The sequence below is a fragment of the Kitasatospora sp. MBT66 genome, from assembly GCF_000710405.2.
In the GTDB taxonomy this organism is placed as follows: domain Bacteria; phylum Actinomycetota; class Actinomycetes; order Streptomycetales; family Streptomycetaceae; genus Kitasatospora; species Kitasatospora purpeofusca.
Genome location: NZ_JAIY01000009.1, coordinates 1 through 57,671, shown reverse-complemented (window position 1 = coordinate 57,671; position 57,671 = coordinate 1). Strand labels below are relative to the sequence as shown.

The window sequence follows — 57,671 nt, the reverse complement described above, 5'->3', positions numbered from 1 at the left end:
CGGATCCTGGTCCTGGACGAGGCGCTGCGGCCGGTGCCGGTCGGGGTGCCCGGCGAGCTGCACATCGGCGGCCGGGGCCTGGCCCGCGGCTATCTGAACCGGCCCGACCTGACCGCCGAGCGCTTCGTCCGGGACCCGTTCGACCCGGACCCGGCGGCGCGGCTGTACCGCACCGGCGACCTCGCGCGGTTCCGCGAGGACGGCGCGGTGGAGTACCTCGGCCGGCTGGACCACCAGGTGAAGCTGCGCGGCCTGCGGATCGAGCTCGGTGAGATCGAGGCCGTGCTGACCGAGCACCCGGGGGTGCGCGAGGCCGTGGTGACGGCCCGTCCGCACCGGACCGGGGACGTGCGGCTGGTCGCCCACCTCACCACGACCGACGCCGCAACGCCGCCGGCGCCCGCCGAACTGGCCGCCCATCTGCGCGGCCGGCTGCCCGGCTACATGGTGCCCGCCGTGTTCGCCGTGCTGGACGCGCTGCCGCTCACCCCGAGCGGCAAGGTGGACCGCAACGCGCTGCCCGAGCCGGGCGGGGACGACGGCCCGGCGGCGGGCGCGCCGTTCACCGCGCCCGGCGCCGGTCTGGAACGGTCGCTGGCCGGGCTGTGGCGCACGGTGCTGGGGGTGGAGCGGGTCGGCACCCACGACAACTTCTTCGACCTCGGCGGACACTCGCTGCTGATGGCCGAGCTGCGCTCGCTGCTCGCGGCGGACCTCGGGCACCGGGTGTCGATGGTCGAGCTGTTCCAGCACCCCACGGTGGCCTCGCTGGCCGCCCATCTGAGCCGGTCCGGGGTGGATCCGTCCACGGCCCCCGGGGCGGCCGCGCGCGAGCGCGCGGAGAACCGACGCCGGGCCGGTGCCCGGCGGCAACAGGCGGCCGTGCGCCGTGCCCGTTCCTGAGAGCACGATGTGAGAGAGCGACAGGTGACCCCGATGCCGGAGATGTCCGAAGAACTCGACCAGATCGCCGTCGTGGGGATGGCCGGCCGCTTCCCCGGTGCCCCCGACGTCGACAGCTTCTGGAGGAACCTGGAGGAGGGCCGGGAGTCGATCGAGGTGCTCTCCGAGGCCGGACTGCGGGCCGCCGGGGTGGACCCGGAGGTGTCCGGCCGGGACGGCTACGTCCGGGCCAAGGGCGTGCTCGCCGGGGCCGACCGCTTCGACGCGGGCTTCTTCGGCTACAACCCGCGCGAGGCCGAGATCATGGACCCGCAGCACCGGGTGTTCCTGGAGTGCGCCTGGGAGGCCCTGGAGTCGGCCGGCTGCGTGCCGGAGGACTTCGAGGGCCGGATCGGCGTGTTCGCCGGCGCCGGGATGAACACCTACCTGCTGCACAACGTCACCGCCAACCGCCGGGTCTTCGAGTCGGCGGGGCCGTACCAGACGCTGCTGGCCTCCGACAAGGACTTCCTGGCCACCAGGGTCGCCTACAAGCTGGGCCTGACCGGCCCGGCGATGAGCGTGCAGACCGCGTGCTCGACCTCGCTCACCGCCGTCCACCTCGCCTGCCAGAGCCTGCTGAACGGCGAGTGCGACCTCGCCCTGGCCGGCGGGGTGTCGATCGGCTCCCCGCTGGAGCAGGGCTACCAGTACGAGCCGGGCGGCATCCTCTCCCCCGACGGGCACTGCCGGCCGTTCGACGCCTCGGCGGGCGGCACCGTGCCCGGCAACGGCGTCGGCGTGGTGGTGCTGCGCCGGCTGGCCGACGCGCGGCGCGACGGCGACCCGGTGGACGCCGTGGTGCTGGGCTCGGCGGTCAACAACGACGGTTCACTGAAGGCCGGTTACACCGCGCCGAGCGTCGACGGGCAGGCCGCGGTGGTCTCCGAGGCGCTGGCGATGGCCGGGGTCGACGCGGGCTCGGTCGGCTACCTGGAGACCCACGGCACCGGCACCGCGCTCGGCGACCCGATCGAACTCGCTGCGCTGACCCGGGCGTTCCGCGAGGACACCGAGGAGACCGGCTACTGCGCGATCGGCTCGGTGAAGAGCAACATCGGCCACCTGGACGCCGCCGCCGGGGTCGCCGCGCTGATCAAGACGGTGCTGGCGCTGCGGCACGAGGCCATCCCGGCCTCCCTGCACTTCACCAAGCCCAATCCCGAACTCAACCTGGACTCGGGCCCGTTCTTCGTCAACGACCGGCTGCGGCCGTGGCCCCGGGGGGAGCGGCCGCGCCGGGCCGGGGTCAGCTCCTTCGGCATCGGCGGCACCAATGTGCACCTGGTGCTGGAGGAGGCACCCGCCCCTGCCCCCGAAACCGGACCGGCGGCCGCCGACGAGGGCAGCGCCCCCGTCCTGCTCCCGCTGTCCGGGCGCACCGCCGAGGCCGTCGCCGAGGGCGCCCGACGGCTCGCCGACCACCTGGAGGCCCACCCCGGCCTGCGGCTCGACGACCTCGCCCACACCCTGACCCACCGCCGCCGCGCCTTCGGCCGGCGCGCCGCCCCGGTCGCCCCGGACCGGGCCGGGGCGGTGGCCGCGCTGCGCGCCGTCACCCCCGCCGGCACGACGGAGGCCGCCGAGGGCGCCCGGGTGGCGTTCCTGTTCCCCGGCCAGGGCACCCAGTACGTCGACATGGCCCGCGGCCTGTACCGCCGGGAGCCGGTGTTCACCGCCGAACTCGACCGCTGCGCCGAGCTGTTCGCCGCCGAGCTGGGCGAGGACCCGCGCGCGCTGCTGTTCCCCGCCCCCGAGGAGGCCGAGGCGGCGGCGGAACGGCTGACCCGCACCGAGTACGCCCAGCCCGCGCTGTTCCTGGTGGAGTACGCGCTGGCGCAGCAGTGGACGGCCTGGGGCGTGCGGCCGGACGCGATGGTCGGCCACAGCGTCGGCGAGTACGTGGCGGCCTGCCTGGCGGGCGTGTTCGAACTGCCGGACGCGGTGCGGCTGGTGGCGGCCCGGGGCCGGCTGGTCGCGGCGATGCCCGCCGGGTCGATGCTCACCGTGTTCCTGTCCGAGCGGGAGCTCGCGCCCTGGCTCGCCGACAGCACCGGCGGCGCCAGCGGCGCCAGCGGCGCCGGCCTCGCCGTGGCCGCCCTCAACTCCACCGGGCTGAGCGTCGTCTCCGGCCCGACCGACGCCGTCGACGCGCTGGAGCGACGCCTCAAGGTGGCCGCCGTCCCCTGCCGCCGGCTGCACACCTCGCACGGCTTCCACTCCCCCGCCATGGACGGCGCCGTCGGCCCGCTGGTCGAGGCGGTCCGCGCGGTGCGGCCAAACCCGCCGCGGATCCCGTTCTGCTCCAACGTCACCGGCACCTGGATCACCGAGCAGGAGGCGACCGACCCCGAGTACTGGGGCCGCCACCTGCGGCAGCCGGTCCGCTTCGCCGACGCCGCCGCGCTGCTGCTCGCCGACCCGTCCTGGGTGCTGCTGGAGGTCGGCCCCGGCCACACCCTCGGCGACTTCGTCCGCCGCCACGGCAGCTGGCAGGAGGGCCGGACGGTGGTCGGCTCGCTGCGCCACCCGCAGGGGCGGGAGGACGACGCGCTGCTGCTGCGCCGGAGCCTGGGCGCGCTGTGGAGCGCGGGCGTGCCGGTCGACCGGGACGTCCTGCGGCCGGGCGCCGACGGGCGGGTGCTGCGGCTGCCCGGCTACGCCTTCCAGCGGCAGCGCTACTGGGTGGAGCCGGACCGCACCGCCGCGACCGACCCGGCGGCCGGCCCTGCCGCCACCGGCGGTACCGCGACGGCCGGGCCGGTCCCGGTCGAGGACTGGTTCCGCACCCCCGGCTGGCGGCGCCTCGCCCCGCACACCGGCCCCGACGCCCGGACCGGCGCGGACGGCGGACCGCTGTGGGTCGTGCTCGGCGACGGCACCGGCCTCGGCGCCGCACTGGCCGGGCGGCTGACCGAGGGCGGCGCCGCCGTGGTCCGGGTCGGCACCACCGACGGCTCGGAGCGCGCCGACGGGCTGCGCGTCCCCGGCCCGCACCCCCGCGGCGCCGACGCCTGGTCGCTGGACCCGGACGACCGCGCGCAGGCCGCCGAACTGCTCGGCACGCTGGACCTCCGGGGCGCGGCCTCGCTGCGGCTGGTGCACCTGTTCAGCCTCGGTGACGACCTCTCCGACGGCGACGTGCAGGACGGCGAGCCGCTGGACGAGGCCAGGCTCAACGCCGCCCGCCGGCTCGGCCTCGACAGCCTGGCCGCCCTCGCCCAGGCCCTCACCGACGCCCGCCCCGATGTCCCGGTCACCCTGGACGTCATCTGCCGGGGCGTCCACAGCGTCACCGGCGAGGAGCCGCTGCGGCCCGAGCAGGCCCTGCTGGCCGGGCCCTGCACGGTGATCCCGCAGGAGCTGCCGGACGTCGACTGCCGCCTGCTGGACGTCACCGGCACCGACCCGGCCGCCCCGGCGGAGGACGCGGTGCGCGCCGTGCACCGGCTGCTGCTGCGCGACCCCGCGGAACGCGACCTGGCGCTGCGCGGCCGGCACTGGTGGGTCCGCGACTTCGACCCGCTCCCGCTCCCGGCCCGCGACGCGTCGGCCGGGGACTCCACCGAGGCCGACGGCCCGGCCGACCCTCCGGCGCACCCCCGCGAAGGCGGCGTCTACCTGGTCACCGGCGGCCTCGGCGGAGTCGGCCTGGCCCTCGCCGAGCAACTGGCCGAGGGCCTGCGGGCGCCGGTGCTGGGCCTGCTCGGCCGCTCCGACTTCCCCGCCGAGGAGGACTGGCCGGCCTGGCTGGCGGAGCACGGCGAGCAGGACCCGACCGGTGCCCGGATCCGCCGCCTCACCCGGCTCCGGGAGCGCGGCGCACGGATCGCGCTGCTGCGGGCCGACGTCACCGACGAGCGCGAGCTCGGCGCCGCGCTGGCCGCCCTGCGCGCGCGGTTCGGTCCGCTGAACGGCGTGGTGCACGCGGCCGGGGCGCCGTCCACCGGCATGCTCGCCCGCCGGACCAGGGCGGACGCCGACGCGGTCCTGGCGGCGAAGACCACCGGCACCCTGCTGCTGGACCGGCTGTGCGCGGACGACCCGCTGGACTTCCTGCTGCTCTGCTCCTCGGTCAGCGCCGTGCTCGGCGGCCCCGGCCAGAGCGACTACGGCGCGGCCAACGCCTTCCTGGACGCCTTCGCCCAGTGGCGGCGCCGGCAGGGCCGCCCGGTGACGGCGCTCGGCTGGGGCACCTGGGAGGGCGTCGGCATGGCCGCCGGACTCACCGGCCGGGCGGCGGCCGCCGTCGGACCGGAGACCGGCCACCCGCTGCTGCGCCCGGTCCGCGCCGAGGGCACCACCGTCGTCTTCGAGACGGTGCTCACCACCGCGGACAGCTGGATCGTCGACGACCACCGGCTGATGGGCCACGGCCTGGTGCCGGGCACCGCCTACCTCGAACTCGTCCGGGCCGCGCTGGCCGGGCAGGCCGGGGAGCGTGAGATCGAGCTGCACGACGTGCTGTTCATGACGCCCGTGATCGTCCCCGACGGACAGCAGCGGACGGTGTTCACCACGATCGAGGAGCGGGACGGCCGCCCGCACTTCACCGTCCGCAGCCGCCCGGCGGCGGACGCTCCGTGGCGCGAGCACGCGACCGGCTCGGCCTCGTTCCACGAGCGCGGCCCGGACGTCGTCCGCGACCTGGCGGAGGTGCTGGAGCGCTGCGAGGTGACGGAGGTCCTGGAGACCGAGGAGGAGATCCGCCGCCGGCTCGGGGTGGAGCGCTTCGAGGAGGGCGGCGGGCCGCTGCGGTTCTGGTTCGGACCGCGCTGGCAGGTGCTGAAGACCATCCGCACCGGCGGCCGGCGGATGCTTGCCACGCTCCGGCTGGACGAGGCCTTCCTCGCCGACCTGGCGGACTACCCGCTGCACCCGGCCCTGCTCGACATGGCCGGCGGTGTCTTCCGGCTGCACGCCGAGGACCCGTACTACCTGCCGCTGACCTACCGCAGCCTGCGGATCCTGCACCCGCTGACCGGCACGGTGGAGGTCGCTGTGGAGATCAAGCACCCGGCCGGGTCGACCGGGGAGACCCTCACCTGCGACCTCGAACTGCTGGACCCGGACGGCCGGTTGCTGGTCCAGGTGACCGACTTCACGGTCAAGCGGATCAATGACGTCGAGGCGCTGCTGACCCAGATCGGACACACCGTCGCGGAGGCCGAGGCGGCCGGCACGGACACCGGGGCGGGTGCCGGGCCCGGCTCCACCGGGGCCGGTGGAGCCGGGGCGCTGGCCGCGCTCGCCGAGGGCTTCGACGAGGCGGAGGGCCGGGCCGCGTTCGCCCGGGTGCTGGCCCAGCCCGACCTCCCCGCTCACCTGGTCGTCACCCCGCAGGACTTCACGGCCCTGCGGCGGCTGGCGCGCTCGATCACCCCGGCGCTGCTGGCGCGCGAGCTGGAGCAGTTGGCCCCGCTCGGCGGCAGCCACCCCCGGCCCGAGCTGGCGACCCCGTTCGTGGCGCCCGCCACCGAGCAGGAGGAGGCCGTCGCGGCGCTCTGGCGGGAGGTCCTGGGTGTCGAGGAGGTCGGTGTGCACGACGACTTCTTCGCCCTGGGCGGCCACTCGCTGGCCGCCGTGCAGATCAACACCCGGATCCGGAGCCGCTTCGGCACCGAACTCGACCTGCGGGACTTCTTCCACTCCCCCACCGTCGCCCACACCGTCGACCTGCTGGCCGGGGGCGGCGGTGACGGAGGCGGCGACGGGGACACCATCCAGGCCCTGAGCCGCGCCGGGGACGGCGGGGAACCCGGGCAGCAGGACCTCGACGACCACGACCCCGACGGCCCGGACAGCCTGAGCGGCCTGAGCGGCCTGGACGGACTCGACGAGCTGGACGACCTCGACGGCCTCTCCGACGAGGAGGTGGAGGCCCGCCTCCAGGCCCTGCTCGCCGAGGAGACGGCCGACGAGGCCGCCGCGGACCGCACCGACCGGGGGGACCAGGAATGAGCGCCCGCGACACCCACGGAACACCCGAGGACGGACGTGCGATGACCACCCCCGACCCCGCGACGCTCTCCGCCGCCGAGAAGCGCGCGCTCCTCGCCGAACGCCTGCGCCGCAAGAAGGCCGCCCGGCCCCGGGAGCACCGGTTCCCGGCCTCCTTCCCGCAGCAGCGGATGTGGTTCCTGGACCAGCTGACGCCGGGCGACACCGCCTACAACGTCTGCGGCGCCACCCGGATCCGCGGCCCGCTCGACCTGGACCTGTGGCGGCGCGCCGTCTCCGCGATCGCCCGCCGCCACGAGGCGCTGCGCACCACCTTCCGGGCGGTGGACGGCGAGCCCGTCCAGGTGGTCACCGAGGGCGCCGAGCCGGGCTTCGCCGTCGTGCCGTGCGAGCATCTGGCCGGACCGGAGGGCGAGGAGGGCGTGCAGGCCCTGGCCCGGGAGGAGTTCTCCCGCCCGTTCGACCTGGCCACCGGTCCGCTGGTGCGGATGCGCTTCCTGCGGCTCGCCGCCGACGAGCACGTACTGCTGCTCACCATCCACCACATCGCCGGCGACCTCTGGTCCACCTCGGTGTTCCTGGACGAGTTGGTCACGCTCTACGGCGCCTACGCGGGCGGCACCGAGCCCGCGCTGCCCGAACTGCCGATCCAGTACGCCGACTACGCGGTGTGGCAGCGCAAGCGGCTGGACGGCGACGGCGCGCGGGCCGACCTGGAGTACTGGCGGCGCACGCTCGACGGGGCTCCGGCCGCCCTGGAACTGCCCACCGACCGGCCCCGCCCGCCCGTGCAGAGCACCCGCGGCGGCTCCCGCCCGTTCGCACTGTCCGGCGAACTGATGGACCGGGTGCGGGAGTTCAGCCGCGCCGAGGGCGTCACCCCGTTCATGACCCTGCTCGCCGCGTTCCAGGTACTGCTGCACCGCTACACCCGGGAGGAGGACGTGGTGGTCGGCGTGCCGGTCGCCAACCGGGGCCGCCCCGAAGTGGAGCGGCTGATCGGCTACTTCGCCAATATGCTGGCGCTGCGCACCGATCTCTCGGGCGCGCCGTCCTTCCGTGAACTGCTGGGCCGGGTCAGGCCGGTGTGCCTGGGCGCGTTCGCCCACCAGGAGCTGCCGTTCGAGCGGCTGGTGGAGGAGCTGCACCCGCGCCGGGACCTCTCCCGCACCCCGGTGTTCCAGGTCTCCTTCGTGTTCCAGAACATCGCGATGCCCTCCTTCGACGTGGCGGGGCTGCACCTGGAGCCGATCGAGGTGGCCGGCAGTACCGCCCGCTTCGACCTGGAGCTCCAGGTCTTCGACCGGCCGGAGGGCCTGAGCGGCCGCTTCGAGTACAACAGCGACCTGTTCGACGCCGCCACCGTCGACCAATTGGCCGACCACCTGCGGCTGTTGGTGGAACAGCTGCTCGACGGTCCGGACCTTCCGGTGGGCGCGGTGCCGATGCTGTCGGCAGAGGAGGAGCGGCGGCTGCGCGAGCGGGGCAACGACACCCGCCGGGAGTGGCCGGACCGGGCGCCGGTGCACCGCCTGTTCGCCGAGCAGGCCGCCCGCACCCCGGCCGCCGAGGCGGTGCGCTGCGGCGCCGAGGCGCTGGACTACGCGGAGCTGGACCGGCGTTCCGACCGGCTGGCCGCCCGCCTCCGCGGGCACGGCGTGCGCCGGGAGGTCCTGGTGGGCGTGTGCACCGAGCGCTCGGTCGACCTGGTGGTGGCGCTGCTGGCGGTCCTGAAGTCGGGCGGCGCCTTCGTCCCGATCGACCCCGGGTTCCCGGCGGAGCGGATCGCGTACATGCTGGCCGACTCCGGCCTGCCGGTGCTGCTCACCCAGCGGCCGGTGGCGGAGCGGCTGCCCACGACCGCCGCCGAGGTGCTGTGCCTGGACGAGCCCTACGAGGAGCCTGCCGCCGAACCGGCCGAGGACCCGGCGGTGGCCGAGGACGACCTCGCCTACGTCATCTACACCTCGGGCTCGACCGGGCGCCCCAAGGGCGTGCAGGTCCCGCACCGGGCGCTGGCGAACTTCCTGCGCTCGATGCGGGAACGGCCGGGTCTGACGGCCGAGGACACCCTGCTCGCCGTCACCACCCACTCCTTCGACATCTCGCTGCTGGAACTGCTGCTGCCACTGGTCACCGGCGCCCGGGTGGTGGTCGCCGAGCGCGGCGCGACCGCCGACGGCGAGCAGCTGTCCCGGCTGCTGGCCGCCTCCGGGGCGAGCGTCGTCCAGGCCACCCCGTCCACCTGGCGGATGCTGCTGGACGCGGGCTGGCCGGGCGCGCCCGGGCTGAAGGCGCTGGCGGGCGGCGAGGCGCTGCCCGCCGAACTGGCCCGGCGGCTGCGGGCCGGCGGTGTGGAGCTGTGGAACATGTACGGGCCCACCGAGACCACCATCTGGTCGGCGGTGGCCGAGGTCGGGGACGGCCCGATCTCGATCGGCGCGCCGATCGCCAACACCGAGCTGCACGTGCTCGACGAGCAGGGCCGGCTGACGCCGCCCGGGGTGCCCGGCGAGCTGTACATCGGCGGCGCCGGCCTGGCCCGGGGCTACCTGGGCCGGCCGGAGCTGACCGCCGAGCGCTTCGTGCCGCACCCGTTCGGGGCGGGGCCGCAGGACCGGCTCTACCGCACCGGGGACCTGGTGCGCCGTCGGCGCGACGGCGGTATCGAGTTCCTCGGGCGGCTGGACCACCAGGTGAAGGTGCGGGGCTTCCGGATCGAACTCGGCGAGATCGAGAGCGAGTTGGCCCGGCAGCCCGAGGTCGGCCACGCGGTGGTGACGGTCCGGGAGGACGTCCCCGGTGACCAGCGGCTGGTGGCCTACGTGGTGCCGTCGGCCGACGGGGGCCCCGGCCCGGCGGAGGAGTGGCCGGACCAGGTCGAGGAGTGGCGGCGGATCTGGGACACCGCCTACGACGACCCGGACGACGGCCCCGCCCCCGTCGCCACGGTCCCCGGGATCCCCGGCGAGGACCTGCGCGGCTGGAACAGCAGCTACACCGGGGAGCCGATCCCGGCCGGCGAGATGCGCGAGTGGGCCGACCGCACCGCCGAGCGGGTGCTCGCCCTGCGCCCCCGCTCGGTGCTGGAGATCGGCTGCGGCACCGGCCTGATCCTCCAGCGGGTCGCCCCGGAGGTCGAGCACTACTCGGGCACCGACATCTCCGAGGTCGCCCTGACCGGCCTGCGCGAGGTCGTCGACGGCGCCGCCGGCACCCTCGGCGAGGTCGCGCTGCACCTCTGCGCGGCCGACCGACTGGACCGGCTGCCCGAGCGGCTCTTCGACGTGATCGTGCTCAACTCGGTGGTCCAGTACTTCCCGGACGAGCGCTACCTGCTGCGGGTGATCGAGGGCGCGCTGCCCCGGCTCGCCCCGGGCGGCTCGCTGTTCCTCGGCGACATCCGCAGCCTGCCGCTGCTGGAGTCCTTCCACCTGTCGGTCCAGCTCGCCCACGCCGAACCGGGCCTGCCGCCCACCGAGTTGCTCGCCCGGACCCGCCGCCGGCTGGCCGAGGACGAGGAACTCGTCTTCGACCCCGCGCTGTTCACCGCGCTGCCGAGCCGATTCCCGGCGGTCCGCGAGGTCCGGGTGCTGCCCAAGCGGGCCGCCACCGCCAATGAGCTGACCCGGTTCCGCTACGACGTCGTCCTCACCACCGGACCGGCCACCACCCGACCGGCCGCCACCGCCCCGGAGGCCCCGGCACCGGATCCGCTGGAGCCGGATCCGCTGGACTGGGCCGCCGAGGGCCTGAGCGTGGCCGCGCTGCGCGAGCTCCTCGCGACTCGGCGGCCCGCGCTGCTCGCCGTCTCCGGCGTGCCCAACGCCCGCCTGCGCGAACTCGCCGACACCCTCGGACGGCTGGACGACGGCCGCGAACCGCCCGCCGACCGTCCCGAGGCCGTCGACCCCGAGGAGCTCTGGGCCCTCGGCGAGGCACTCGGCTACCGGATCGACCTCGACTGGTCCGAGCACGGCCCGGACGGCGCCTTCACCCTGCTCGCCCACCGGCCCGACGCCGACGGCGGGCCCACGTCGCTCGTCCCGAGCACCGTGCGGCCGCCCGCGACCGAACCGGACTGGGGCCGCCTCGTCAGCGGCACCCGGCGCCGGCTCGCCCGCCGCCTCGTCCCGGCGCTGCGCTCCGCCCTGGCCGAACGCCTGCCCGGCTACATGGTCCCGTCCGCGTTCGTCCTGCTGGACGCGCTGCCGCTGACCCCCAACGGCAAGACCGACCGCAAGGCGCTGCCCGCGCCCGACGGCGACCGCCGCGACCTCGACGCGGTGTACGTCGCCCCGCGCGACGAGCGCGAGGAGGCGCTCTGCGCGCTGTTCGCCAAGGTGCTCGGGGTGCCGGCGGTCGGCGTCCACGACAGCTTCTTCGACCTCGGCGGCCACTCGCTGCTCGCCACCCGGCTGGTCTCCCAGATCCGGTCCGCCCTGGGCGCCGAGGTCCAGGTCCGGGCACTGTTCGAGACCCCGACGGTGGCCGGACTGGCCGCACGCCTCGCCGCCGAGGACCCCGACCGGACCCCCGGGGCGCCCCGCCCGGCGCTGGCCCCCGAGGCCCGGCCCGCCGAACTCCCGTTGTCCTTCGCCCAACGCCGGCTGTGGTTCCTCGACCGGCTGGAGGGCCCCTCCGCCACGTACAACATCCCGATGGCGGTACGGCTGACCGGCCCGCTGGACACCGACGCCCTGCGGGCCGCACTCGCCGACGTGGTGGAGCGGCACGAGGCGCTGCGCACCGTCTTCCCCGACACCGGCGGGGTGCCGCGCCAGCACGTGCTCGACCCGGCCGCCGCCCGCCCGGTGCTGACCGTGACCGAACTTCCCGAGGCAGCCGCGGCCGCCGAGGCCGTGCGTGCCGCCGCCCGCCACACCTTCGACCTCGCCCGCCGGATCCCGCTGCACGCCGAACTGCTGCTGCACGGGCCGGAGTCGCACACCCTGGTCCTGGTGGTGCACCACATCGCGGCCGACGGCTGGTCCGTCGCCCTGCTCGGGCGCGACCTCGCCACCGCCTACACCGCGCGCCTCGGCGGCCGCCCGCCGCAGTGGGCGCCGCTGCCGGTCCAGTACGCCGACTACACCCTGTGGCAGCACCGGCTGCTCGGCGGCCAGGACGACCCGGACAGCCTGCGCAGCACCCAACTCGCCTACTGGCGCGAGGCCCTGGCCGGACTGCCGGAGCGGATCGCGCTGCCCGCCGACCGCCCGCACCCGGCCTCGGCCACCCACCGCGGCGGCACCGTCGCCCTGCGCTGGGACGCCGAACTGCACACCGCCGTCGCCGCGCTGGCGCGCCGGCACGACGCCAGCGAGTTCATGGTCGTGCACGCGGCCCTGGCCGCCCTGCTGCACCGCCTCGGCGCCGGGGACGACATCCCGGTCGGTGCGACCGTCGCCGGCCGCACCGACGCCGCCACCGAGGACCTGGTCGGCTTCTTCGTCAACACCCTGGTGCTGCGCGCCGACCTGTCGGGGGCGCCGAGCTTCCGCGAGCTGCTGGCCCGGGTCCGCGAACGCGGCCTGGACGGGTACGCCCACCAGGACGTCCCGTTCGAGTTCCTGGTGGACGCGCTGCGCCCGGCCCGCTCCACCGCGCACCACCCGCTCTTCCAGGTACTGCTGGCCTGGCAGAACGTCCCGGACGCGGTGCTCGGCCTGCCCGGTCTGACCGAGCAGGCCGTGCCGGTGGACAGCGGCGGCGCCCGGATGGACCTGGTGTTCTCGCTGACCGGCCGCCGCGCCCCCGGCGACGGCGCGCCCGCCGGGATCGACGGCGTGGTGGAGTACAACGCCGACGTCTTCGACCCGGCCACCGTGGAGCTGCTGGCCGAACGCCTGCGGCGGATGCTGCTGGCGGTGTGCGCCGCCCCGGACCGCCCGGTCGCCGAGGCCGAACTGCTCTCCGCCGACGAGCGTCAGCTGCTGCTGACCGACTGGGCCGGAGGCCGACTCCCGGCCCACTCCCCCGCCACCCTGCCCGCGCTGTTCGAGGCCCAGGCGGCCCGCACTCCGGAGCGGACCGCCGTCGTCGACCCCGGGCGGGAGCTGACCTACGCCCAGCTGGACGCCGAGGCCAACCGGCTGGCCCATCTGCTGATCGCCCGCGGGGCGGGCCCGGAGCGGCCGGTCGCGGTGGCGCTGGGGCGCTCGGCCCGGTCGGTGGTGGCCATGCTGGCCGTGGTCAAGGCGGGCTCCGCCTACCTGCCGGTCGACCCGGACTACCCGGCGGCACGGATCGCCTTCCTGCTCGACGACGCCCGCCCGGTGCTGCTGCTGACCGACGACGGGTCGGCCGCCGCCCTGCCGGAGAGCGAGGTCCCGGTGCTGCGGCTGGACCGGCCCGAGGTGCTCGCGGAGCTGGCCGCCCGCCCCGCCGTCGCACCGACCGACGCCGACCGCGCCGAGCCGCTGACCCCGGCCCACGCGGCGTACATCATCTACACCTCGGGTTCCACCGGCACCCCCAAGGGCGTGGTGGTCACCCACACCGGCATCACGGGCCTGGTCGCGGCGCAGGCCGAGGGCTTCGGGCTGGACGAGCACAGCCGGGTGCTGCAGTTCGCCTCGCCGAGCTTCGACGCCTCGGTGGCGGAGCGCTGCGACGCGCTGCTGACCGGCGCCGCGCTGGTGGTCGTCCCCAAGGAGGAGCTGCTGCCCGGCGAGCCGCTGACCCGTACCTGCGAGCGCTACGGCGTCACCAACGCGACGCTGCCGCCCAGTGTGCTGGCCGCCGTGCCGGAGGGCGGACTGCCCGCCGGACTGTCCCTGGTGGTCGCGGGCGAGTCCTGCCCGGCCGCGCTGGCCGACCGGTGGTCGGCGGACCGGCGGATGGTCAATGCCTACGGGCCCACCGAGACCACGGTGTGCGCCACCCTGACCGGGCCGCTGACGCCCGGCGCCGGTGCCCCGCCGGTCGGCCGGCCGATCGCGGGCGCCCGGGTGTACGTGCTGGACGAGGGACTGCGGCCGGTGCCCGCCGGTGTGCCCGGCGAGCTGTTCGTGGCCGGCGCCGGCCTGGCCCGCGGCTATCTGGGCCGGCCCGGGCTGACCGCGCGCCGCTTCCTGCCCGACCCGTTCGGCGCGCCCGGCACCCGGATGTACCGGACCGGGGACCTCGTCCGGTGGCGGGCGGACGGCCGGCTGGACTTCCTCGGCCGCACCGACCACCAGGTGAAGGTCCGGGGCTTCCGGATCGAGCTGGGCGAGATCGAGTCCGCGCTGTCCGCCCGTCCGGACGCGGCCCGGGCCGTGGTGACGGTCCGGGAGGACCGGCCGGGGCAGCGCACCCTGGTCGGCTACCTGGTCCCCCGCCCGGGGGCCGCGCCCGACCCGGCGGAGGTGCGGGCCGCGCTCGCCGCCGAGCTGCCGCCGTACCTGGTCCCGGCGGCGGTGGTGGTGCTCGCCGAGCTGCCGCTCACCGCCAACGGCAAGGTGGACCGCGACCGGCTGCCCGCCCCCGGCTTCGCCCCGGGCGCCGGGTCCGGCCGGCCGCGCACCCCGGTCGAGGAGACCCTGTCCGCGATCTTCGCCGAGGTGCTCGGACTGCCCGAGGTCGGCACCGGGGACGGCTTCTTCGACCTCGGCGGTGACAGCATCCAGGCGATCCAGGTGGTCTCCCAGGCCCGCAGCGCCGGGCTGATGATCAGTGCCCGGGACGTCCTGGCCCATCAGTCGGTGGGCGCGCTGGCGGCCGTGGCCGTCCCGGCGGACGGGACGGCCGGGCCCGAGGACGACGGCGTCGGTACGGTCGGGCCCACCCCGATCACCGAGTGGCTGCGCGAACTGGACGCCCCGATCGACGAGTTCAGCCAGGAGGCGGTGATCGCCCTGCCGCCGGCCGGGGTGCTGGACCTGCCGCGGCTCACCGCCGCGCTCCAGGCGCTGGTGGACCACCACGCCGTGCTGCGCTCCCGGTTGACCGTGGGCCCGGACGGCCGCTGGGAGCTGGAGACCGGCCCGGTCGGCTCGGTGCGGGTCGCCGACCACCTGGTCCGGACGGACGCGGCCGGAGCGGACTCCGGGCAACTGCGGGCGCTGACCGCCGCCGAGGCCGGCGCCGCCCGCCGCCGACTGGACCCGGCCGCCGGGGTGATGCTCCGGGCGGTCTGGCTGGACACCGGGGAGCACACGCCCGGCCGGCTGCTGCTGGTCCTGCACCACCTGGTGGTGGACGGCGTCTCCTGGCGGATCCTGCTGCCGGACCTGCGGGCCGCCGGCGAGGCCGTGCTCGCGGACCGTCCGGTGCTGCTGGCGCCGGTCGGCACCTCGGTGCGGCGCTGGTCGGAGCTGCTGGCCGCCGAGGCCGCGGCACCGCACCGGCTGGCCGAACTCCCCGACTGGCAGCGGCTGCTGACCGGCACCCCGGCACTGCTGCCCACCACTGGCACGGTCACCGGCACCGGCACCGACACCAGCACTGGCACTGGCACTGGCACCGGCACCGGCACCGGCACCGGCACCGGCACCGGCACCGGCACCGGGCGGCTGGTCCTCACCCTCCCGCCCGAGGACACCGCCGCACTGCTCGGCACCGCCCCCGGCGCCTTCCACACCGGCGTGCAGGAAGTGCTGCTGGCCGCGTTCGGCATCGCCCTGGAGGAGTGGCGCCGCCGCCGCGCGCCGCTGGACCCGCCGGCCGACGGCGTCCTGGTCGCCGTGGAGAACCACGGCCGCCAGGAGGACCTCGCCGACAGCGTCGACCTGTCCCGCACCGTGGGCTGGTTCACCGGCGTCCAGCCGGTCCGGCTCGCCCCCGGCCCGCTGAGCTGGGCCCGGGTCACCGAGGCCGGGACCGAACTGGCCGCCGCCGTGGTCCGGATCCGCGAACAGCTGGCCGCGCTGCCCGGCGACGGCCTCGGCCACGGGCTGCTGCGCCGGCTCAACCCCGCGACCGCCCCCGCACTGGCCGAACTGCCCGCCCCGCAGGTCGCTTTCAACTACCTCGGGCGCTTCGCCGACGCCGGACCGGACACCCCCTGGGCACCGGTCACCGCCGACGCGGCGCTCGCCCTGGGCGACCCGGACGCCCCGGTCGGCCTGCTCACCCACCCCGTGGAGCTCAACGCCGTCACCTACGACAGCCCCGACGGCCCCCGACTGGCGGCCGGCTGGACCTGGGCGCAGGGCGTGCTCACCGAGCCCGAGGTGCGCGAACTGGCCGAGACCTGGTTCGCCGCCCTCAGGGCCGTGGCGGGCTGCGCGGCCCTGCCCGGTGCCGGCGGTCCGCCGCCCGCGGGGAACACCGACCGCCGACGGCGCCGACCCGCCCGAACCGCCGGTCCGGTGCCGCCGGCCGACCGCACCCACGGTGTGCCGCTGTCCTTCGCCCAGCTGGACATCGTGCACCAGCCCGTCGACCCGGAGTCCTCGCACCACAACGTCATCACCGCGACCGTGCTCACCGGCGTCCTCGACCCGGCGGCACTGCGGGCGAGCCTCGACACGATCGTGCAGCGGCACGAGGCGCTGCGGACCAGGATCGTCGAGGACGGGCCCGGCGACTGGCGCCAGTTCGCCGACCCCGTCGGCGGCTGGCCGCTCGCCACCGTCGACCTGCGCGAGCACCCCGCCGCCGACCGCCGGGAGGCGGTGCGCCGGCTGGTCGCGGCCGAGGTGGACCGCCCGTTCCGGCTGGCCGAGGGCCCGTTGGTGCGGGGCACCCTGATCGCCACCGAACCCGGCGAATGGGTGCTGGTGCTGGTGCTGCACCACATCGTGGTCGACCTGTGGTCGTACGCGCTGCTGGGCCGCGAGCTGGGCGAGCTGTACGCGGCCCGGGTGCTGGGCCGCGAACCGCGGCTGCCCGCGCCGTCCGTCCAGTACCCGGACTGGGCGGCCTGGCAGCGGCGGCGGCTCGCGGACGGCGTGCTCGACGAGCATCTCGCCTACTGGGAGGGGCTGTTGGCGGACCTGCCGGCGCTGCCCCGGTTCGAGGCGCCGGAGCACCAGCGGGCCGAGGCCGTCACCGGGTACACCAGCGGCTTCGTCCTGGAGCCCGCGATCACCGCGGCGCTCAAGGAGGCGGCGCAGCGCGAGGGGGTGACGCTGTTCATGCTGCTGCTGACCGGCTTCCACCTGCTGCTGCAGAGCTATGCGCGGGGCGAGGCGCCGGGGCAGGAACCGGGCGGCGACCTCGCGGTCGGCTTCCCACTGGCCGGCCGGGAGCACCCGCAGACCGAGCAGATGATCGGCTTCTTCATCAACCCGGTCGTGGTCCGCCCCCGCCCGGCCGAGGACGCGACCGTGCGCGAGCTGCTGGCCGCCGTCCGGGCCGGTGTCCTGGACGCCCATCTGCACCAGGAGGTCCCGCTGCGGCAGCTCCGCAAGGACGCCGGGGAGGACCACAACCCGCTGCGGCTGCTGTTCAACCTGCTGAACGTGGCCGGCGACCCGCTGGACCTGCACGGCCTCACGGCGGCGCCGCTGAGCCTGGACGTCGGCGACGCCGAGGTGATCCCGGAGCTGGTCACCGAGATGCGCCCGCACAACGCCGACCTCTATCTGATGATGCACGAGTCCGAGGCCGGGCTGCGCGGCCTGTGGCTGTACTCACCGGACCGGATCGACCCGGAGTCGATGGCGGCCATGATGCGCCAGTGGCCCTTGGTGCTGGAGCTGTTGACGCACCGGCCGGACCTCCCGCTGGCCGAGCTGCGGCGCCGCGTCCGCGACCGCCCGACGGGCTGACCCGCCCGACCGCCCCTCACCGGCCCGACCTCCCGCGCCTCCCGCGCCTCCCGACCCGAAAGGCCTTCGATGAACCGCACCGCCAACCCCGTCGCGCTGATCACCGGCGGCACCCGCGGCATCGGCCGCGCCACCGCCCTGCGGCTGGCCGAGGACGGCTACGACATCGCCCTCTGCTACAGCGCCGACGCCGACGCCGCCCGCACCCTGGAGAAGGAGTTGCTGGACCTCGGCCGTGCCGCCTACGTCCGGCGGACCGATGTCGCGGACGCCGAGGCCGTCCGCGACCTGGTGGACGGCGCCGAGGACGCGCTCGGCCCGATCACCGCACTGGTCGCCTCGGCGGCGATCCTCCGCGACACCCCGCTGCTGCTGATGGAGGACGAGGACTGGCAGGACGTGCTGCAGGTCAACCTCAGCGGGGTCTACCACGCCTGCCGCGCGGTCGTCGACGGCATGGTGCTGCGCCGCCACGGCGCCATCGTCAACCTGTCCTCGGTGGCCGGGATCTGCGGCAACGCCGGACAGACCAACTACGCGGCGACCAAGGCCGGGATCATCGGCTTCACCCGCTCGCTCGCCCAGGAGGTGGGCCGCTACGGCATCCGCGCCAACGCGGTCGCCCCCGGCTACATCGACACCGACCTGGTCGCGCAGCTGCCCGAGGAGGCCGTCGAGCGGTCCCTGGAACAGGTCGCCCTGCGCCGCCTCGGCCGCCCGGAGGAGGTGGCCGACCTGGTGGCCTTCCTGCTCTCCGACCGGGCGAGCTACCTCACCGGCGAGGTGCTCCGGATCGACGGCGGCTTCCGCTGACCCGACCCACCGCCCCGGCCGCCCCGCCCTCCCCTGCTCACCCCTGGAGCCCATCGTGCAATGGACCGTCCTGGTCAACGACCAACAGCAGCACGCCCTCCACCCCGCCGACCGCCCCGCCCCGGCCGGCTGGCACCCCACCGGATTCACCGGCACCGAGGAGTCCTGCGCGGCCCACGTCGACGCGACCCGGCCCGACGTCCGCCCGCTTCCGCCGCGTTCCTGAGCGGTGTCCTTCACCTCTCCTCGAATCATTCGGAAACTTTCCTAACCAAATCCATTGACCCCGCGGCCCGGGACCCCGATTCTGTGAGACACCCGCCGCGGGCGCCGTCGTCGTCCGCCGCGGGCGGTCCTCCTCCACCTCCCCCTGAGCTGCCGTCAGCCCTGTGCGGCGGATCGACGAAAGCGAGTTGGCATGCGCAAGACCATCGGAGTCCGCCTCACCGCCCCGCTGCTGGCCGCCACCCTCGGTCCGGCCGCCCTCCTGCTGGCCCCGGTGGCCTCCGCCGCAGCGGACCCGGCCGTCGCGAACCCCGCCGTCGCGGCCGCGCCCGGGATGGCCGCCGCGCCCTACGAGTACCTCGGCTGGGGCAACCCGCAGAAGCCGACGGACGTGATGAAGGCGACCGGCGTCAAGTGGTTCACGCTGGCCTTCATCCTCTCCGACGGCGGGTGCAACCCGAAGTGGGACGGCAGCCGGCCGCTCACCGGGGGCTCCGACGAGGCCGCGATCAAGTCGATCCGGGCGGCCGGCGGCGATGTGGTGGTCTCGGTCGGCGGGTGGAGCGGCAACAAGCTGGGCGAGAAGTGTTCCAGCGCGAGCGCGCTCGCCGGCGCCTACCAGAAGGTCATCGACGCCTACAAGCTCAAGGCCTTCGACATCGACATCGAGGACACCGAGTTCGGGAACGCGACGGTCCGTCAGCGGGTGGTCGACGCCCTGAAGATCGTCAAGACCAAGAACCCCGGCCTGGTCACCTACATCACCATGGGCACCACGCCCACCGGCCCGGACGCCACCGGCAAGGACCTCATCAAGCGCGGCGCGGCGGCCGGCCTCGCCAACGACGGCTGGGTGGTCATGCCGTTCGACTTCGGCGGCCACAGCGGCACCATGGGGCAGGCCTCGGTCGGCGCCCTGGAGGGCCTCAAGGCGGCGGTGAAGAGCGCCTACGGCTACAGCGACGACGCCGCCTACCGGCACATCGGGGTGTCCTCGATGAACGGGAAGACCGACGAGGCCGGCGAGACCGTCACCACCGCCGACTTCCGCACCCTGCTCGGCTACGCCCAGCAGCACCACATCGCCCGGTACGCCTTCTGGTCCGTCAACCGCGACCGCGCCTGCGGCTCGGGCACCGACGCCGACGCGTGCAGCGGCGTCGCGCAGTCCCCGTACGAGTTCACGAAGATCGTCGTCCAGTACCAGGGCTGAGCCCCCGGCCGGGGGGGGGGCGGCGGCCGGGGGGCGGCGGCCGGTCCGCCGCAGCCGCGCCCCCGGCCGGTCAGCCCAGGTAGCGGCCGTCCCTGGCGACCACCCGGCCGGCCCGGACCACCAGCTCGCGCGGCGGCAGGTCGACGACGACCTGCGGGAGGCACTCGCCGGACACCAGCATGAAGTCCGCCGGCGAACCCGGCTCCAGGGTGACCCTCGGCAGGTCGAGCAGCTCGGCACCGCCGTCGGCGGCCAGCGCGAAGCACGCGGCCAACTCCTCGTCCGTGCGGGCGTCGGTCGTCCAGCCGAGCAGGTGGGCCCGGTGCAGCATGTCCGCGTTGCCGAACGGGCTCCAGGAGTCCCGCACGCCGTCCGAACCCAGGCCCACCCGCACGCCGTGCGCCCGGAGTTCACGGAACGGCAGGACCTGGTGCGCCGAGGGGGCGATGGTGGTGAGCCCGACGCCGGACCCGGCGAGCAGCTCGGCGAGCTCGTCGAACCGCTCGCCGCCCAACTCCGGGACGCAGAAGGCATGGCTGACCACCACCCGGCCGGCCAGACCGGCCGCCCTGGTCCGCGCGGCGATGTCGCGCAGCGGGGCGAGTCCCCGGTCGCCCCGGTCGTGCAGATGGACGTCCAGCCGCAAGCCGTACCGCTCGGCCAGACCGAAGACCAGGTCGAGCTGGGCCGGGCCCTCGCCGTCCGGACCGCCGTCGAACCCGTCCGGGTCGATGCCACCGACCGCGTCGATCAGCCCGCCCGCCGCCGCCTCGGCCAGCAACTCCCCCGCCCCGGGGGTGCGGCGGACGCCGTGCTGCGGGAACGCGACCAGCTGGACGTCCAGCGCCCCGGCCAGCCGCTCCCGTGCCTCGGCCAGACCGGTCACCCCGGCCAGGCCGAACGCGGGCGCGACGTCCACGTGCGCCCGGACGGCCCGGGTGCCGGAGGCCACGGCGTGGGCGAGCAGCCGGTGGGCGCGCTCGGCGAGCGGGGTGCGCTGGTGCCGGTGGAGGTCGACGTCGCCCTCCACGTACTCGGGCAGCGAACCGGCCGGGCGCCGGCTGTACCAGGGCTCGCCCCAGGCGGTCTTGTCCGGGTGGATGTGCGCGTCCACCAGGGTGGGCAGCGCGATCCGGCCGACGCCGTCGACCACCTCCGGCTCGGCGCCCTCCGGCAGCCGGTCGACCAGCAGGCCGTCGACGGCGACCAGGTCGACGGCCCGTTCGGCGCCGTACGGGCGGACGTCGCGGAACACGGTGACGGCGGGGGCGGCCATGGGGGTCAGCCTCTCGGTCAGGGGGCGCTGAGGACGGGAAAGATCCAGTGTCCCGCCGATTCCCAGCAGGGGGATCGACCGATCGGACGACACGGCCGTCCACCGACCGTCGCCCCCGGAGGGGCCGAGCCGCCGATTCCCCGCCGGGGCCCGATGGCGCAGGGTGGGTGGCGGCCCAGTCCGAGGAGGAGCCGTGACCACCCGCGCCGCACTCGCCCGCACCGCTGTCCTGACCGCGCTGACCGCAACCCTGCTCGCCGCCTGCGGCAGCCCGGCCCCCGCAGCCGCGCCCGCGCCGACGTCCGCCTCCGCTCCGGCACCCGTGCCCACGCCGCCCCCGACAGCGAACCCCGCGCCGGCCGCCGCCTCCCCCACCCTCCTCGTCACCGACTTCGGCGCCGACACCGTCACCTTCGTCGACCCCGCTCGCCCCGGCCGCGCCGCCGACCTGGGCTCCGTCCGCGTCGGCACCGCCCCGTACGGCCTCGCCGTCGCACCCGACGGCACCGCCTGGGTCGCCACCGCCGAGGGCGTCGCCGCCGTCGACACCCGGACCCGCACCCGCGTCGCCCTGGTCCCCCACACCACCCGCACCGGGCCGGTCACCACCGGCGAGTACCGGGGCGGCGGCATGGGCATCGCGCTCTCCCCGGACGGCACCCGCGCCTACGTCGGCGTCAACGTGCCCGGCGGCAACGGCACCCTGGAGGTCGTCGACACCGCGACCCGGACGGTCGTCCAGGTCGTCCCGGTCGGCCGCCGGCCCTTCGACGTGGACGTCTCCGCCGACGGACGCCAGGTCTACGTCACCGACCACGACTCCTTCGACGTCACCACGGTCGACACCGCCACCTGGGCCACCCGCCGGACCGAGGTCGCGCCGTACGGCACCGAGGGCGGGCTCGGCTCCTGGCTGAAGCCGCACTACACCGCCGTCCGCCCCTCCGACGGCGCGCTGCTGCTCCCCTTCGAGGGCGAGCGCCTCGCCGTGGTCGACCCGTCCACCGGCCGGGTCACCGTCGAGCCGATGACCGCCAACACCCATCAGCACGGCGTCACCGCCGCCCCCGACGGCACCCTCTACATCGTCGGCACCGGCCCGATCGACCCCGCCGCCGACGCCGGACCGTCCCTCACCGTCCGCGCCCCCGACGGCAGCGAGCGCCTGGTCCCGCTGGACGGCCCGCACGAGACCGTCACCCTGTCCCCCGACGCCCGCACCGCCTACGTCTCCGGCGGCTTCACCCGCGAGGGCGGCTGGGACGGGCTCACCGTCGTCGACACCGCCACCGGCCGCACCACCCGCCTCCCCGTCGGCCACCTCCCGCTCGCCGTCGCCGTCCTCCCGGACCGCCCCTGACGGAGCGTCCCGGAGGACCGCCGCGCCGAAGCCGCCGTCCGCGGCAACCCGGACCGCGGCAACCCGTCGGGCGCACCGGTCCCCCCGGCCGGCTCGGCTCCCCACCGCCGTGCGGCGGGTTCACGCGCTGCGCCGGCGGATCGCGCGGCGTTCGGCTTCCGTCGTCCCGCCCCAGACGCCCTCCACGGCGACGTTCAGCGCCCAGTCCAGGCACTCCCGCGCCACCGGACAGCGGCCGCACACGGCCTTCGCCTCCTCGTTCTGCGCGACGGTCGGGAAGCTGGTGCCGCTCCCGATGGGGAAGAAGAGTTCGGGGTCCGTGCCCCGGCATCCGGCCGACGCACGCCAGTTCATCTCCCGCACGGTGCACTCCGTTCTCGCGGTCTCCTCCTCCATGACTGCGCAGGGGCGGCGTTTGTGACATCGACCGCCGTGCGCGGCAGGAGCGGCCGGGGACCTCGCGGCGGTGCGGCAGCTCGCCGGGCAAGGGCGGCCGGTCCGGCGCCGAACGTCGACCGGCCCCCGGATCGAGCAATCACTCTGTCCTATAAGTCAGTTGACGTATCTTCCGCTTCGGATCCCCCTCGGTCGTTGACGACCGGCCGCCCGGAGGATTGGCTTTCCCGGAAAGCCCGCCACCGGGAGGGAGCCCGGCCGGGCCAACCGAGGGGAAGCCTTGATGACACGTACCAGCCGGACGTCCCGCAACCGATGGCTCGCGGGCGGCGGAGTGCTGGCCGCGGCCGCCGTGATCGCCGCCACCGCCGCCCCGGCCCAGGCCCTGGCCCGGCCGGTGGCGCGCGGTACCGTCCAGATCAGCACCGGGGTGAACGGCACCGCCCCCGACGGGCAGTCGTTCAGCCAGGGCATCAGCGCGGACGGCCGCTACGCCCTGTTCACCTCCTGGGGCACGAACCTGGTCGGGCAGCCCTCGAAGGGCGGACGCGACGCCTATGTGACCGATCTGCGCAACGGGCGCACCGAGCGGGTCAACCTCTCCGACGCGGACGAGCCGCTGAACGGCTTCACCGACTACGTCGCGATCAACGCCAACGGCCGTTACGTCGCCTTCGACAGCGAGGCCGAGGGCGTGGCCCCAGGCGCCCGGGTGACCGGGCGGACCGAGGTGTACCTGCGCGACCGCTGGACCGGGCGCACCGAGCTGATCAGCGGCAGCGCCGCCGGGACCGACACCGACCAGTACCACTCCTCCTACGCGCCCTCGATCAGCGCGGACGGCCGGTACGTGGCGTTCGTGTCCTCCCGGACCGACCTGGACCCGACCGTGGTGGACACCGAGCCCCCGGCCACCGGCGCCGACCCGTCGCTGGCCCGGCCGTACACCTGGAAGTACAACGTCTACCTCACCGACCGGCGGACCCACACCACCCGGCTGATCTCCCGGGACTTCAACGGCAAGCCGGGCGAGAGCCTCTCGGTGCACCCGACGATCAGCGCGGACGGCCGCACCATCGGCTTCTCCTCGCTCTCGGCGCTGCTGCCGGAGGACCAGCCGACCCCGGCACCCGACACCTCCGACGTGGAGGCGACCCCGGGCGCCGCCGAGGCCGCGCGCCGGATCACCCCACCGGGGGCGGCGCAGTCGCTCGCCTCCCACCCGACCTCCGCCGTCTACTACGTCTACGACGTGCCCACCGGGCGGCTGACCCCGGTGAGCACGGGCACCGACGGCGTCGTGGGCAACTCCAGCTTCGCGGCGACGATCAGCCCCGACGGGCGGCGCGCGATCTACACCCTGGCCGAGCCCGGCGGCTCGACCAACGGCCACCGCTACCACACCGTGCTCCACGTCCGGGACCTGCGGACGGGCACCGTGACCAAGGTCAGCGGCGGCCTGCCGGGCACCAGCTCGGTCGGTTCCTCGGACCACGGCTCGATCACCGCCGACAACCGCTGGCTCTACTTCGAGTCCGCCGCCGACAACCTGGTGGCCGGCCCGCAGCACGCGGGCTGGGACGTCTACCGCCAGGACCTGCGCACCGGCCGCACCGAGCGGGTCTCCACCGCGCCCGACGGCTCGCTCGGCAACGGCTCGACGCAGGAGCCCTTCGTGGACGCCGCGGGCCGCACGGTGGTGTTCGGTTCGACCAGCCGCAACCTGGTGGCCGGCACCGACGCTCCGGCGGCCGAGGACTCCCAGGTCTTCACCACGTCCGTCGGGCGCCACCGGGGCGACGGCGACGACCGGGGCGAGAACGCGAACGACTGACGGGCCGGGAGCGCCGTTCAGTACGGGCCCGACCGGCCGCACAGGCCGGTCGGGCCCGTTGCCGTCGGGACAGGAACGAGGGCCGCCCCCGCCCCGCCCCCGCCTCCCGACCCCGACACGCCGACGGGGCGGCGGCCTGCTTTGCGATTAATAATGCCCAGTATTAATCTTGGTCCCATGGCAAGGACGTCGGCGGGCCACGAGACCCGCGAGAGGCTGATCCGGGCGGCGGAGGAACTCTTCGCCACCCGGGGCGTGGAAGCCTCGCTCACCAAGGACATCGTCCGACTGGCCGGACAGAGCAACCCGTCCGCCGTGCAGTACCACTTCGGCTCCCGCGAAGGGCTGCTGGACGCGATCATGGCCGCCCGCCAGGAGCGCACCGAGCGGGCACTCGCGCCCAGGCTCCCCACCCTGGCGGAACAGGACCTCCCCGGACTGCTCGACGCCCTGGTCACCGCCGAGGCCACCGAGCTGCGCACCGAGCAGGGCCGGCACTGCCTGCGGATCTCGGCCCAGATCAGCCACAGCAGCGGTGTCCGCACCCGGACCCCGCACCCCACCCTCGCGGGCGGCGGCTACTGGCGGCTGATCGAGCTGGCCGAGCAGCGGATCTCCGGCCTGCCGGAGCCGATCCGGCTGGAGCGGCTCGACCTCGCCCTCACCCTGGTCGGCGCGGCACTGGCCGACCGGGCGCAGCAGTACCTCACCGGGTCCACCCCCCTGACGGACGAGGAGACCTTCCTCGCCGACCTGGTGACGATGTCCGCCGCCATGCTCTCCGCCCCCACCCCCTCCAGGAGCACGCCATGAACGACCTGACCGGCAAGACCGTCATCATCACCGGCGGCGCCCGCGGCCTCGGCGCCGAGGCGGCGCGGCTCGCCGTCGCCGCCGGCGCCAATGTGGTGATCACCGACGTGCTGGAGGAGGACGGCCTGGCCACCGCCGCCGAACTCGGCGAGCGGGCCCGGTTCGTACGGCACGACGTGACCTCGGAGGAGGACTGGCAGCGCGTGGTGGACCACGCGGTGGCGGAGTTCGGCGCGGTGCACGGCCTGGTCAACAACGCGGGGATCTCCACCGGCACCCTGCTCGTGGACGAGAGCGTGGCGTACTTCCGCAAGGTGCTGGACGTCAATCTGACCGGGGTGTTCATCGGGATGAAGACCGTCGTCCCGGCGATGCGCGCGGCCGGCGGCGGCTCGATCGTCAACATCTCCTCGGCGGCCGGCCTGATGGGCCTCGCCCTGACCGCCGGTTACGGCGCCTCCAAGTGGGGCGTGCGCGGCCTCAGCAAGATCGGCGCGGTCGAGCTGGGCACCGAGCGGATCCGGGTCAACTCGGTGCACCCGGGCATGACCTACACCCCGATGACTGCGGCGGTCGGCATCCAGCCGGGTGAGGGCAACTACCCCAACACCCCGATGGCCCGCGTCGGCGAGGCCCCCGAGATCGCCACCGCCGTGGTGTACCTGCTGTCCGACGACGCCTCCTACGTGACCGGCGCCGAACTCGCGGTGGACGGCGGCTGGACCACCGGGCCGACCGTCAAGTACGTGATGGGGCAGTGAGCCTGGCGCTCCGTCGGGCCGCCTGACCCGACCCTCCCGCGCGCCGCGTCCCGGCCCTGTTCGGGCGGGGCGCGCGGGAGTCCGCCGCCCGCCGGCCTACCGCACCCCGTCGAGCAGGACCGGGAGCTCGCGGTGCCCGTTGGAGATCAGCGACTCGACGGGCCGGAGGTCGGCGTCCGGGGCGAGGGCGAGGTCCGGGAACCGCTCGAAGAGCATCCGCAGCGCGGTCGCCCCCTCCAGCCGGGCCAGCGGGGCGCCGAGGCAGAAGTGCGGGCCGTGGCCGAAGGCCAGGTGCTCCTTGACCGGGCGGGTGACATCGAAGACGGCGCCGTCCTCGCCGTAGCGGGAGGGGTGGCGGCCGGCGGCGGCGTAGGAGGCCAGGATCGGGTCGCCCTTCCGCAGCACCACCCCGCCGGGCAGCTCGATGTCCTCGACGGCGAAGCGCAGCGGCAGATGCGCCACGGGCGCGTCGCGGCGCAGCGCCTCCTCGACCACGTCGCCCCAGCCGACCTTGCCGGCCCGGACCAGGGCGAGCTGCTCCGGGTGGGTGAGCAGTGCGGCGATGGCGTTGTCGATCAGGTTGACGGTGGTCTCGTAGCCGGCCGAGACGACGAGCAGCAGGGTGTCGCGCAGCTCCTCCTCGGTCAGCGCCGAGGCGCCGGCGGTCACCGCTGTCCCGCTGTCCCGCTCCGCCCCGCTGTCCCCCTCGGCCGCATCCTCCCCGTCGCCGGTGTCGCGGGCGGCGATCAGCAGCGAGGTCATGTCGTCGGCGGGCTCGCGGCGCTTGGTGGCGATCAGCTCGTCCAGCATGCCGTAGAAGGCCGTCAGGTTGGCGACGGCCTCCTCGGTGGTGCGGGTGGTGTCGAAGACCCGGTCGACGGTGGTGCGGAAGCTGTCCGTGAGAGCGTCCGGGAGTCCCAGCAGCCGGGCGACGACCTGGATCGGCAGCCGGTAGGCGAGGTGTTCGCGCAGGTCGACGGGGGTGCCGGGCGGCGTCGCGGCCAGGTCGTCCAGCAGGGCGCCGGTCAGCTGCTCGACCTGCCCGGTCATGGCGGTGATCCGGCGGACCGAGAACGCGGTACCGACCAGCCGGCGCAGCCGCCGGTGCTCCGCGCCGTGGGCGGTGAACATGTTGCGGGCGGCCACCCAGATCGCCAGCGGCCAGGTGGGGACGACCTCGGCGAAGTCCGGCCAGTGCTGGAGGCCGTCCTTGGACACCCGGGGGTCCTTGAGCAGTTCCTCCAGCAGCGCCGGGTCGGCCACCGCCCAGGCCCGCACCCCCAGCAGGTCGACGGGCGTCGCCGGCCCGCGCTCGAACAGCTCGGCGGTCTCGGCATCGCGATTGCGACCGGTCGGGTCCAGCACGAGTCGTTCCACGGGGGCTCCTTCGGTCGGGTGACGGAGGCACGCGGCGATCGGGCCGCCACGCACGGGGACGAGCATGCCGCCGCGCGCCGGTCACGTCGAGAGGGCCTGTGCGGCACGGACGGTGACGGTGCATCAGATCCACAGGATCCCCGGCGGCGAAAATCGGGTGGCGGCCGACAACCCCGGCTGTTAGCCTGCTGGGACTGTTGATCTTTTCTGTGATCTTTCCCCTGATCACGTCCTCAAGGAGACCGGACATGGTGGTGGACGACGACATCTCCGGGTGATTACCCGGAGCCGACAGGCCGCTCGCCGGTGCATCGAAGCACCGCTGCCGCGGCCCGGCTGTCGTCCCCTCCTCCCCTTTGTCCGGCCCCCGGGCGGGTGTATCCTCCCCCGCCCTGTCACTCCACGAGGTCACCACCATGTCCGGCGCTTCCGTCGTCTGCACCAACCTGTCCTTCTCCTGGCCCGACGACACCCCCGTCGTCCAGGACCTCTCCTTCGCCGTCGGCCCCGGCCGGACCGGCCTGGTCGCCCCCAACGGCAGCGGCAAGAGCACCCTGCTCCGGCTCCTCGCCGGTGAACTGCGGCCCTCCGCCGGGTCGGTGACCGTCGACGGCGTCCTCGGCCACCTCCCGCAGACCCTCCCGCTCACGGCCGGCCTCACCGTCGCCGAGGTCCTGGGCGTCGCCGAGGTGATCCGGGCCATCGACGCGGTGGAGTCCGGGGACGTCGACGAGCGGCACTTCACCACCATCGGCGACGACTGGGACATCGAGGAGCGCACCCGCGACCGGCTCGACCGCCTCGGCCTGGGCCACCTCGCCCTCGACCGCGACCTCGGCACCCTCAGCGGCGGCCAGATCGTCTCGCTGGGCCTGGCCGGCCAGCTGCTGCGGCGCCCCGACGTGCTCCTGCTCGACGAGCCCACCAACAACCTCGACCGCGACGCCCGGCACCGGCTCTACGACGCGCTGGACGACTTCCACGGCTGCCTGCTGCTGGTCAGCCACGACCGCGAACTGCTCGACCGGACGGACCGGATCGCCGAACTCGACCGGGGCGGGCTGCACTTCTTCGGCGGCAACTTCACCGCGTACGAGGAGGCCGTCCGGGCCGAGCAGGAGGCCGCGGAGCGCACCGTCCGCAGCGCCGAGCAGGACCTGAAGCGGGAGAAGCGGGAGCTGCAGCAGGCCCGTGAGCGGGCCGAGCGCCGGCAGAGCAACGCCGCCCGCAACCTGAAGAACGCCGGGCTGCCCAAGATCTTCGCCGGCACCATGAAGCGCGGCGCCCAGGAATCCGCCGGACGGTCCGGCCAGGTGCACGCCGGCCGGGTCGGCGAGGCCAAGGCACGCCTCGACGAGGCCGGGCGGGCGCTGCGCGAGGAGCAGCGGATCGTGGTGGAGCTGCCGGACACCCAGGTGCCCGCCGGACGCACCCTGTTCCTCGGCGAGCGGCTGCGGGTCCGGCTCGGCGGGCGGGAGCTGTTCGCCGAGCCCGGTGTCGACCTGACCGTCCGGGGCCCGGAGCGGATCGCGCTGACCGGGTCCAACGGCTCGGGCAAGAGCACCCTGCTGCGGCTGCTCGACGGGAGCCTGACCCCGGACGGCGGCACGGTCCGGCGGGCCGAGGGCCGGATCGCCCGGCTGTCCCAGCGGCTGGACCTGCTCGATCCGGACCGCACCGTCGCCGAGAACTTCGCCGCGTTCGCCCCGGAGCGCCCGGAGGCCGAGCGGATGAACCTGCTGGCCCGCTTCCTCTTCCGGGGCCCCGGCGCCCAGCTGCCGGTCGGGCTGCTGTCCGGCGGCGAGCGGCTGCGCGCCACCCTCGCGTGCGTCCTGTGCGCGGACCCGGCACCGCACCTGCTGCTCCTGGACGAGCCGACGAACAACCTCGACCTGGTGAGCGTCGGCCGGCTGGAGAGTGCCCTGACCGCCTACCGGGGCGCGTTCGTGGTGGTCAGCCACGACGAGCGGTTCCTGGAGCGGATCGGGGTGACCCGCCGGCTGCACCTGTCCGACGGCGGACTGCGGGAGGCGGCGGTGCCCACCGCGTCCTGACCCGCCCGTCGGTGGTCGTTCCGTCGGCGGTACCGGGACGACCACCGCCGACGGGGCGACTACCGGCGAGTACGGCGTGCTCCGCGCGGCGGCCCGGGGACGCTGCTCCGGATCAATGCGCAACCGCGCCGAAGACCGGGAGCCGCTCATGCCGCCGTCCGATCCGCAGCCCGACCCGCGGTCCACGCCGTCGTCCGGCCGCCGCGGCCCCTCGGCGGCCGCCGCGCCACCGGCCAAGCGCTCGGGGCTGCGGCGGCTCGGCGAGTGGTGCGCCCGCCACTCGGTGCTGGTCATCGTGCTGTGGATCGTGGCGCTGGCCGCCGTCCAGACGGCGAACAAGACGGTCGGCGGCGACTACTCGGACGACTTCTCGCTGCCCGGCTCCCAGGCGCAGCAGGGTCAGCAGGTCCTCCAGGCGCACGTCCCGGCCGCCGCCGGCACCAGCTCCCAGGTGGTGCTGCACGACGCCCAGGCCCTGACCGGCTTCGCCCCGCAGGTGTCCCAAGTGGTCGACTCGCTGTCGCAGCTGCCGCACGTGCTGGGCGCGCAGAGCCCGCTGCCGCCGGCCGGGCAGCCCGCCCCGCCCGGCGGGCCGCTGGCCGCGGACGGTCTGACCGGCTACATCACGGTCCGCTTCGACACCAACCCGACCCTGCTCGACCCGAGCTACCTGGACGGTGTGGACGCGGCGGTGGCCCCGCTGCGGGAGGCCGGCGTCCAGGTCGAGTACGGCGGCCCGCTGGGCGAGCTGGCGCAGCCCGAACCCGACGACCGCCTCAGCGAGGTGATCGGCTTCGCGGTGGCGATCGTCGTGCTGCTGATCGGCTTCCGCAGCGCCGTCGCGGCCGGGCTGCCACTGGTGACGGCGCTGTTCGCGGCCGTGGTGGGCCTGGGTGTGCTGGGGCTGATCGCGGCGCTGTCCACCTTCGCGACCGTCGCGCCCACCCTGGCCACCATGATCGGCATCGGGGTCGGCATCGACTACGCGCTCTTCCTGCTCACCCGCCATCGACAGAACCTGATGGACGGGGTCGATCCGGTGTCCTCGGCCGGACAGGCGGTGGCCACCAGCGGCCGGGCGGTGCTGGTCTCGGGCTGCACCGTGATCATCGCGCTGTCCGGGCTGTCGGTGTCGGGCATCTCCTTCATGGCCAAGCTCGGAATCGCCGCCGCGGTCACCGTGGTGTCGGCGGTCCTCGGCGCGCTCACCCTGCTGCCGGCGCTGATGGGGCTGATCGGCCGCCGGATGGACCGGATCACCGTCGGCCGCCCGATCGCCGAGAGCAACGGAGAGGACGGGGCCGAGACCGGCGTCTGGCACCGCTACGCCCGCCGGGTCGAGGGGCGCCCCTGGTGGTACCTGATCGCCGGCGTGGTCGCGCTGGGGATCCTGGCGATCCCGCTGTTCTCCATCCAGCTCGGCCACATCGGGGACGGCGCCGACTCCAGCGACTTCACCGACCGGCGCGCCTACGACCTGATGTCCGAGGCCTTCGGCCCCGGCTCGAACGGCCCGCTGACCCTCGTGGTCGACCAGAGCGCCGTGCCCGCCGAGAACCGGCCGGGCGTCCAGAGCGCCGTGCAGCAGTCCCTCACCGGCCTGCCAGGCGCGGCGAGCGTCGGCCCGCTGCAGCTCAGCCCGGACGGCCTGGTCCTGTTCAACACCGTCGTCCCCACCACCTCGCCGCAGGACCAGGCCACCACCGACCTGGTCAACCGCCTGTCGGACACCGTGCTGCCGGACTCGGTCGCCGGCACCGGCGCGGAGACCTACGTCACCGGCAACACCGCCGCCCAGGTGGACTTCCTGGACATCGTGTCGAGCCGGCTGATCCTGATCATCGCGGTGGTGGTCGGACTCGCCTTCCTGATCATCCTCGCCGTCTTCCGCGGCCTGCTGGTCGCCGTCAAGGCCGCCGTGCTCAACCTGCTGTCGATCGCCGCCTCCTACGGGGTCCTGGTGGCGGTCTTCCAGTGGGGCTGGGGCGGCCCGGCGCTCGGGGTGAACGGCACGGTCCCGATCGAGAGCTACGTACCGATGATGATGTTCGCGATCGTCTTCGGCCTCAGCATGGACTACGAGATCTTCCTGCTCTCCCGGGTGCACGAGGCCTGGCTGCGCACCGGCCGCAGCCAGGACGCCGTCGCGCACGCCCTGGAGATCACCGCCCGGGTGATCTCCTGCGCCGCGCTGATCATGGTGAGCGTCTTCGCCGCCTTCATCGTCAGCGACAACATCGTGATCAAGATGATGGGCCTCGGCCTGGCGGTCAGCGTCCTGGTGGACGCCACCATCGTCCGCCTGCTGCTCGTCCCGGCGGTGATGACCCTGCTCGGCGCCTCCGCCTGGTGGACCCCCCGCTTCCTCGACCGGATCCTGCCCCACATCGACGCCGAGGGCGAGAGCGAGCAGGTCTAGGTCCTCCCTTTCGGATCACGTCCCCCGAGTGCCGTCCCCCGGCCCGGTCCCCCACCGGCGGGGGACCGGGCCGGGTGCCACGTCGGTCACGGCGACGCGGGGCAGGGCGTGCGGGTGGTTCTCGACCAGGTACCCGATCAGGTGCTCGCGCAGCTGGCAGCGCAGCTCGAAGGCGTCCTCGGCGTTCGCGGCGGTGGCGAGCGCCCGGACCACGATGGTGGTGGGCGTGGTGTCGACCACCTGAAGGGCGCTGCCCTCGCCGTCCCACAGCCGGTGCCCGGACAGGAAGGCGTCGAACTCCTCCCGCAGCTTCCCGACCGGCGCGTGGTGGTCGAGGTGGAGCAGCGCCGTGCCGGTGATCCGGCTGGTCCGGCGGGACCAGTTCTCGAACGGACGGCCCACGAAGTACGACATCGGCATGACGATCCGCCGCTGGTCCCAGGTCGCGATCACCACCGCCGTCAGCGTGATCTCCTCCACCGTCCCCCACTCGCCCGCCACCACGACCACGTCGCCGATCCGGGCCAGGTCCCCGAACGCCATCTGGACACCGGCGAAGACATTGCCCAGCGTGCTCTGGGCCGCCACCCCCGCCACCAGACCGACCAGTCCGGCGGAGGCGAGCAGACTCGTCCCGACCCCGCGCACCGCCGGGAAGGTCATCAGGATCGCGCCCAGCGTCGCCAGCGCCACCACGGCCTGGCAGATCCGGCCCAGCAGATCGGCCTGGGTCCGCGCCCGACCGGCCCACGCCGGGTCCCGGCGGTGCACGGCGATCCGCACCGTGCCGTTCACCAGCAGCACCACCACCCGGGCCCCCAGCCAGCCGCCGGCCGCGATCGCCAGGATCACCACCAGGTGCCGCAGCGCGTCCCGGGCGGCGGGCGGCGCGTCGATCCACGGCAGCGCGCCGAGCAGCAGCAGACACGCCGTCAGCGCCAGCAACGGCCGCCGGCACCGCGCCAGCACCCGCGGCACGCCCGTCACCCCGCCGTCGGCGGTGACCCGCCGCACCACGGCCCGCTCGGCCCGGTCCAGGCCGTACGCGAGCAGCACCGCCGCCAGGGCCGCCACCGCCAGTCTTACCGGACTCCACCCCATGTCCCGCTCTCCGTCCGCTCGCGCCGCCGGGCACCCCGCCCGGTCCGCCGCCTCGCCTTTCCCACCCGGGCCGGGCCACACCTCCCCACGGACAGGTGGCATGGATCCGCCGGACCGGGGCACCCGAGCGGTACACAGCACCGGCACCAACGACCGAAGGGAGAAGGACACATGAGCGAGGGCGTCAACCTCTGGCAGTTCCGCGACACCTCCGGCCACACCGCCGGCACCGACCTCATCGGATTCCACGTGGAGGCCGTGGACGGCTCGGTCGGCAAGGTGGACCGCCTCTCCGAGGCGATGGGTTCGCAGTACCTGGTCGTCGACACCGGCCCCTGGATCTTCGGCCGCCTCGTACTGCTCCCCGCCGGCACGGTCATGCGGATCGAGATCGGCGAGCAGAAGGTCTACATCGACCGCACCAAGGACGACATCAAGCACAGCCCCACCCTGGGCGTCGAGGACACCGACCGCGGCCCGGACTTCCAGGACCGCTACGCGCTCTACTACAGCCCGTTCTACGGCGGCCGCCGCTTCTGACCGGCCCGGAGGGCGAACGCCCGAGGGCCGTAGGGACCGTGCAGCGGCCCCTGACCTGCACGAAGGTCAGGGGCCGCTATCACGGCTCCGATGTTTCGGCGCAGCTCAAGGGCTTGACCGACCATCCGGGGTCCGTAGAAGGTCAGCAGGTTCCCGGAGGTCAGCCGTCATGGCAACCACAGGTCTCGTCCGCGGCACGGGCAGCTTCTTCAAGGAGTGCGAGCACCCCGAGTCCCGCTGGAGCAGGTGCCCGCACGAATACCGGATCAGGTACCGCAACGCCTCGGGGCAGCAGTCGGAGGAGTCGGGCTTCACCACCCAGGAGTCGGCGAAGACCCGGCTCGCCGATGCCACGCAGAGCAGCACGGTCTTCCGCGGGAAGCCGCCCGGGACAGCGCGGCACCATGGCGGACGTGGTGACAGCGGATCCATCCGCTCCCACAAGTCGTCAGGCACAAGATCATCCGACAGGTGCAGCGCTCTGCCGCGCAGACCTGTCAACTGCCGGCCCCTGAGCAGAACTCATTTCGAAATGATCAGTCACACGCGGGATACCGTAACGATCCACAACCGTCAGCCCCCACGACAGGACGACTTCTCGGTCAGTGACGGACCTTCAGGAGGAGTTCGGCAGCTTCTGTGCGGGCGTACAGGACTGTGCGGCCGGTGCGGTGGCGGGCGGTGAGGCCGGCCTCGCGCAGCGCGGTGAGGTGGTGCGACACGTTGGCCGCAGACAGGTCCAGCCGGGCGGCGAGTTCGGCGGTGGAGGCGGGGCTGTCCAGCTCGGCCAGCAACCGGGCACGGGTGCGGCCGATCACCCGGGCCAGGCCGTCCGGGACGGCGGCGCCGGAGTTCTCCCAGAGCGTGGCCACCCCGCGCGGCGGATAGAGCAGGCCGGGTTGCCAGGGCGGGTTCTGCTGCGAGTAGACACCCGGCCAGGCGAAGACGGTGGGGGCCAGCACCAGGCCGCGTTCACCGTCCAACCGCCGCTGCACGTCCACCCGGTGGCCGATCCTCAGCGTGTCGCGCTCCCAGCTCACCTGCGGATGCAGGTCGGCGAAGAGCGCGGCCGGGCCGCCGGTCGACATCTGGCGGGCCCGGCGCAGGATCTCGCCCTCGGTGAGGCGCTGGATGCGCGGCCAGTGCGGGGCGATCGCGGCCGCCCAGTACGCCAGGACCTCGCCCGCCAGGCGGGCCAGTCCGGCCTCCGGATCGCCGTACAGCTCGGCGACCAGGGGCGGCAGTTCACCGGTGAGCCGGGAGAGGTCGCGGCGCACCGCGGCCGGATCGGTGGCGGCCAGCGCGGCCACCGCCTGTTCGATGGTGGGCGAGGTGTCGACCGGGACCGGGGTGAGGAAGTCCGGCACGTACACCGTGGGCAGCCGGACCAGTTGGGAGAGCAGCGACCAGTCGACGCCGGCCAGCCGCTGCCCGGCCTGCCGCACCCAGGGCAGGTGGACAGCGTGTCGGCCCGGCTCCTTCAGCACCTCGACGCTGGTGGCGACCTCGGAGAGCGGCGAGCAGGCGAACCTGGTCCTGGCGAGGTCCTGGGCGGAGAACTCCCAGACGAGCACGGCGGGCTCCCGGTGGGTTCAGGTAGCTGAGGATTCGACCAGGATCGAATCCGTTTCCGCCGATGATCATGCCAGTAATGCTCGTGCCATGACCACCGCAACACTCTCCCCGCTCCGCGACCGCCTCGGCCTGCCGACCACCACCGGCCGCAACCGCCTGGTCGGCGCCCACCTCATCGACAGCCTCGGCACCGGACTGGTCCTCGCCTTCACCCTGGTCTACTTCGCCCGCAGTACGGGCCTTGGAATCGCCGCGATCGGCGCTGCCGTCACCACCGCGCGGCTGCTCGCCCTGCCCACCGCGATCGGCGTCGGCCCGCTGATCGACCGGTACGGCGCCCGGGTGGTGGCGGCCGGCGGCAACGCCCTGTCCGCGGTCGCGTTCGGCGGCTACCTGCTCGCCGGGCAGCTCTGGCAGATCGTGCTGGTCTGCCTGCTCGCCCAGATCGGCCACGTCGCGTACTGGACCTCCAGCACCGGCCTGGTGGTGCTCGCCGCCGCCTCGGGAGAGCGGACCCGCTGGTTCGCACTGGTGCAGACGCTGCGCAACACCGGGATGGGCCTGGGCGGCGCGCTGGGCGCCCTCCTCGTGGGCGACGGCGGCACCGGCGGACTGCGGCTGCTGGTGGTGCTCAACGCGGCCAGCTACGTGGTCGCGACGGCACTGCTCGCCACCTGGCGGCCGGGGGCTGCCCCCGCTGCCGACGCTCCTGCTGCTGCCGAGCCTGCCGCGGCACCCGGCGGCTACCTGACGGTGCTGCGCGACCGCCGGTACCTGCTGCTGGTGGCGGTCAACCTCACCTTCGTCTTCGGCTCGATGATCCTCAGCATGCTGCTCGCCGTCTACGTCACCGAGGGCCTGCACCGCGAAGCCTGGCTGGCGGGCACGCTGCTGGTGCTCAACGGGCTGCAGGTGGTACTCACCGGCAGCGTGGTGGCCGGGCGGCTGGAGCGGTTCCGCGCAACCCGGGTGATCGCCGCCGCCTCGCTCGTCAACGCCCTGGCCTTCGCGCTCTTCGCCGCCGTCGCCGCCACCCCCGGCTGGGCTGTCGTCACCGGGCTATACGCCGCGATGTTCGTCTACAACCTCGCCGAGACCATGGCCACCCCGTTCCGCGAGGAGCTCAGCGTCGCCTTCGCCGACCCGGCACTGCGCGGCCGCTACCTCGCCGTCTACCAGCTCTCCTGGAACCTCGGCCAGGCGGTCGCCCCCGGCCTGCTCACCCTGCTGCTCAGCCGCGGCCCCGCCCTGCCCTGGCTCTTCCTGCTGCTGCTCTCGCTGCTGGCGGTGCCCGGCCTGCTCAAGCTGGAGCGGATGCGCTGACGGACTGTCTACTTGGTCGGGTACCCGGGTCACGGCAACGTGACCCGGCTACCCGACTTAGATGGGGCCCGTCCTGGCGGTCATGCTGCGTCGGTGGGTACGGACGAGATGTCGACAACTAGGTAGCCCGAATCGGTTCCTGCGACGAGCAGACCTTGGTACTCCACGAGTGCGTCGACATGTTCCGGCAGGGGCAGTTTGTGTGCGGTTCTCGTGCGCGGGTTCCAGATCCGCACGGCCCTGTCACTGTAGGCGGTGGCGAGGCGGGGGGGTGCCGTCGAGTGCGACGAAGGCTGCCACCGCCTTGACGGCACTGGTGTGGCCGGCGAGTTGGAGGTGGGGCTCCCGGCGGCGGACGATGCCTGCGGTGAGGGTGGGGGACCAGGTCTGTGAGCTGCGGGTGAGTGCTTCGGCAGGGGGCGGTGTGCCTTGGATGTAGGTGGTGCCGAGCCGACGCCACCACCGGCGTTGGCCGAGGCTGTCGAAGCCCGGCAGGTCGGTGCCGGTCTCGTGGACGTGGCTGTGGAAGAGGACGGTCCCAGCGATCGCGGGCGGCTGGTCGCCCGGAGCGAGGTCCGGGTGGAGTGTGTTGGTGGTGATGCTGGTGAGGTCGAGGTTGTCGAGGACGTCGGTGTGGTCGGCGAGCGTACCGAGGGCTCCGGCGGTATGACCGAGGCGGGCATGGGCGGTGAGGTAGTGACGGGTGTAGGGGCTGAGGTCCTCCGGCCGCAGGTTGGCCCCACCCTCCGATGCCCGGGTTTCGAGGGTGTGCCGGGCGTGTTCGGTGAGGGCCCTCGTGATGGCGGCGTGGGCGGTGGGGGCGTCGGGGGAGGTGGTGAAGTGTTCGGTGAAGGTGCGGTGCGCGAGGCGGTAGACGCTCTGGCCGTGTTCGTGGTCGAGGGCGAGGTAGGGCGCGACGTCGCGGACCAACCCGGCGATCCCTGCGTGGATGTCGCTCACCCCGGCGGAGGTGAGCCCGTCGGCGGCACAGGCCCAGACGGCGTCCTGATCGGGCAGGCAGCGGCCCTGGGCGAGGCCGAGGGCGCACAGCAGCGGGGTGTAGCGGGCGTCGGTGCGGTGCAGGCGGTTGAGGGCGTGGGTGAAGAGTTCGCGGTGGGTGCGGCCGATCAGCGGGGTGGGGTCGGCCAGGAGGGCAGGGGCGGCGAGGAGTTCGTGGGCGGCGAGGCGGGCGTAGAGGAAGTGCTGTGGTTCGGCGCCGTCGCGGGAGTGGTCGGTGACCGGGCGGTGCACGGCGTCGGCGATGGTGGTGTCGTCGGCGTGAAGGGTGCCGCGGCGTTTGGCGGTGTTGCGACGGCCCGAGCCGCCGGTGCACATCGACGACCGGGACCCATCGAAACATCCTGATGGCGCAGACCAAACATGACACGGGGCCACCCCGGACCGGGCCAAGGAACTGCGGCAGGCCCTCGCCTTCGCACCCCGGACAACGAGCCGGCCGCCGTACCCACCCGCCAGATCCACGGTGATCTCGCGCGCTCATCAAGGCGCCGTGCATCGCCTCTGTCACAACGATGCAGGTTTTCGAATCAGCAACATGACCGTGGTGCAGTCCGAACACCGCGAAGCCGGCTCGGTCAAGCGGTGGCCGACCAGGCCAATCCGTCTCTGACGATCAGTCTGAAAAGTCAGCATCAGTACGGGTAGACCTTGCGAAACTCGCGCGGACGACACGCCAGTGGGACGACCAGGAGTGGGGCGCTGCCACGGCACGCCTGGTCGCGCGCGGCTGGCTCGACTCCGACGCCGAACTCACCGACGCAGGACGTGCGGCGCGCGAGCGGATCGAGGTGGAGACCGACGAGCTGTGCGCCGCCCTGTGGGCACCGATCGGCACCACCGGCGCCCGCCGCCTCGCCGAACTCGTCACACCGATCACCGACGCGTTCGCCGCGGCCGGGACGTTCCGGACCACCGGTCGCCCCGACGTCGACTGAACGCCGCAGGCGGTGGTGGGCCTACGGGTCGAGGCCTCGGACCCCTGTCCCGCCGACCCACCGCCTTCCACCACTACCTCGACCGGCACGGGACGACCCGGCCGGAGTCCTGGCGAACCCCGGGAACCCCGGGAACCCGATCGGCAGCTCCAAGCTCCTCGACAGGGTCGAGCTCATGGCAGGCCAGGACACCCGGACCGCAGGAAGTCAGTTGCCGGGTGAGGTCGGGGGTGTGACGGACCAACCCGGGAGGGTGGGGAGCACGGCTTCGGCAACGTGGCGAACGGTGGCGTCGTCGACGGGCCGGCCGTCGTTCCGGAAGACAGCGATCTCGAAGGTCCGGCCGCCAGGGATCCCGGGGTCCTGTGCGGCGATGAGGTGCTCGACGCGGGAGCCGATGCCGGAGCCGGCCTTCCCCCGGGCGTCGGACCCGAAGGTCATGGCATCTGTGCTGTAGGTCTGGGCAGGGTGGTCCAGAAGGGTGACCGAGTGGGGCAGGTAGCGAGGCGTGCCGGCTATCTCCTCGATCGTGGTGGAGCTCTCGGTCAGGGCGACGACATAGGTGCCGAGGCGTACCTCCGCCATGGCGGTGCCGAGGGCGAACGGCGCGGGCTGAGCGATGGAAACGCGGTCCTTCGGCGTGCCGAGCAGAGCAGGCAGGTCGGGTCGGTTGAGCGCTGCGCACAGGGCCGCGTAGCCGGGCGGGTCTGTTGGCCGGGCAGCCACGCATGCGGCCGGCGGTTCGGCCTGTTCCGTACGAGCGACGGTCATCACCCACGTGACTCCGCCGAGTCCGGCAGCAGCCAGTGCGGCCGTCGTCACCTTGGCCGTCGTCACCTTGGCCTTGGTGTTCCTGCGGGTCTTGCCGACTGTCAAGGACGACTCCGTCCGGTACGGCTCGACCACCGCGGTTCGGGGATCTGTTGAGCCGGGATGATCATAGGATGCCGCCCCTACGGACACCTCTGCTTTTGCGCGGAGCCGTCCCGGCCGGAAGGCCGGACCGGCGAACAGAGGAAATCGCTGCAGGACCGTGTCATTTCCCTGATCGGGGGCACCCGAGCCACGACCGGACGAGAAGGGAAGTGATCCCGTGGGTATCGGAGGCTGCGTCCTGCTGGCCGCGCTGGGCGCCGTACTGGCCTTCGCCGTGGACTGGGAGCCGTCGGGCGTGAACCTGCACATGGTGGGCTGGATCCTGCTGCTCGCCGGGCTGCTCGGCCTGCTCGTCAACGCGACGGTCCTCCGCCGCCGGCGCCACGGAGGCCGGGTCGGACCGGACGAGGTCGTCGAGGAACGGCGCTACTACGAATGAGGCGCCCGTCGGACGGGCCGATCGCGCCGGACGAAGGAGCGCCCGGGTGGACGCGGGAAGGGAGGAACGGGTCGGCATGACCAGACTCGGAGCAGTGGGATGGGCCCGACGGCTACCGCTCTCGGCACCCGTGAGCGACGGCCGGGCCTGGGCGCGCAAGCACCTGCGAACCCTGGGCTGGGGCCGTGACACACCCGTGGCGGACGCGGTCGTGCTGGCGGTGTCCGAGCTGCTGACGAACGCGCACATCCACGCACGGAGCGACGCGGAGCTGGTGCTCACCTGGGACGGCCGGTGCCTGCGCCTGAGCGTCCACGACCACAACCCCGCACTCCCGCAGCCCCGGGACTCGGGCCCCGAGGCGACCGGCGGGAGGGGCCTGACGCTGGTGGCGGCCATGGCCGACCACTGGCAGACCCACCCGCACGCCGACGGCAAGACCATCACGGCGTGCTTCCACCCTCCCGGGCCGGGCGAATGAGCGGTACCCTGCGCCGGACACCGAGGGCTCCGAGCGGCTGTCGGAGCCGTGGGGTCGGAGTCGGGCGTCGAAGCTGGGCGTCGGAGCCGGACGTCGGTCGGAGCCGGGAGTCGCCGACGAGGACGTACTCGACCGGAGGAGTGTGTGGCTGCACGCTCCGTCCCCGGGGTGCCCCGACCACCCCTGACGACAGTGGATGAGAGCTAACGGCCCCGCCAGCACGTCCCGCGCCCTCTTCAGCTGGTCGGCTCGCCTGCCGAGGAGATCGTCGAGGGCCTTCTTGTTCTTCTGTATCAGCTCCTGCTGATAGGCGGACTCGACCGCGTACCAGACGGCCACCAGGCCGGTCTCCTGCTTGCACCCGATGTCGGCCCCGGCGATCGCCTTCTCCGCGTCGGACGCCACGGGAGCGGCGATGCCCACGATGTTCAGCGGATCCGCCTGGCTGTGTCCGGAACGGGCCATGCAGGCCGACCAGTTCCTGATCACGGACGCCACCCGATCGTCCTTGCGGCACAGTTCGAACGACGCCAGATCGATCGCCTGCACGACTTCGCCGGTTGTCGACGGACAGTCCCGCGTTCCGGTGATCCGGACGGCCGCCGCACCGTGGCGGCCGATCGCCGGGGCGCCGCCGGGGCCCGGCCCGCCGTCCGGTGTCCCCGCCAGGGCTTCCAACTGCTTGCGCTTCATGAAAGCGGTCTCCCTTGTTCGATCGGGCGGCCGCCCCCGGAGCGGGGGCCTCGTCCTGCCCGGTGCCCATGACTCTCGCCGACCCGTGGCCCGGCGGACATCAGTCATCTGACTGCGGCTCGCGGACGCGGCGGGCTCACGGTCACCGCACCGGCTGCCGGACGGTGGGTTCAGGCGTCCTGGGGGTGGGTCGGGCCGGGTGGACGCGGCAGGGCGAGGGTGGCGAGGGCGCCGCCGTCCGGGGTGTTCGTCAAGGTCAGATCGGCGCCGAGCACCGCGGCCTGGCCGACGGCGATGGTGAGGCCCAGGCCGTGGCCCCGGCCGCGTTCGGCGGCGCCGGTGCGGAAGCGCTGCGGCCCGTCGGCGAGGAGGTCGTCCGGGAAGCCGGGACCGTGGTCGCGCACCGTGATCCGGGCACCGGTGACGGTGACTTCGACGGGCGGCGCGCCGTGCCGGTGGGCGTTGGCCACGAGGTTGGTGACGATGCGCTCCACCCGGCGCGGGTCGGTCGGGACGACGGCGGGGGCCTCCGTCCGCAGCCGGGTGTCACCGCCGGCCTGCGCTGCCGCGTGGGCGACGAGTTCGCCGAGCGGAACCTCGTCGACCCGGGCCCGCTCGGCACCGGCGTCCAGGCGCGAGACCTCCAGCAGGTCCTCGACCAGGACCCGCAGGGCGAGCACCTGGGTGCGGACCAGGACCGCCGCCTCGTCGTCCTCCGGGAGCAGACCCGCCGCCGTGACCAGGCCCATCAACGGAGTGCGCAGCTCGTGGGCGACGTCGGCGGTGAAGCGTTTCTCCGCGGCCAGCCGCGCCTGGAGCGCGGCAGCCATCGCGTCCACCGCCGCCGAGATCTCGGTGATCTCGTCCCGGGCCCGGCCCTGCCTGCCGATCCGGGCGTCGAGGTCCCCGTCCGCGATCCGCCGGGCGGCACGGGAACCGCGGCTCAGCCGCCGGTTCGTCCGCTCCGCCACGAGAGCGGCCACGGGCACGACGACCAGCAGCGCGGCGAGTGCCGCGGTGACCATGCTGCGGTCCAGCAGTTGGAGACTGCGTACCTGCGCACTCATGTCGGTCCGTACGACGATCACCTGGTCCTCGCCGACCGGGGCCGCCGCCCAGAGCCAGTACCAGTTGGGCGCCTTGACGTCGTACCAGAGCGCGTGCGCTCCGGGCGTCCGCAGGTCGGCCACGGCCTGCGCCAGCGGTGCCGGCAGATCCGCCGTGGTCCGCAGGTCCGCGAAGGCCGGACGACGGCCCGTGAGCGAGAACTCCTTCTGCGCCGCGGCCACCTGCGCGGCCGCCAGTTCGCGCCCGGCCCGCTCAGCGCTGCGGTCCGCCGCCCGGTGGACGAGCACCCCGATCACGGCGGCGACCGCGCAGCAGGCCAGTGCGACCAGGGCCGCGACCTTCCAGCGCAGGGACCGCGGGTCGAACAGTCGCGTGGCCATCAGCTCAGCCCCGCACGAGTTTGTAGCCGAAGCCCCGGACGGTCTCGATCCGGTCCGCCCCGATCTTCTTGCGCAGCCGCACCACGCACAGGTCGACGACCCGGGTGTCGCCCTCCCAGCCGTAGTCCCAGACGTCGCGCAGCAGACGGCGGCGGTCCAGGACCGCGCCCGGGTTCTCGGCGAAGGCCAGCAGCAGGCGCAGTTCGGTGGGCGTCAGCGGGACCGGCCGCCCGTCCAGGTGCACCTCCAGGCCGCGCAGGTCGACGGTCAGGCCGCCGAAGACGAGGAGGTCCGGTGAGGAGGGGGCCGTCGGCGACTCCGGGGACGCGGCCGGTCCGGTCGGCAGGTCCGACACGTCCGTGGCCCGTCCGTCCGGGGCGGGTTCCGGGGCGGGAGCCCGGTGGAAGGTGGCGCGGCGCAGCAGGGAGCGGATGCGGGCGACGAGGACGGGGATGTCCACCGGTTTGACCACGTAGTCGTCGGCGCCGGCCTCCAGCCCGGCCACGACGTCGAGGGCGTCGCCCCGGGCGGACATCATCAGCACAGGGGTGAGGCTCTCCTCGCGGATCCGTCGGCACAGGCTGATGCCGTCGAGGCCCGGGAGCATCACGTCCAGGATCAGCACGTCGTGCGCCCCGGCCCGGAACGCCTCCAGGCCGTCGAGCCCGTCGCCGGTGACGTCGACCTCGTAGCCGTAGCGTTCCAGGGCCAGCTGCACCGACCGGCGGATGACCGCGTCGTCCTCGACGAGCAGCACGCCGACCGGTTCAGGCACACGAATGGCGGACAAGGGTTCTCCGAATGTGTTCGCCCGGGGAGCTGCACTCGTCCGGGCCCGCGGGTAGTCGATCGTAGCCGTACGGGCGGCGGGGCTGCGGCGGGCCCGGTGCCGCAGGTGCGGGTTCGAAGACGGGCCCGACGGTGGCGCACGGGCCGGTCAGAGCCGCAGGGACGCCGCGACCGGCAGGTGGTCGCTGCCGGTCGCGGGCAGTGTCCACGCCGCACGCGGTGTGATGCCGGACACCAGGATCTGGTCGATCCGGACCACCGGGAACGAGGCGGGCCAGGTGAATCCGAAGCCGTCGCCGGCCTCCCGTTGCGCCGACCGCAGCGACCCCGTGAGCCCGCGCAGCGCGGAGTCGTCGACCGAACCGTTGAAGTCCCCCAGGACCACGATCCGTGCGAGCCGCTCCGCCCGGACGGCCTCGGCCAGCCTGGCCGCCGCCTCGTTGCGGCGGGCCGTGGCGAAGCCGGTGGCCGGGTGGACCCGGACGGAGGCGAGGTGCGCCGCGTAGAGCGCCACCGGCCCCTTAGGCGTCCGGACCGTGGCGCGCAGCGCCCTGGTCCAGGGCATGATCTCCACCGGCTCCACCTCCTCCAGGGGGTATCTGCTCCACACCCCGACACCTCCCAGGACCTGGGAGTAGGGGTAGGCGGCCGCCAGCTCGCGGCGGAACGTCTCCTGCGCCCGGCTCGCCAGCTCCTCCACCGCGAGGACGTCGGCGCCCGAGGCCGCCAGCGCGCGGGCGGTGCGGCCAGGATCAGCATTCTGCTCGTTCACGTTGTGGCTCACCACCGTGAGGTCGCCGCCGCCGGACCTCTTGTCGACGAGGGCGGGCCCGAACAGGACGGTCCACACCAGGGCGGGGACCAGCACGGCGACCGTCGCCAGGACCGAACGGCGCACCGCCGCGCAGCACAGCAGCAGCAGGACGCCCAGGCCCGACCAGGGCAGCACCGTCTGGCAGAGGCTGCCGAGGTTGCCCACGGCGTTCGGCAGGTGGGAGCTCAGGGCCATCGGGGCGGTACAGAGCAGTGCGGCCACGGCGACCGGCCAACCGCGCGGCCCGTACCGCCCTCGCCGCCCCGTGCCTCGCCGTCCCGTGCCGCGGCGGGCCGGACGGTGCGCGACGGGGGTCGGAACGGGGACAGGGACCACGACAGGGGGCGGCGGGACCGTGCCCGGGTCCGCGTTCACGCCCACTCCCGACGACCGCCGTCGAGGGTCGGCAGGACCTGCGGCAGCCTGTCCCGCAACGCGCCGACGAGCCGACCGCTGTTCTCCAACGCCGCCCGCATGCCCTCGGTGGGCGTCGTACCGGCGCGCTGGCCCAGGACCACACCGAGCACGAGCCGCCGTCCCGTCCCGGCCCCGCCCTCCGGCACCTCCAGGGCCCACATCAGGTTGCCGCCCGCCGGTGTGCTCGAACCGGTCTTCAGCCCCACCACCCCGGGACGGTCGAGCAGCGTGTTGGTGTTGCGCAACGGCGCCGCGCGGCCCGGCAGCACGGTGCTGCGCAGGGCCACGGTGGCACGCAGCGCAGGGTCCTTCATCGCCTCGCGGGCCAGCACCAGCTGGTCGGCGGCCGTGGACACGGTCGTGGGTTCGATCCCGCTGGCCCCGGTGTAGGTCGTCGCCGGCATCCCCAGCCGGGCCGCCTCCGTGTTCATCCGCTGCACGAACGCCTCCTCGCTGCCCGCGTCCCAACGGGCCAGCAGCCGGGCCACGTTGTTCGCGGACGGGAGCAGCATCACCTCCAGCAGCTTGCGCTGGGTGAGCCGCTGGCCCTCGACCACGGGAGCCGTCGACTCGCTGGTCGACGCCGACTCGGCCGCCGCCTGCGCGTCCACCGTGATCGTCGGTCCGTCCTCGCCGTCCCGGAGCGGGTGGTCCCGCAGCACGACGTACGCCGTCATCACCTTGGTGACACTCGCGATCGGCACCGGCTGCTGCGGCCCGTTCACCCCCAGGACGCCGACCTTCGTCACGGCGACTGCCGACTGTCCCTCCTCCGGCCACGGCAGACCGAGCTCGACGACGGACGCAGGAGCCGGCAGCGTCGGCGGCCCCTCGACCCGGACGCCTCCTTTCCCGGCGCCGCCGGCCGCGGGCCCCTCGGGCAGGTTCGCCGCCACGCCACCGCCGGCGCCCGCGACCAGCACCGCGGCCAGCAGCCACAACACCCCGCGGCGGGGGACCGGGCGCCGACCCGGCACGGTACGGGGATCGTCGTCTTCGCATTTCGTCACGGCGGACACGGCAGCTGCCTCCCGGAGCAGAGGAACACGGAGCCCCGGTGGCACGGACGGCCACCCGGGGTGTGTCCACAGACTCCGGGACGGCTGCTTCGAGCCGGTCGTCACCCGGCTTCCGCAAGCACGCGGTCATGTATCAATCACGTACCACCGGTGACGCGGAACGCCGGGACAGAAGCCTCACGTCCCGCGACCGCCTCTCACCCGCGCTACCGCGACAGCCGCACCCTCACGGTCACCGCCCACCGCGAGACCACGGCGGCAGCGTCCGACCGGGCGCTCGCCGACCTCGCCGCCCGGGTGGCGGCTGCGACCGGGACGGGTCCAGCCGCTGGGTGGGTGAAGCCGACGGTGCGTCAACGAGATGTGCACGGGACACGAGGTGGGACAGCCCTAGGGTCGGGCCCTGTCGCCGGGATGTGTCCGATGTCCCCGCGTCAGCACTCGTCGGGCTCCGCTCCGGCCGCTCGTCCCCACTCCCCCGGCAGGAAGGTTGCTGCTGCATGCGCATCCCGTCGTCGCGTTCGAGAGCAGGTCTGGCCGCCGCGGCCGTACTGCCCCTGGTGGCAGCCGCCCTGTCCGTCGCCCCGGCAGCGGCGGACACTCCCGCGCCGCGGGACCGGGCGGTGGTGCCGGACACGGCACCGGACTGGGCCCGGTCCACCGCCGACCAGGGCAGGGAGCGCGCCGACGCACCGGTCACGGTGCGGGTCTACCTCACCGGTCGCGACCACGACGGCCTGGACGACCTCGCCCGGCAGGTCTCCGACCCCGCCTCCGAGCAGTACGGGCACTTCCTGAGCCCGGAACAGCTGGCGGAACGGTTCGGCAGCAGCGAGGAGCAGACCACCAAGGTACGCGGCTGGCTGGACTCGTCCGGGCTGCGGGTGACCGCCTCCAACGGCCACTACCTCACCGCCGACGGCGCCGTCGCCGACGCGGAGCGGGCCTTCGGCACCGAGCTGCACACCTACCGCAAGGACGAGCGGACCTACCGGGCGCCCGCGGGGGACGTCACCGTGCCTGCGCACCTCGCGCACGACGTGCTCAGCGTCACCGGGCTCAACACCGCCCCCAGCAGGGTCAGGCCCGGCCGGCCGACGCCCAGGGACATCCTGCCCGGCCCCGGCAACGCCTTCGTCAACTCCCCGCCGTTCTCCGACCACTTCGGCTCGACACCGGCCACCGGCACGCCGCCGGCGTACGGCGCGGTCCGGCCGTACGTGATCCAGGGCTTCAACGGCGCCCAGCTGCGCACCGCCTACGGCGCGGCCGCGACCGGGCTCACCGGCCGCGGCGCGACCGTCGCCGTCGTGGATGCCTACGACTCGCCCACCATCGGCGACGACACCGCGCGCTACGCCGCCGAGCACGGTGACGCCCCCTACGGCAAGAACCAACTGCTGCGCTACGACCCGGCGGTGTGGACGCACACCGCCCCGCCGGACGTCGACCCGGGCGGCTGCGACGCCTCCGGCTGGTACGGCGAGCAGACCCTCGACATCGAAGCGGTGCACGCCGTCGCGCCCGACGCGGACATCTCCTACGTCGGCGCCGCCTCCTGCTACGACCAGGACCTCGTCGACGCCCTGGACCGCGTCGTCGACCAGCACCTCGGCGACATCGTCTCCAACTCCTGGGGCGAGCCCGAGAACGCCTCCGACCCGGCCTTCGACCGCGTCTACCAGCACCTGTTCAAGCGCGGCGCCGTCACCGGCATCGGCTTCTACTTCTCCAGCGGCGACGACGGCGACCAGCTGGAGAACACCGGCACCAAGCAGACCGACATGCCCGCCTCCCTGCCCTGGGTCACGGCGGTCGGCGGCACCTCGCTCGCACTGGACGCCTCGAACGGGTACCGCTTCGAAACGGGCTGGGGCACGCTGAAGTCCGTCCTGTCGGCCGACGGCACGTCCTGGACGGACCTGCCGGGCGGCTTCACCGGCGGCGCCGGCGGAGGCACCAGCGCCCGCTTCCCGCAGCCGCACTACCAGCGCGACGTCGTCCCGCCCGCACTGTCCGGGGCCAACGGCGGCCGCCACCGGGTCGTCCCCGACATCGCCGCCGTCGCCGACTCCAACACCGGCTTCCTCGTCGGCCAGAGCCAGACCTTCCCCGACGGCACCGTCCGCTACGGCGAGTACCGCATCGGCGGCACCAGCCTGGCCTGCCCCGTCATCGCCGCCCTCCAGGCCCTGGCCCAGCAGGCCAAGGGCTCCCCGATCGGCTTCGCCAACCCCGCCATCTACCACCGCTACGGCACCGGCGCCTACCACGACGTCACCGACCACCCCTTCGGCCCCGGCACCGAACTCGCCCAGGTCCGCGTCGACTACACCAACAGCGTCAACGCCGACGACGGCACCACCACCTCGCTGCGCACCATGGGCCACGACACCTCCCTCGTCGCCGACCGCGGCTACGACAACGTCACCGGCGTCGGCACCCCCACCGCCGAGTACCTCACCTCCTGGGACTGCCCGCCCGACGGGCAGAGCCCCGAACACCGCACCACCGACTGACAATCGCCACGGCGGACCCGCTCCCGGCCCGCCGCGCACGGGAAGCACCCACCGCCGTTCCGGACCGCCTCACGGTAGGTCGGTGAGATCGTTCTGCGGCCTGCCCGACCGGGGGCAGGCCGCAGAACGAGCCGGTCGACGTCACCGGTCACCAGGTGACCGGCAGTGCGTGGAGACCGTAGACCTCGTTGTTCACCCGGTAGGACACCTCCTCGGCGGGACACGCGAGCGCAAGACCGGGCAGCCGCCGCAGCAGCGCGGGCAGCGCGATCCGCAGCTCGGCGCGGGCCAGCGGCGCGCCCAGGCAGTGGTGCGGGCCGTGCCCGAAGGCCAGGTGCGACAGGGGTTTGCGCCCGATGTCGAGGCGGTCCGTCCCAGCGCCGAGCTCCGGGTCGCGGTTGGCCACCGGCAGTTGGCAGACGACCTGGTCACCGGCCTTGATCGGCACACCGCCGATCTCGGTGTCGTACCGCGCGGTCCGGGCCAGCGCGGTGCTGGACACGGACAGGTACCGCAGCAGCTCCTCCACGGCGCCGTCGATCACCGGATCCGCCTCGTCGGCCTCGCGCAACCGGGCGGCCTGTTCCGGGCGCGCCAGCAGGGCGAGCACGGCCAGGCCGATCGTGTTGGACACCGTGACGTGCCCGGCGAGCAGCAACAGCTCGCAGACACCGACCAGTTCCGCGTCCGACACCGCGTCGCCGTGCTCCCGCACGAGCATGCCGATCATTCCGTCGTCCGGGCTGCGCCGCTTCTCCGCCACCAGCGAGGCCGTGTAGGCGTGCGACTCCCGGCCGGCCGCGAGCCGCTCCTCCATCGGCAGCCCGAGGTCCAGCGTGGTCCGCGACCAGCGGTGGAACTCCCCCTGGTCGGGATCGGGAACGCCGAGCAGAGCGCAGATCACCCCGAGCGGCAGCGGCAGGGCGAAGTCCGCCATCAGGTCCGCCGCGGGGCCGCGCGCCTCCATGGCGTCGATCAGCTCGCCGGTCCGGGCGCGGATCATCGGCTCCAGGGCGCGGATCCGCTTCCCGGTGAACTCCGGCGTCAGGACGCGGCGCAGCCGGGTGTGCTCCGGCGGGTCCATGTTGAGGAGCTCGTTCGGCAGGATCGGCGCGCGCTGCGCGTCGTACATCGCGAAGGTCTCCTGGTCGGCCAGCACCCGCCGCACGTCGGCGTGCCGGGTGACGAGCCAGTACTCACCGGTCCGGTGCAGCCAGAAGTCCCTCACCCGCCGCACCGGGTCCTCGCGCTGGGCCTCCCCCAGCGCCGGACCCGGGTCGAGCCCGTCCCGGCGGTAGAAGATAGAGATCGGCGGTGCGTCCTGCTCACTCATGGGCCCTCCCCTGGCCGGCCGGTACCGCCTTCCCGATACCCAGGCACTCGCGCCGCCGCGCACACCGGCCCCGGTCCCGTGCAGCACACGGGGCACGGAACCGTCCCCCGCACGCCCGCGCCCCCGCCGGAGCCGCCCCCTGCCGGCAGAAGCCCTGGCGAGCAGCTCCGAGCCCTGGAATCCCCCATGTGGTGCGGACTGTGGGGGCGGCCCCCCACCACCGACAGCCGGCCTCGGCCCGGGCCGAGGCCGCCGGGGTGCGGCGGCCGGGGTGCGGCGGCCGGTCCTGCTGGACGGCGCGCCGCTGCACAAGCCGTCCGAGGGGGCGCCGCAGGAACGGGGGTGTTGGGGGTCCGGGCGAGGGGATCCGCCATCGCACTCTTCCCCCCGCGAGCGCCCCGGCGCATGCTGAACTCCGGGCCGGACAACGGCGTCCTGCCCGCGGAGGGGGACCGGCATGGACTACAAGAACCTGTTCGAACGCATCGACGACGCCGTCCACCCCGTCCTGGCCGAGGGAACCGTCGCCCAGTACATCCCGGCCCTCGCCGCCGTCGACCCCCACCGGTTCGGCCTCGCCGTCGTGGACACCGCCACCCGCAAACCGCCGCGCGGCACCGGGGACTGGCAGGTCCCGTTCTCCATCCAGTCCGTCTCCAAGGTGTTCACCCTCGCCCTGGTGCTGGCCGCCGACGGCGACTCGCTGTGGGCCCGGGTGGGGAAGGAGCCCTCCGGGTCGCCCTTCAACTCCCTCGCCCAGCTGGAACGTGAGAACGCGATCCCGCGCAACCCCTTCGTCAACGCCGGCGCGCTGGTGATCACCGACCGACTGCTCACCCTCACCGGGGACTCCCGGGGCACCCTGCGCGACTTCCTCCGCACCGAGAGCGGCAACCCCCACATCGACTTCGACGCCCAGGTCGCCTGGAGCGAGAGCCACCACGGGCACCGCAACGCCGCCCTCGCCCACCTGCTGGCCGACCACGGCCGCCTCGAGAACCCCGTCCCGGACGTCCTCGACCACTACTTCTGGCAGTGCGCTCTCACCATGAGCTGCCAGGACCTCGCCCTCGCCGCGGGATTCCTCGCCCGGCACGGCCTGCGGGCCGACGGCACCCGGCTGCTCACCCGCAGCGAAGCCAAGCGCATCAACGCCGTCATGCTGATCGGCGGCACCTACGACGCCGCCGGCGAGTTCGCCCACCGCGTCGGCCTGCCCGCCAAGAGCGGCATCGGCGGGGGCATCCTCGCCGTCATCCCCGGACGCGGAACGCTCTGCACCTGGGGGCCGGCCCTCGACAGCCACGGCAACTCGATCGCGGGCATCACCGCGCTCGACACCCTCACCACCCTCACCGGCTGGTCCATCTTCTGACCGGCGGCGCACCCACCCGGCGGCCCGGAGCGCACCGGACGCATCCGGGCCGAACCCGGATGCCTCGGACCTGCCGGATCCTCACGGCCCGACGGAGACTCGCGGCCCGACGGAGGCTCGCGGCCCGACGGGGGCTCAGGTCGTCTGGACCAGGCCGCCGTCGATGACGAAGTCGCTCCCGGTGACATTGCCGGTCCGGTCCCCGGCCAGCAGCACGACGAGGTCGGCGACCTCCTGCGGGAGGCTGAACCGGCCGGTCGCGGACTGCGCGGCCGCGGTCCGGGCGATGTCCTCCGGGTCCCCGCCGGTCGCCTTCGCGACCGTCGCGGCGACGCCGTAGTCGCCGAGCCAGAGTGATGTGGACACCGGCCCGGGACTGACCGTGTTGACCCGCACCCCGCGCGGACCGACCTCCTTGGACAGGGCCTTGCAGAAGTTGGTGAGCGCCGCCTTGGCCGCGCAGTACTCGATGATCGTCGGGTCCGGCAGGAACGCGTTGACCGAACTCACGGTCACGATCGACGCGTTGCCACGTTCGATCAGGTGGGGCAGGGCCGCGCGGGTGGTGCGGACGGCGGCGAGGAGGTTGATCGTCAGCCCCTGGATCCAGTCGTCGTCGGTGACGGACAGGAAGCCGGCCGGACGCGGGCGTACCGCGCCGACGTTGTTGACGAGAATGTCCAGTCCACCGAACACGGAGACCGCCTCCTCGACCGCGGACGCGGGGCCGTCCGCGGTGGTGAGGTCGGCCGACACCGGATGCACCTGCGGCGCGAGGTCCGTCAGTGCTCCCGTGGTGCTCCGCGCCACGGCGACCACGTGCACACCCTCGGCGGCGAGTGCCCGCGTCACGGCGAGACCGATCCCCTTGCTGGCCCCTGTGACGACGGCGACCTTGCCCGCGAGATGAAGGTCCATCGGAGTCTCCTCGGCTGCTGCGGCGGAGCGGGCCGCGGCCCGCCGGTACCGCGCCGGAACGCGGTTCGACCGGCTGCCCGGCCGTAGGCCCACCACCGGTGCCGGGCATCGGCACCGCCGAGGGCGACGGGTCGCACCGCCGAGGTCAGGACCCCTCGATCGCGGCCTTGATCCGGCGACCGAAGTCGGGGGCGTCCTTGCGGGCCGCGTGGAGCGCCGGGCCGGCCAGGACCTTGCCGAGTCCGTGGCCCTCCAGCGTGTTGAAGATCCGGACCCGGGTACGGCCGTCCGGCAGCGCCTTCAGGTCGTAGCCGCCCTCGGCGGTGATCAGGTTCTTGCTCTCCTCGCTCCAGCGGACCGTGTGCGGAGCCTCCAGGCCGGTGATGCGGAACTGGCGGGAGGTCTTCATCCCGGCGTCCTTCACGGTGCTGCGGAAGACCGTCCCGACGGCGGTCGGGCCGTCCGGGGTCTTCGCGATCTCCAGCACCCGGGGACTGAACTCGGGGTCGTGGCGGCCGTCGGCGAGATAGGCGAAGACCTCCTCCACCGGGCGGTCCACCTCTACGCTCGTCTCGAACTGTCCCGACATGTCGGCTCCTCGGCGTGTACGGCAAGCGCCTCACTGCCAGGATTCCAGAGAGTCCTGCCCCGCGCCTCCCGGCTCCCGGCCCGCGCCTCCCGACCCCCGGCTCTCAGCTGTGGCCGACGATGACGGAGATGCCCCAGCCGATCGAGGCGAGGACCACCGCGAAGCTCAGGACCGCCAGGGCGTAGCCGACCGGCCCGGCGGTGGGGCGGTAGGTGGCGGGTTCGGTGGCCGGTTCGCCGGTGGGACCGGACGGGCCGGACGGGCCGGACGGACCGGACGGGCCGGACGGACCGGACGGGCCGGACGGACCGGGCGGGTTGAGCAGGCGCAGGCCGAGGGCGAACAGCGCGGGCAGGCCGGCGCCGGTGAGCAGACCCACCACGACGATCTTCCACACCGCGTCCAGGTTGATCCAGGAGTTCACGAGACCGCCCCGTCCTTGGCCACGACGGGCGCCGGCGCGACCGACCCCGTCCACTCGGCGTTGACGTTCTCGGGCGTCACGGCCGGGTAGCGGGAGGCGACGAAGAAGGCGACCGATGCCAGCACCAGCACCACGAACACCACCACCACGCCGGCCGTCCCGCCGATCCCGTTCGCGGTCCAGTAGGCCAGCGCGCCGACCAGTGCGGCGGCCGGCAGGGTGAACAGCCAGGCCGTCACCATCCGGCGGGCGAGCTGCCAGCGCACCTCGGCGCCCTTCCACCCGACGCCGGAGCCCAGGATCGATCCGGTGGCCACGTGCGTGGTGGAGAGCGAGTAGCCGAAGTCGGTGGAGCAGAGGATCACGGCCGCCGAGGCCGACTCGGCGGCCATCCCCTGGGCCGGTGCGATCTCCACCAGTCCCTTGCCCAGGGCCCGGATCACCCGCCAGCCGCCGGCGTAGGTGCCCAGGGCGATCGCCAGCGCGCAGGAGAGGATCACCCAGTCCGGGGCCTGCGCCCCGGCCGCCAGGTTCCCGTTGGCGATCAGGGCGAGGGTGATGACGCCCATGGTCTTCTGCGCGTCGTTGGTGCCGTGGGCGAGCGACACCATGGAGGCCGAGCCGATCTGGCCCAGCCGGAACCCGTGCTCGCGCGGGCGTTCGGACACCTCCCGGGTGATGCGGCGGACCAGCAGGGTGCCGACCACGGCGACCCCGCCCGCGATGAACGGCGACAGTGCCGCCGGGACGATCACCTTGGAGACCAGGCCCTGCCACTTGACGGCCGAGGTGCCGGCCGCCGCCACCGTCGCCCCGATCACCCCGCCGATCAGCGCGTGCGAGGAACTGGAGGGGATCCCGAGGTACCAGGTGGTCAGGTTCCACAGGATGCTGCCGGTCAGACCGGCGCAGACCACGGTCAGGGTCACCGCCCCACTGGAGACCAGGCCGTTGGCGATGGTCGCCGCCACGGCGGTCGACAGGAAGGCGCCGACCAGGTTCAGCACCGCCGAGACCGCGACCGCGACGCGCGGCGGCAGGGCCCCCGTGACGATCGAGGTCGCCATGGCGTTGCCGGTGTCGTGGAAGCCGTTGGTGAAGTCGAAACCCAGCGCTGTGATGACCATCAACGCCAGGACCGCGTCGTTTCCGGTCACGCAGCAGAACCTAGCCCGCGCACCGCCGGGACCGCTCCCGCGACGACGCGGCACACCGAACAGCCGGGGTCCGCCATCCCATCGGCCCAACACCACACGCCTCCCGGGCGGGGCGGGTGCGGAACGGCGTGGGGACCGGTCGGGCGGGCGCTCCGGGGAAGGTGCCCGCCCGACCGGGGCGGACGGGCGCGGCCGGTCAGGCGTTCGCGCGGGCCGGGCGGCGGGAGCCGGTGGCGAGCCACAGGACGGCCGCGGCGATCACGGCGGCGAGTACCAGGCTGACCGGGCCGGTGCCGAGGCCGAGGCCGCCGCGCTCCCGGCCGACACCGGCCCAGTCGGCGAAGCAGGCGCCGAGCGGGCGGGTGAGCACATAGGCCCACCAGAACGCGAGGACCGGCGGCAGGCGCAGTACCCGGTGGCCGAGTGCCGGTACCGCGATCAGGGCGGCGAACAGCAGGCCCGAGGGCAGACAGCCCCAACCGAGGGTCGCCGCGGTCAGGTCGCCGACGGCGGTACCGAGGGCGAAGGTCGCCATCACCGCCGCCCAGTAGAGGACCTCGCGGCGCCCGCCGCGGACGGTGTCCACGGCGAGGGTGCCCTCCAGGCGGTGCCACAGTCCGAAGACCGCGGCGAGCGCGAGGGCGAACGCGGTGGCCGAGAGGGCGTACGGGACGCCGAGGGCCAGGTGGGCGACGTCGGCCGCCATGGTGCCGAAGACGCTGACCATCACCACCGCCGCCCAGTAGACGGCGGGCCGGTAGCGGTCCGCCCTGGCCTGGGCGGCCAGCGCCGCCGCGAGCAGCACGGCGGCGCCGGCCACGGCCGGGACGGGGCCGAGGGTACGGGCGAGGTAGTCGGAGGTGGTCTCGCCCATGCCGGTGGTGAGGACCTTCACCGCCCAGAACACGGCGGTCACCGCGGGCACCTTGCTCCGGCCCGCGGCCGCCGGGACGTTCGGGAGCCGGGTCCGGAGCCCGGGTGCGCCGGCGTGCGTCGTGGTGTCGCTCACAGCGGAGCGCTCCCTTCCCGGCGCGGCCGTCCCGCGCCGCCGGGTGACGGGGCGTCAGCCACCGGTGACGGTGTTGGCGGTGATCGCGAAGGTGGTGCCGTCGACGGTGACCGCCTGCCGGACGCCGTCCGGGCCGAGGACCACCGCCTGCCAGGCCCGGCCGCCGCCGGTGGCGGACACCGGGTGCAGGGACTCGACCTTGCCGCCGGGCACCGCGGAGGACGCCTTGACCACGGCGTCCGCCGCGTCCAGCGACGGCAGCGGCGCGGGTGCCAGGTGCGGTCCGGCGTCGTCGGCGCGCCGGTCGCTGTCGTTCCTGCCGCCCTCGTGACCGTCCTCGTGCCCGCCGTCGTGGCCGCCGTCGTGACCGTCCGCGCGGTCCGCCCGGGTGTGGCCGTGGCCACGGCCGTCGGCGTGGGCGGAGGCCCGGTCCTCGTGCTCCTCGAAGCCGTGGTGCGCGGCGGCCGCGACCGCGCCGCCGGCTATCAGGACCGTCACGGCGACCGCGCCGCCCCACCGCGCCCTGCGCCCGGGCCGCCACCGCCCCGTCGACGCCTGCTTCGGCTTCAGCTTCCGCTCCTGGTCCTGCTGCGGTGCCTCGAACTCCTGCCCACTCGCGGACTCGTCCACCGTGCTCACCCCTGATCTCCCCTGCTCACCGACGTCTCCGGGCACCGTGCCCGGCCGATCGGGGCCCAGCATGGCGACAGCGGGCTGAAGGGTTGCTGAAGACCTGAGGACGTCTTCAGCAACCGGTAATCAGCCTCGGTGATCAGTCCCGGTGATCAGTCCCGGTGATCGGTCGTCGGAGGACCCGGACGCGCCGGTGCCCGTCGGCCGTTGTGGCCGACGGGCACCGGGCGCTGCGGGGTGCGGCGGCTACCAGCGGTACCACCGCCCCCGGCTGCCGGCGGTGGTGGTGCCCCGGGCGATGAAGCCGAGGAGCCAGATGGCGAGGACGACCAGGCCGACCCACCACAGGACCTTCACGGCGAAGCCGAGCCCGAACAGGAGGAAGACGAGCAGCAGGACCAGGATCAGACCGAGCATGGAGCGGACTCCTCACACTGGAAAATGGTTCGGGCCCCGGCTGCCCCGGTTCCGCCGGATCATGCGCAGACCGCTCCGACCAGCCGGACCACCCGGCTCGCCCGCCGCCGCGGGCCTGCCTCCCGGGGCCGGGATCCCCGTCGCGCGTTACGGGCGGCGTGCTGCGGGGCATACGGCTGCCGGCGCCGGTCGACGAGCCGGAAGGCGCCCCGGGCCCGGGTGTGAACGAGGACGGTGCCCCGGCCGCCGGCACCCGCGAGTGGCGGGCCACCGCTGTCGAGGAGCACCGACGGTCCGCCGCCGGACTTTCCGGTTCCGGTAAGGACTGGGGTAGCCTCCGAGGCGGTACGTGCCTGTGTTGTCGGTCGGCCTCCGTGCCCCGGCGCCGGGGTGGGCTCTAGAGAGGCGACGTTTCGATGGCTGGCTCAGCAACGCCCAACGGTTCGCGCGGGAGCGCGAATCCTTCCGCCGCCCAGGTCGGGGTGCCGGAACTGCGGCTCCTGCTCGCCGGTCTGACGGCGGTGCGCGACGGTGACTTCGGGACCAGGCTGCCGGACGACGCGGACGGCCTGCTCGGCGAGATCGCGACCGTGTTCAACGGCATGGTCGACCAGCTGTCCCGCTTCACCTCCGAGGTGACCCGGGTGGCCCGCGAAGTGGGCACCGAAGGGCGGCTCGGCGGTCAGGCGCAGGTGCCCGCCGTCTCCGGGACGTGGGCCGACCTCACCGACTCGGTCAACGCGATGGCCGGCAACCTCACCACCCAGGTCCGCGACATCGCCCAGGTGGCCACCGCGGTCGCGAAGGGCGACCTCTCGCAGAAGATCACCGTCGACGCGCGCGGCGAGATCCTGGAGCTCAAGAACACCGTCAACACCATGGTCGACCAGCTGGGCAGTTTCGCCGGCGAGGTCACCCGGGTCGCCCGCGAGGTCGGCACCGAGGGCATCCTCGGCGGCCAGGCCGACGTGAAGGGCGTCTCGGGGACGTGGCGCGACCTCACCGACTCGGTGAACTTCATGGCCGGCAATCTGACCGGCCAGGTCCGGGCGATCGCCCAGGTCGCCACCGCGGTGGCCGACGGCGACCTCTCGCAGAAGATCACCGTCAACGCGCGCGGCGAGATCCTCGAACTCAAGAACACCATCAACACCATGGTCGACCAGCTCAGCTCCTTCGCCGGCGAGGTCACCCGGGTCGCCCGCGAGGTCGGCACCGAGGGGCGCCTCGGCGGGCAGGCCGACGTGCAGGACGTCTCCGGCACCTGGCGCGACCTCACCGAGTCCGTCAACGTCATGGCGGACAACCTCACCGCACAGGTCCGTTCGATCGCCTCGGTGACCACCGCGGTCGCCCAGGGCGACCTGACCCAGAAGATCCGGGTGGACGCCCGCGGCGAGATCCTGGAGCTGAAGGAGACCATCAACACGATGGTCGACCAGCTGTCCGCGTTCGCCGACGAGGTCACCCGGGTGGCGCGGGACGTCGGCACCGAGGGCAACCTGGGCGGCCAGGCCACCGTCCGGGGCGTGTCCGGGACGTGGAAGGACCTCACCGACAACGTCAATGTGATGGCCTCCAACCTCACCGGCCAGGTCCGCTCGATGTCCGACGTGGCGACCGCCGTGGCCCGGGGCGACCTCTCCCGGAAGATCACCGTCGAGGCCAAGGGCGAGGTCGCGG

General features: G+C 74.2%; 37 protein-coding genes and 2 pseudogenes (1 of these 39 running past the window's edge). 20 read left to right on the top strand and 19 right to left on the bottom strand.

The genetic code is table 11. The features are described from left to right. From BI06_RS24345 to BI06_RS24320, 6 genes are all read left to right on the top strand, one after another. A protein-coding gene (locus tag BI06_RS24345) for a non-ribosomal peptide synthetase (RefSeq protein ID WP_043471632.1) crosses the window boundary here: on the top strand, positions 1-903 show its 3' end. Its footprint begins 2,481 nt before the window's first position; only the last 903 of its 3,384 coding nucleotides appear in the window; the start codon falls outside the window, past its left edge; the stop codon is at positions 901-903. 33 nt (positions 904-936) lie between these two features. After that, positions 937-6,903 carry a type I polyketide synthase gene (locus BI06_RS24340; RefSeq protein ID WP_043471630.1) on the top strand — a complete coding sequence of 1,989 codons (5,967 nt, stop codon included), beginning with the start codon at positions 937-939 and terminating at the stop codon, positions 6,901-6,903. 41 nt (positions 6,904-6,944) lie between these two features. Beyond that, positions 6,945-17,603: a non-ribosomal peptide synthetase gene (locus BI06_RS51125; RefSeq protein WP_051741768.1), complete on the top strand. Its 10,659-nt coding sequence runs from the start codon at positions 6,945-6,947 to the stop codon at positions 17,601-17,603. A 69-nt stretch (positions 17,604-17,672) separates the two neighbouring features. Next, positions 17,673-18,416 carry a 3-oxoacyl-ACP reductase FabG gene (gene fabG / locus BI06_RS24330; RefSeq protein WP_030395408.1) on the top strand — a complete coding sequence of 248 codons (744 nt, stop codon included), beginning with the start codon at positions 17,673-17,675 and terminating at the stop codon, positions 18,414-18,416. Positions 18,417-18,471: 55 nt separating this feature from the next. Then, complete coding sequence (locus BI06_RS24325; RefSeq protein ID WP_233290280.1) at positions 18,472-18,642, top strand: MbtH family NRPS accessory protein; 171 nt, start codon at positions 18,472-18,474, stop codon at positions 18,640-18,642. Positions 18,643-18,834: 192 nt separating this feature from the next. Continuing rightward, complete coding sequence (locus BI06_RS24320) at positions 18,835-19,854, top strand: chitinase (protein ID WP_043471627.1); 1,020 nt, start codon at positions 18,835-18,837, stop codon at positions 19,852-19,854. A 70-nt stretch (positions 19,855-19,924) separates the two neighbouring features. On the opposite strand, the pseudogene BI06_RS24315 reads toward BI06_RS24320, so the two are convergent. Continuing rightward, positions 19,925-21,233, bottom strand: a pseudogene (locus BI06_RS24315) (amidohydrolase). Positions 21,234-21,323: 90 nt separating this feature from the next. On the opposite strand from BI06_RS24315, the gene BI06_RS24310 reads away from it, so the two are divergent. Then, the gene (locus tag BI06_RS24310) at positions 21,324-22,490 is read left to right on the top strand and encodes a YncE family protein (protein ID WP_043471625.1); all 1,167 of its coding nucleotides are present in this window, start codon (positions 21,324-21,326) and stop codon (positions 22,488-22,490) included. Between the two features lie 120 nt (positions 22,491-22,610). Here BI06_RS24310 and BI06_RS24305 read toward each other — a convergent pair whose 3' ends face one another. Continuing rightward, positions 22,611-22,844, bottom strand: coding sequence for a WhiB family transcriptional regulator (locus tag BI06_RS24305; RefSeq protein ID WP_030395412.1), 234 nt, complete (start codon positions 22,842-22,844; stop codon positions 22,611-22,613). Positions 22,845-23,169: 325 nt separating this feature from the next. On the opposite strand from BI06_RS24305, the gene BI06_RS24300 reads away from it, so the two are divergent. From BI06_RS24300 to BI06_RS24290, 3 genes are all read left to right on the top strand, one after another. Beyond that, a complete protein-coding gene (locus BI06_RS24300) occupies positions 23,170-24,720 on the top strand; it encodes a PD40 domain-containing protein (protein WP_082558653.1) in 1,551 nt (516 codons plus the stop codon). Between the two features lie 177 nt (positions 24,721-24,897). Continuing rightward, on the top strand, positions 24,898-25,533 hold the full coding sequence (locus BI06_RS24295) for a TetR/AcrR family transcriptional regulator (protein ID WP_030395414.1): 636 nt from the start codon (positions 24,898-24,900) through the stop codon (positions 25,531-25,533). Further along, positions 25,530-26,294, top strand: a complete 765-nt coding sequence (locus tag BI06_RS24290) for a glucose 1-dehydrogenase (RefSeq protein ID WP_043471621.1) — start codon at positions 25,530-25,532, stop codon at positions 26,292-26,294. The genes BI06_RS24295 and BI06_RS24290 overlap by 4 nt, the downstream gene beginning before the upstream one ends. Before the next feature lie 96 nt (positions 26,295-26,390). Here the strand turns inward: BI06_RS24290 and BI06_RS24285 are convergent, their stop codons facing one another. Beyond that, positions 26,391-27,671 carry a cytochrome P450 gene (locus tag BI06_RS24285; protein WP_043471619.1) on the bottom strand — a complete coding sequence of 427 codons (1,281 nt, stop codon included), beginning with the start codon at positions 27,669-27,671 and terminating at the stop codon, positions 26,391-26,393. Between the two features lie 416 nt (positions 27,672-28,087). Here BI06_RS24285 and BI06_RS24280 point away from each other — a divergent pair, with 416 nt between their 5' ends. Further along, complete coding sequence (locus tag BI06_RS24280; RefSeq protein ID WP_043471617.1) at positions 28,088-29,725, top strand: ABC-F family ATP-binding cassette domain-containing protein; 1,638 nt, start codon at positions 28,088-28,090, stop codon at positions 29,723-29,725. A gap of 148 nt (positions 29,726-29,873) precedes the next feature. Then, positions 29,874-32,144: an MMPL family transporter gene (locus BI06_RS24275; RefSeq protein ID WP_043471699.1), complete on the top strand. Its 2,271-nt coding sequence runs from the start codon at positions 29,874-29,876 to the stop codon at positions 32,142-32,144. Positions 32,145-32,159: 15 nt separating this feature from the next. On the opposite strand, the gene BI06_RS24270 is transcribed toward BI06_RS24275, so the two are convergent. Continuing rightward, a complete protein-coding gene (locus BI06_RS24270; RefSeq protein WP_082558651.1) occupies positions 32,160-33,245 on the bottom strand; it encodes a mechanosensitive ion channel family protein in 1,086 nt (361 codons plus the stop codon). A gap of 171 nt (positions 33,246-33,416) precedes the next feature. Between BI06_RS24270 and BI06_RS24265 the strand changes: the two genes are divergently transcribed. Next, on the top strand, positions 33,417-33,785 hold the full coding sequence (locus tag BI06_RS24265; protein ID WP_037780822.1) for a PRC-barrel domain-containing protein: 369 nt from the start codon (positions 33,417-33,419) through the stop codon (positions 33,783-33,785). A 602-nt stretch (positions 33,786-34,387) separates the two neighbouring features. Here the strand turns inward: BI06_RS24265 and BI06_RS24260 are convergent. Continuing rightward, positions 34,388-35,359, bottom strand: coding sequence for a DUF5937 family protein (locus tag BI06_RS24260; protein ID WP_043471615.1), 972 nt, complete (start codon positions 35,357-35,359; stop codon positions 34,388-34,390). An 88-nt stretch (positions 35,360-35,447) separates the two neighbouring features. On the opposite strand from BI06_RS24260, the gene BI06_RS24255 reads away from it, so the two are divergent. Further along, a complete protein-coding gene (locus tag BI06_RS24255) occupies positions 35,448-36,683 on the top strand; it encodes an MFS transporter (RefSeq protein ID WP_030395423.1) in 1,236 nt (411 codons plus the stop codon). A gap of 243 nt (positions 36,684-36,926) precedes the next feature. Here the strand turns inward: BI06_RS24255 and BI06_RS24250 are convergent, their stop codons facing one another. After that, positions 36,927-38,018: a hypothetical protein gene (locus BI06_RS24250; protein ID WP_043471613.1), complete on the bottom strand. Its 1,092-nt coding sequence runs from the start codon at positions 38,016-38,018 to the stop codon at positions 36,927-36,929. A gap of 341 nt (positions 38,019-38,359) precedes the next feature. Here BI06_RS24250 and BI06_RS46675 point away from each other — a divergent pair. Continuing rightward, positions 38,360-38,638, top strand: a pseudogene (locus BI06_RS46675) (hypothetical protein); the annotation flags it as partial. 207 nt (positions 38,639-38,845) lie between these two features. On the opposite strand, the gene BI06_RS24245 reads toward BI06_RS46675, so the two are convergent. Then, positions 38,846-39,514 carry a DUF6215 domain-containing protein gene (locus BI06_RS24245; RefSeq protein WP_149030462.1) on the bottom strand — a complete coding sequence of 223 codons (669 nt, stop codon included), beginning with the start codon at positions 39,512-39,514 and terminating at the stop codon, positions 38,846-38,848. Positions 39,515-39,731: 217 nt separating this feature from the next. Here BI06_RS24245 and BI06_RS24240 point away from each other — a divergent pair, with 217 nt between their 5' ends. Both BI06_RS24240 and BI06_RS24235 read left to right on the top strand, forming a co-directional pair. Then, positions 39,732-39,953 (top strand): DUF6458 family protein, encoded by a 222-nt coding sequence (locus BI06_RS24240; protein WP_043471609.1) that lies wholly within the window; start codon positions 39,732-39,734, stop codon positions 39,951-39,953. Between the two features lie 76 nt (positions 39,954-40,029). After that, positions 40,030-40,434 (top strand): ATP-binding protein, encoded by a 405-nt coding sequence (locus BI06_RS24235; RefSeq protein WP_043471607.1) that lies wholly within the window; start codon positions 40,030-40,032, stop codon positions 40,432-40,434. Between the two features lie 863 nt (positions 40,435-41,297). Here the strand turns inward: BI06_RS24235 and BI06_RS24230 are convergent. The 4 genes from BI06_RS24230 to BI06_RS24215 form a co-directional block, all read right to left on the bottom strand. Continuing rightward, the gene (locus tag BI06_RS24230; RefSeq protein ID WP_043471605.1) at positions 41,298-42,575 is read right to left on the bottom strand and encodes a HAMP domain-containing sensor histidine kinase; all 1,278 of its coding nucleotides are present in this window, start codon (positions 42,573-42,575) and stop codon (positions 41,298-41,300) included. Between the two features lie 4 nt (positions 42,576-42,579). Continuing rightward, entirely contained in the window at positions 42,580-43,365 is a 786-nt protein-coding gene (locus BI06_RS24225; protein ID WP_030395429.1) for a response regulator transcription factor, read from the bottom strand. Between the two features lie 147 nt (positions 43,366-43,512). After that, positions 43,513-44,373 carry an endonuclease/exonuclease/phosphatase family protein gene (locus BI06_RS24220; protein ID WP_043471693.1) on the bottom strand — a complete coding sequence of 287 codons (861 nt, stop codon included), beginning with the start codon at positions 44,371-44,373 and terminating at the stop codon, positions 43,513-43,515. Between the two features lie 176 nt (positions 44,374-44,549). Then, complete coding sequence (locus BI06_RS24215) at positions 44,550-45,605, bottom strand: D-alanyl-D-alanine carboxypeptidase family protein (RefSeq protein WP_233290279.1); 1,056 nt, start codon at positions 45,603-45,605, stop codon at positions 44,550-44,552. Positions 45,606-46,114: 509 nt separating this feature from the next. Here BI06_RS24215 and BI06_RS24210 point away from each other — a divergent pair. Further along, the gene (locus BI06_RS24210; protein ID WP_051741757.1) at positions 46,115-48,133 is read left to right on the top strand and encodes a protease pro-enzyme activation domain-containing protein; all 2,019 of its coding nucleotides are present in this window, start codon (positions 46,115-46,117) and stop codon (positions 48,131-48,133) included. A 148-nt stretch (positions 48,134-48,281) separates the two neighbouring features. Here BI06_RS24210 and BI06_RS24205 read toward each other — a convergent pair whose 3' ends face one another. Continuing rightward, positions 48,282-49,466: a cytochrome P450 gene (locus BI06_RS24205; RefSeq protein ID WP_043471601.1), complete on the bottom strand. Its 1,185-nt coding sequence runs from the start codon at positions 49,464-49,466 to the stop codon at positions 48,282-48,284. Positions 49,467-49,923: 457 nt separating this feature from the next. Here BI06_RS24205 and BI06_RS24200 point away from each other — a divergent pair, with 457 nt between their 5' ends. After that, positions 49,924-50,841, top strand: coding sequence for a glutaminase (locus tag BI06_RS24200; RefSeq protein ID WP_043471598.1), 918 nt, complete (start codon positions 49,924-49,926; stop codon positions 50,839-50,841). A 135-nt stretch (positions 50,842-50,976) separates the two neighbouring features. On the opposite strand, the gene BI06_RS24195 is transcribed toward BI06_RS24200, so the two are convergent. The 7 genes from BI06_RS24195 to BI06_RS24165 form a co-directional block, all read right to left on the bottom strand. After that, entirely contained in the window at positions 50,977-51,759 is a 783-nt protein-coding gene (locus BI06_RS24195; RefSeq protein WP_043471596.1) for an oxidoreductase, read from the bottom strand. Between the two features lie 145 nt (positions 51,760-51,904). Beyond that, positions 51,905-52,348, bottom strand: a complete 444-nt coding sequence (locus BI06_RS24190; RefSeq protein WP_043471593.1) for an SRPBCC family protein — start codon at positions 52,346-52,348, stop codon at positions 51,905-51,907. 103 nt (positions 52,349-52,451) lie between these two features. Continuing rightward, complete coding sequence (locus BI06_RS51120) at positions 52,452-52,772, bottom strand: hypothetical protein (RefSeq protein WP_043471590.1); 321 nt, start codon at positions 52,770-52,772, stop codon at positions 52,452-52,454. Further along, positions 52,769-53,929: an inorganic phosphate transporter gene (locus BI06_RS24180; RefSeq protein ID WP_233290278.1), complete on the bottom strand. Its 1,161-nt coding sequence runs from the start codon at positions 53,927-53,929 to the stop codon at positions 52,769-52,771. Before BI06_RS24180 ends, BI06_RS51120 begins: the two co-directional genes overlap by 4 nt. A 196-nt stretch (positions 53,930-54,125) precedes the next feature. Further along, entirely contained in the window at positions 54,126-54,938 is an 813-nt protein-coding gene (locus BI06_RS24175; protein ID WP_043471587.1) for a membrane protein, read from the bottom strand. Between the two features lie 54 nt (positions 54,939-54,992). Next, on the bottom strand, positions 54,993-55,577 hold the full coding sequence (locus tag BI06_RS24170) for a hypothetical protein (protein ID WP_043471584.1): 585 nt from the start codon (positions 55,575-55,577) through the stop codon (positions 54,993-54,995). A 240-nt stretch (positions 55,578-55,817) separates the two neighbouring features. After that, entirely contained in the window at positions 55,818-55,988 is a 171-nt protein-coding gene (locus tag BI06_RS24165) for a hypothetical protein (protein ID WP_030395441.1), read from the bottom strand. Between the two features lie 416 nt (positions 55,989-56,404). Here BI06_RS24165 and BI06_RS24160 point away from each other — a divergent pair. Beyond that, the coding region (locus BI06_RS24160; RefSeq protein WP_233290277.1) for a HAMP domain-containing protein at positions 56,405-57,671 on the top strand (1,267 nt) is incomplete at its 3' end.

Bases quoted from the DNA above. Each gene is read 5' to 3' on its own strand.
- BI06_RS24230 (WP_043471605.1), bottom strand. From the start codon at position 42,575: ATGGCCACGCGACTGTTCGACCCGCGGTCCCTGCGCTGGAAGGTCGCG.
- BI06_RS24220 (WP_043471693.1), bottom strand. From the start codon at position 44,373: ATGGCCCTGAGCTCCCACCTGCCGAACGCCGTGGGCAACCTCGGCAGC.
- BI06_RS24205 (WP_043471601.1), bottom strand. From the start codon at position 49,466: ATGAGTGAGCAGGACGCACCGCCGATCTCTATCTTCTACCGCCGGGAC.
- BI06_RS24275 (WP_043471699.1), top strand. From the start codon at position 29,874: ATGCCGCCGTCCGATCCGCAGCCCGACCCGCGGTCCACGCCGTCGTCC.
- BI06_RS24255 (WP_030395423.1), top strand. From the start codon at position 35,448: ATGACCACCGCAACACTCTCCCCGCTCCGCGACCGCCTCGGCCTGCCG.
- BI06_RS24235 (WP_043471607.1), top strand. From the start codon at position 40,030: ATGACCAGACTCGGAGCAGTGGGATGGGCCCGACGGCTACCGCTCTCG.
- fabG (WP_030395408.1), top strand. From the start codon at position 17,673: ATGAACCGCACCGCCAACCCCGTCGCGCTGATCACCGGCGGCACCCGC.
- BI06_RS24190 (WP_043471593.1), bottom strand. From the start codon at position 52,348: ATGTCGGGACAGTTCGAGACGAGCGTAGAGGTGGACCGCCCGGTGGAG.
- BI06_RS24165 (WP_030395441.1), bottom strand. From the start codon at position 55,988: ATGCTCGGTCTGATCCTGGTCCTGCTGCTCGTCTTCCTCCTGTTCGGG.
- BI06_RS24340 (WP_043471630.1), top strand. From the start codon at position 937: ATGCCGGAGATGTCCGAAGAACTCGACCAGATCGCCGTCGTGGGGATG.
- BI06_RS51125 (WP_051741768.1), top strand. From the start codon at position 6,945: ATGACCACCCCCGACCCCGCGACGCTCTCCGCCGCCGAGAAGCGCGCG.
- BI06_RS24300 (WP_082558653.1), top strand. From the start codon at position 23,170: ATGACACGTACCAGCCGGACGTCCCGCAACCGATGGCTCGCGGGCGGC.
- BI06_RS24305 (WP_030395412.1), bottom strand. From the start codon at position 22,844: ATGAACTGGCGTGCGTCGGCCGGATGCCGGGGCACGGACCCCGAACTC.
- BI06_RS24280 (WP_043471617.1), top strand. From the start codon at position 28,088: ATGTCCGGCGCTTCCGTCGTCTGCACCAACCTGTCCTTCTCCTGGCCC.
- BI06_RS24290 (WP_043471621.1), top strand. From the start codon at position 25,530: ATGAACGACCTGACCGGCAAGACCGTCATCATCACCGGCGGCGCCCGC.
- BI06_RS24250 (WP_043471613.1), bottom strand. From the start codon at position 38,018: ATGTGCACCGGCGGCTCGGGCCGTCGCAACACCGCCAAACGCCGCGGC.
- BI06_RS24195 (WP_043471596.1), bottom strand. From the start codon at position 51,759: ATGGACCTTCATCTCGCGGGCAAGGTCGCCGTCGTCACAGGGGCCAGC.
- BI06_RS24270 (WP_082558651.1), bottom strand. From the start codon at position 33,245: ATGGGGTGGAGTCCGGTAAGACTGGCGGTGGCGGCCCTGGCGGCGGTG.
- BI06_RS24265 (WP_037780822.1), top strand. From the start codon at position 33,417: ATGAGCGAGGGCGTCAACCTCTGGCAGTTCCGCGACACCTCCGGCCAC.
- BI06_RS24210 (WP_051741757.1), top strand. From the start codon at position 46,115: ATGCGCATCCCGTCGTCGCGTTCGAGAGCAGGTCTGGCCGCCGCGGCC.
- BI06_RS24200 (WP_043471598.1), top strand. From the start codon at position 49,924: ATGGACTACAAGAACCTGTTCGAACGCATCGACGACGCCGTCCACCCC.
- BI06_RS24320 (WP_043471627.1), top strand. From the start codon at position 18,835: ATGCGCAAGACCATCGGAGTCCGCCTCACCGCCCCGCTGCTGGCCGCC.
- BI06_RS24295 (WP_030395414.1), top strand. From the start codon at position 24,898: ATGGCAAGGACGTCGGCGGGCCACGAGACCCGCGAGAGGCTGATCCGG.